Raw genomic sequence first — 57,671 nt, 5'->3', positions numbered from 1 at the left:
CGGAGCGCACCCATGAACCTGCTCGGAAAAATCGTCGTGATCACCGGAACCGCGCGCGGCCTCGGTTACGCGGCGGCCTGCACATTGAAAAAACAGGGCGCCACTGTGATCGGCCTGGACATTCTTGCGCCACAAGAGCCCGGGTTGCTGGATGGGTTTTATCAAGTCGACCTGTGTGACCGAACGGCGCTGGCGCAGGTGATTGGCGCCATCAGCACCGACTTCGGCGACATCGATATCCTGGTGAATAACGCCGGCACCCTGACTCTGGAACGCGGTGAAACCGGCGTCACCGACGCAGTCACCCGCGCGGTGGATGTGAACCTGTTCGCGCCATGGCAATTGGTGGCCGGGTTCCTGCCGGGGTTGCTGCGCAAGCGCGGCAAAGTGGTCAACGTGTCGTCGCTGTTTGCCCTGGTGAACGCGCCTTATGTGGCCGCATACGCTGCCAGCAAACGCGCGCTGAGTGCTTATTCGGACGTGCTGCGCATGCAATATCGCGGGCAGCTCGACGTGGTCACCGTGTACCCGGGCTTTATCGACACCGCCATTCACTTGCCCGCCCAGCGCGTGGGTTTGTCGGTCAAGCGCCTGGTGACGTTCATGTGGGGTGACAGGACCCTGCTGTCTCTCGAAGAAAAACTCGATGCCGCCGCCGATGGCCTGGTTCGCGCCTGCCAAAAAGACGGCCTGCGCAACCGCGGGCTGACCTTTATGGGCACGCTGGCCATGTACACCGCGCGTATCGCACCAAGTGTGGTCGACGCCTTTATCGCCCTGCGCCTGCGCACGCTGACCCGCGGCGGGCACCTCGCGCTCAAACCTGAACTGATCGAGTAACGCGTTGCCAATGGCCAGACAACTCCACAGCAAGCCTCAGGTCCGCCTCGATCGCGCCTTGTTCAAGGCCCGGTCGGGTGAGTCCCTGTTGATCATCGGTTACGCCTTGTGCCTCTTCCTGCTGCCCCTCGCGCTGTTTGTGTGGGTGGCGAACACGGCCGCCACCCTGTGGGTGTTGCTGTGCTCGCCCCTTTGGGTGCTGGCCGGGTACGGGTGGTTTCTGCAAGCGATCCTCGGGCATGAAGGTTTCCACTTCAACCTGAGCAGCAGGCCTATGCACAGTTGCTACCTGGGCATTTTCACCAGTTCGTTGCTGCCTGGATTCTGCGTGACCGGTTACTTCGTCGACCATTGGCAACACCATCGCTACAGCAACAGCGAACAGGACCCGGACTATCGGCACTTCTCGCGTTATCGGAGCCTGTTTAGCCGCCTTGCGCTGTCACGGTTGATGGCCACCTCGAACTATCTGCAGGCGACGTTGCGCCTGGCTTTCGGCCCGCCGGTCAGCCCATCGCCCTTGCCTTCGCCTTTGAGCGCAGCCCAGGTGCGACGACTGGCGCGCTGCAATATCGCGTGCCAGGTCGGCTGGTTGAGCGTCTACGCGGTCGCCCTGTGGCAGATCGACGGGCTGCTGCTTGGGTTTGCCTTGAGCCTGGCGGTTGCGTTCCTGCTCTCGGCAGTCAATGCCTATCAGGAACATGCCTTCAGCGAGGGCCATGACCAGCCCCCTGCCCGCTCGCGTACCTCGCGCCTGAGCACCTGGCTGCACGCCGGCGCGAACTTTCACCTGGAACATCACTTTTATCCAGCGGTGCCGTGCTGGCGCCTGCCCAAGGTCCACCGCCAACTGCTGGACGCGGGGTGGTATGCAGACCGGCAATACCTGCTGGAGACACGCTTCATACCGTCCTTCAAGTACGCCTCCGGTCGCCATCCTTACCGTGGCGACACGCTGAACGACTGAACGGTCCCCTTACTTTCCCCATGGATTTTGGCCTGAACCGTCAGGCCGCAGGAGCTGCTATGCCTTTTGATATCGACCGCCACATTGAAACCGAGCGCGCCCAGTTATTCGGCCACCCGCTTTTCGCCAATATCCGCACCGTTGAAGATGTACGCACACTGATGGAATTTCATGTGTTTGCCGTATGGGACTTCATGACCCTGCTCAAGCGCATCCAGCGCGACCTCACCTGTGTGGAGTTGCCGTGGGTACCGCCAACGCATATCACGGCTGCGCGCTTGATCAATGAAATCGTGGTCGGCGAAGAAACCGACGAACACCCCGATGGCGGCTTTATCAGCCACCTGGACCTGTACCTGACCGCCATGGATGAAATCGGCGCCGACAGCTCGGTATTCCGCCGCTTCCTCGCCGCCATCCAGGCCAAGGAACCGCTGGCCAAGGCCCTCAGCGACCGCGATATCCCATTGGCGGCCAAAGTGTTCATGTGCCAGACGCTCGATGTGGCGCAACACGGCACCACCGAAGCGGTGCTGGCGTACTTCTTCTTTGGCCGTGAAGACATCATCCCCGACATGTTCGGACGCCTGCTGTCGCAATGGTCGGTCAGCGAAACCGAGGTGCCGATGCTCACCTATTACTTGAAGCGCCACATCGAAATGGATGGCGACGATCACGGCCCGGCCGCTAAACGCATCATCGCTGAAATCGTCACCACCCCTGTGCAGCACCAGCACATGGTCGAAAGCGCCAAGACCGCGATCAAATCGCGCATCGATTTGTGGGATGGCGTGCATCACTTCCTGCAGCACAAAGCGCAACACGCCACGGACCGCCCTGAGTGCCTAAGCCTCGCATGACCACAGGGAGCAGGACATGACCAAAGGTAAATTGATAAAACTGACACTGTGCGGCGTTGTGGTCGGTGGGTTACTGCTGCTCGGCTGGCAGCGTTGGCAGTATTCCAACGCTTACGTGAGTACCGATAACGCCGAGCTCGATGGCGTGATCATTCCGGTGCGCGCCAAGCTCTCGGGCGTGGTGATGAGCGTGCCGGTGACAGACAACCTCACGGTGCAAAGCGGTGATCTGCTGTTTCAGATCCGCGACAGCGAATATCAATACCAGGTCGAGCAGCGTGAGGCGCAATGGCAGGCGTTGCTTGCTGCCGCAGGGCGCGGCGGCGGTCCGGGTGCGTTGGACAGCCAGGTCCTCGGCGCGGTCGCGATGCGCCAGGCGGCGCAAGCGGCGCTGGCACAATCCAGCGCCAATCTGGAGCAGGCGCGCAACGACTACGGGCGCGCCCGCCGCCTGGGCGCGCAAGGGGTGTTGAGCACCCAGGATCTCGAGGTGGCCAAGGCGCGTTTCGACGCCCTGAGCCACGCTCAGGAAGTGGCACGCGGCAATGCCCAGGCTGCCGCGCAAAGCACCTTGGCCAACAAAGCCGAACTGAAAGTGCAGGACTACCGGATCGCGGCGGCGCAAGCCGAACTGGAACAGGCCCGGATCAAGCTGCACGACACTCGTCAGACCGCGCCGGTGCGCAGCATCGTCTCGAAAAAAGAAGTCGAGCCGGGCCAATTCGTGGTCGCCGGGCAGAAGCTGTTGAGCCTGATTGCCACCGACCCGCTGTGGATTACCGCCAACTTCAAGGAAACCCAGGTCGGGCGCGTGCGGGTCGGCCAGCTGGCCAAGGTCACTGTGGATGCGTTTCCCGGGCAGGCTTTCGACGGGGTGGTCGAGAGCCTCGCACCGGCTACCGGCGCAAAGTTTTCACTGCTGCCCCAAGAGAACGCCACTGGCAACTTCACCAAGGTGGTGCAGCGCGTGCAGGTCAGGATTGCCCTCAAAGACGTGCCGGATGACTACAAAGCCTTGTTGAGCCCCGGCATGAGCGCCTTCGTCGAAGTCGCCACGCAACAGCACGGCAGCCACACGCTATGAAGTCGCCGTATCTGATTGCGCTGACCGTGACGCTGGTGTCGATGATGGAACTGCTCGACGTGACCATCGTCAACGTGGCGATTCCCAGCCTGATGGGCACCTACGGGGCGTCGGTCGATGAAATCTCCTGGGTGTCCACCGGCTACGTGGTGGCCAACGTAGTGATCCTGCCGGTCAGCGGCTGGCTGTCGGCATGGTTCGGGCGGCGCACTTATTACCTGGTCTCCACCGCGGTGTTCGTGCTGGCATCCGTGGGCTGCGCCTTTTCCGCCGAACTCTGGCAACTGGTGGCATTCCGCGTACTGCAAGGCTTGGCGGGCGGCGGGTTGCTGGGGATTTCCCAGGCAATCATTTACGACGTATTCCCCAAGGAGAAGGTCAGCAGCGGCATGGCGTTGTACGGCGTTGGCGTGATGATGGGGCCGACGTTGGGCCCCACCGTCGGCGGCTATCTGATCGACACCTTGTCCTGGCACTGGATATTCCTGATCAATCTGCCTATCGGTGCTGTGGCCCTGCTGCTGTGCTGGCTGTGCATCGGCGATTCCGCCAATGAAAGCAAACCCAGCAGCGTCGACTACAGCGGCTTCTGCCTGCTGGCCCTGGGCGTCGGCAGCCTGCAGATCCTGCTGGAGCGCGGCGAGCATTGGGACTGGATGGAATCGAACTGGACGGTTGCCTGCCTGTTGCTCAGCAGCTTCAGCCTGGTGGGGTTCTTCTGGTGGGAACGGCGCGCGACCAACCCGATCGTCAATGTGGCGTTGTTTCAGAACCGCGAGTTTTTGATGGGCTGCATCTGCGCGTTTTGCGTAGGCTTCGGGCTGTACAGCACGTTATTCATGGTGCCGCTGTTTTTGCAGACGCTGCTGGCACAAAGCGCGTACCAGAGCGGGCTGGTGATTTTCCCCGGAGCGGTGGCCAGTGCCATCAGCACCTTGGTGATCGGCAAGCTGTCCCAGGAAAACAAGATCGACGAGCGCGTGTTCGTGACCTTGGGCATCGTCATGTACTGCTACGCGATGTTCCTGCACACCCAGTTCACCCTCGACAGCAACCCGGACACGCTCTATTGGCCCCTGGTGATTCGCGGCCTGGGCCTGGGCATGATCTTCGTACCGCTGACCAACCTGGCCATGCGCCGTCTGCCGCTGACGTTGATCTCGGGCGCCTCGGGCGTGCTCAACCTGATGCGCCAGTTGGGCGGCAGCGTCGGCATCGCCATTGCCGCGACCCTGCTCACGCGGTTTTCGTGGGAGCGCTATCGCCTGCTGTCCGAGCATGTGACCGAGTCCAGCCTGGTTGCCAGTGGCTGGGGCGGCGTGGAATCCAACCCGCTGTTTCTGTCCCTGAACCTTGCAAGCCATCAACAAGCCTTGGCCCTGATGCCTTACCTGCAAGCGCGTGAACAAGCGCAAATGCTGGCCTTCAGCATGCTGTTCGGCACATTGGGCGCGGTCATGGCCATCGGCATTCCCATGGTGCTGATGATGCGCAGAAGCACCCTCAGCCGATAACTTCTCCAGTGGAGCACATCCCCTTGCGTATTCCAGGGCTGCATCTCGACCCGATCACACTGCTCACTTTCCTGTGCGGCCTCAGCCTCGCTTGCTGCCCGGCCAATGCGGCGGCGGAAGACTTGTACCAGCTGTACCAGAAGGCGCTGACCCACGACATGAAGTTCGCCGCCGCACAGGCGCAACAATTGGCCACCGCGGAAAAAGAACCGCAAAGCCGTGCCAACCTGTTACCGGACCTGTCGGTCACCGGCGGCGCGGCGTGGGTCGATGCCGAGGATTCGTCCGACTACCATCGAAACCGCAATAACACCAACGCCTATGCCGTGGTTCTCACCCAACCGCTGTTGCGCTGGCAGAGTGTGGTTGCCCACGACCAAAGCAAACTGATGATCAGCGCCAGCGAGGTGCAGACCGAACAGGCGCGCCAGGACCTGATGCTGCGTGTCGCCCGCGCCTACTTCGACGTACTGCTTAACCAGGAACTGCTGAACACCCGCACGCAACAGTTGCAAACCCTGCAGGAGAGCCAGGACCGCACCCGGCGTTTGTTGGCCGACGGCGCCAGCACCCACAACGCGCTCGAACAGGTTCAGGCCAAATACGACCAGGCCTTCGCCGAGCAAATCGCCGCACGCGGCGCGCTGGATATCGCCACCGAAGCCCTCACCCAATTGACCGCCGCCCAGGCGCGCCCATGGTCGGGCAAGGAGCCACAATTCAGCGCTCCGGTGCCCGCCGCGATCGGCGCCTGGGCCACCACCGCGCAACAAGGCAATCTCGCCGTGCAGCGGGCGCAGATTGCCCAGCGCCTGGCCGAAATGGACATCGACAAGGAACAAGCCGGCCACTTGCCGACCCTTGACCTGATCGCCGCCCATGGCCGTTTTGCCTCGGTCGGCGGCGATGTGTACGACGTCACCCTGCCGGAGAATCGTTATAACCAGACGGTGGTCGGGGTCAAACTGAGCGTGCCACTGTATGGCGGCGGCCGTACCAGCAGCCGCGTGCGCGAAGCCCATGCGTTGCAGAGCAAAGCCCTGGATGAACTCGAAGATGCGCGCCGCAGCGCCGGGCTGATGGCCCGCCAGGCCTACCTGCAAGTGACCAGCGGCATGAGCCAATACCAGGCGCTCAAGCAGGCGCTGAAATCCAGCCAGGTCAACCTCACGTCGGTGACCCACGGCTTCGAGGCCGGTGCGCGCATCAACACGGAGGTGCTGGACGCACAGCAGAAAGTCACGGACACCCAGCAACGTTTGGCCCAGCAACGCTACGCGATTCTGCTCGCGCAGCTCAATCTGCTGGCGTCGACGGGGAACCTGAACGACGTGCGTCTGCGTGAGGTCAGTCGCCTGCTCGATTGAACCCGGTGCGCGCCCCATTCAGCCCATGTACCTGAGCCATTGAATTCAGGGTTCGATAATCGAACGGGTTCCCACTTCTGCCGTTCAAGTTCACTGCGTGAATGCGGATAGCACGATCACTATTACTTAAGTGGTCTGCGGAGTATGCCCATGTTTGCCCATCTGAAAATTCGCACCGGGATGATCGGGGTGCTGCTGCTGTTCGTTGTTGCACTGTTGTTCTCGACCCTGAACGGCTGGCGGTCGGCGGTACGCAGTCACGAGCACATTGACGAGTTGGGGCGTACCTCGCGACAAATCGACGGGATCAACAACGCGTTGCTGCTGGCAATCCGTACCAGCGCCAACGTGTCCTCGGCGTTCATCGAGACCGTCGGCGGGCGTTTCGACGACGCGGAAGCCCGGCTGGTGCGCAGTGAGGCGATCTGGAGTGACGCCATCGCCAAGGTCAATGCCTCGACCACAGACTTGCGTGACCCGCAGTTGAAGGCCCTCGCCGAAGATCTCAAGCGTGCGTTCGCCGTATACGGCACGGCCATCGTCGGACAACGCGCCGCCACGCGCGCGCGCTCCGCCGAAGAGTATTTTCAAGTCAACATCGATGCCGGCAACAGCATGACCAAGCTTCAGGAGATTCGCGTGAAGCTGGTCGGCGCGTTGGATGCCCGTGCCCAGGAGATCAACACGGAGGCGGCTGCGCGGCTGCAGACTTCGCAAACCCTGGCCATTGCCTTGATCCTGCTGACCCTGGCACTCGCTGTCGTCTGCTGGGTATTCATCTCGGGCACCGTCCTGCGCCCGTTGCGCGCGGCCGGCGAGCACTTCAAGCGTATTGCCGGGGGCGATCTGAGCCGCGAAGTCGTCTCGCCTGGCCGCAACGAAATTGGCGAATTGTTCCTTGAGCTGCAACGCATGCAGGCCAGCCAGCGTGAAACACTGATCCAGATCGCTGACTCAGCCACGCAGTTGGCCTCAGCCGCTGAAGAACTCAACGCCGTCACCGAAGAAAGCAACCGTGGCCTCCAGCAGCAGGACATGCAGCTGGAACAGGCCGCGACCGCGGTGAACCAGATGACCAGTGCGGTCGAAGAAGTGGCGCGCAACGCGGTGTCGACTTCGCAAGCGGCCACCGCCTCCAATACGCTGTCGGAAAAGAGCCGTCAGCAGGTACGCGAAAACATCAGCGGTACGCAATCGATGACCGCCGAAATTCACGGCAGCGCCGAGCGTATCCAGCACCTCGCCAATGAAGTGCGCAACATCGGCAAGGTGCTCGACGTGATCCGGGCCGTCTCGGAGCAGACCAACCTGCTGGCCCTCAACGCGGCGATCGAAGCGGCCCGGGCCGGTGAAGCCGGTCGGGGGTTTGCCGTCGTGGCCGACGAGGTACGCACCCTCGCCTACCGCACCCAGGAATCGACCCGCGAGATCGAACAGATGATTGCCAGCGTGCAGAGCACTGCTGAACACGCGGTGGATTCGATGCGCAGCAGCACGGCGCGGGCGCAAGGCACGCTGGAAATCACCCAGGCGTCGGGGGTGGTGCTGGAGGATATCTTCGCGGCCATCGGCCAGATCAACGAGCGCAATCTGGTGATTGCCAGTGCTGCCGAAGAACAGGCCCAGGTTGCCCGTGAGGTCGACAGCAACCTGTTGGCGATCCGCGACCTGTCGGCGCAATCCGCGGCGGGCGCCTTACAGACCAACGCAGCGAGCCATGCGCTGTCACGCTTGGCTGCGGAGCTGAGCGGGCTGGTGGGACGCTTTCGGACTTGATCCTTGGCGGCCCCTTATCTTGAGCCGCTCCCAACTCGTTCCAACCGCAGCTGTATAAATTCCAGCAACGCCCGAACCCGCGCAGTCACGGAATGCCGGTGGCTGTACGCGCCAAGCAATTGCAGCGGCGCAGGGCGCAGGTCCAGCGACACTTCCCGCAATCGGCCCGCGGCAAGATCTTCCTGGCATGGATAGGCTGCCACTATCGCGAAACCGATGCCTTGCCGCGCGCCCGCCAACGCAAGTTCTCCACTGTTGACACGATAGCGACTACGCACAGATACCTTCACGATTTCGCCTGTGCCGTCGAGAAACAGCCAGGGCTGGCCCTTCAATGCGCTCAGTGTAGTAATGCACGGCAAGGACTCTAGTTCGCGCACTTGGCGCGGAGTTCCCGTTTTGGCTAACAGAGCGGGTGCCGCGACCACAATGCTGGGTAGCGTAGCGAGTTCGCGGGTGATGATGGTGCTGTCATCCTGGCGCCCACGATGGAAGACGATAGAGAGGTCCACGTCTTCCCGGAGTGCTTCTAAACCGGTCAGGCGCGTGTCGCACTCCAATTCGACGCCGGGATGGAGGCTACAGAATTCGGCCAGGATAGGGGCCAGTAGCCTTGGCGCTTCGCCTGGCATGCACATCCTTAAGGGTCCCCGCAGTTCACGCTGCACCGCGCCAAGTTCTTCCTCAGTGGAGAGCAAGGAATCGAGCAAAGGTTTTGCACGTTCGTAGAGAAGTCTGCCGGCTTCAGTCATGCGCAGGTGGCGAGTACTGCGCTCCAGCAAGCGGACGCCCAATCTGCGTTCCAGCGAGGCGACGTGGCGGCTGACGTTAGAGGATGGCAGGGACAGTAGGCGCGCCGCGCCGGAAAAGCTTTGTACATCGACGACCGCCACGTATACACGGACGGTGTTCAGGTCGAGGGCATTGCGCATGATTATCCCGATTAAGGTATTAAAGTCGCCCATTTTTACATAATAGTTCTCCCCATTGACGGAATCTAAGATGCCGTCTCGTCCGATGGGTTGTCGCCGATGGCGTGTCGGGACGGATTGAATAGGAGATCCAGCGTGGAAATCGGAATACTTGGCGGCGGAATTGCGGGGTTGAGCGTGGCGCTTGCCTTGCGCAAGCGGGGACACAGTCCCCGGGTATATGAGCGCCGGACGGGGCCAGCGACCATGGGGGCTGGCGTGACGCTCTGGCCCAACGCTGGCTTTGTGCTGGAGGAACTGGACCTCCTCCAAGACATCGCGGCAGCGGGTGGCCGGCCAGTGGTAGTGCGCCGCCAGGACGCTGCGGGCAATTCGTTGGGGGGCATCGATATCGCGCTGCTGGACCAGACAATGGGATATCCGACTCATACCATTTTGCGGAGGGACTTGCAGGCAGTGCTGCTCAAGCATGCGGCACAGAGCGGAATCCCGGTGGAGTTCGGGCATCGGGCGGTGGGGATCGATCTGGAGGCTAATGGCAAAGCGGTAGCGCGCTTCGAGAACGGGGTGAGTATCCGTCCAGATCTGCTTATCGGCGCAGATGGCCGTATGGGGTCGGTGGCACGCGGGTTCGTTGCGGGGGACAACACACCGGTTTATCAGGGATTTGTGAACTGGATAGGTGTGGCGCAGGGGGAAAGTGCGTTGGTGAGCGATATAGCGATTCAGGATTATTGGGGGTCGGGCAATCGCTTCGGATGCGTGCCGGTCCGGCCGGAGTTGGTCTACTGGGCAGCGGCACAGGCGCGGCCATTGTCAGGGGCGACGCCCGCAGCCGATATGCGCAAGGAGATCGAGGATCTGTTCGCGGGATGGCCGGAGCCTATCGCCCGTATCATCCAGGCGACGCCGGCGCACGCCATCCGGATGATTGCCGTGCACGACTTGGAGCCGCTGCACACGTGGAGCCGGGCTAATGTGCTGCTTGTGGGAGATGCGGCGCACGCGCCGTTGCCGACATCGGGCCAGGGCGCTTGTCAGGCGTTGGAAGACGCTTGGCACCTTGCTAGATGCCTGGAAGGAACGAACGGCCTTGATGAAGCCTTGCAGCGCTTCGCGGAGATCCGCGGGCCGAAGACCGCCAAGCTGGCCGAGCAGGGTCGAGTCTTCGCTCGCGGTCTGTTTGCCACTGATCCTGAAACCTGCCGCATTCGCAATGAACGCGCCAAGGCGTCCGATCCCTTGCGTGATGTGCAGGCCTTGGCGGCAGGATGGTCACAGGGTTTGCCGATGACAGGCTGCACGGACAGCACGCCGATGGATGGCGCTGACTTCGGCAGTCTGTACCGCCTCTGAAAGACGGTGGCAATCTGGACACCGCATGGCGTCTCCGGCCCCGAGACGCCTCACTGTAAACCGAGCCCCATGACTTTACCCACCGCGCTGGAGCGCCAGGTCTAGCAGCTCACACTGATGCTCTTCAGATGTCGGCTTCTGGCCGATTCTGTTGAAAATGTAGCTCCCCTATCTGGCCTGCGGCAAAGTATCTGCATTGACCAGCAGGGAAGGATTTGGAATAGGAACGGCGTGTTGGCTGCATGAAATATCCGCTTAAAAGGTTAGAACTGGTGCCCACTTAAATGTAAGTGCACACCATGTCCTGGCTCTTCGGGGCTGGGCAGATGACTTGGCCGGACGGATACACGTTAGCTGCAAATTTGATGCTGAATTAACATAGAGACCTCGCCCAATACATTGCCACGTCCATGCAGACTCTCGAAAACACCTTGTTTTTATATGCCAGACAGCACCTGCCAACACTTCCGAAGATCTACATGTGGACGCTTGATACCACCCTTGTTCACCATTCATTCAAATGGGTCATTGGCCACGCATGAAGGCTCAGGCGATCCAACAAAGCTGGATTCGAATTGCAACGACCAGTGTCTACTCAACCTACATCGAGTTACTCATGAGCGTCTCCCGAAAACTTGACGTCGAGATAGGTGATCTGGAAATGCTGCTCTTTGCGAAAGCAGAAGACCTTGCACAAACGTTCAACACGACCTCCCCCTCTGCTTGAACGAGAAAAAGCTCACAGAGCTTGATCTACACCCGTATGTTTTTTTGAAAGATGGCCGACGCAGAGAGCGAGTGAGATTGACCAGTTGCTTGCGCACCAGTGGGTACTCGCTTGAGTAATACACCGTGACTTTGGCGCTCAGCGCTCTTCAATCACGCAGCGGCTTTGTCGGAACCTGGACTTTTCACGACGACTGTCCGCAACGCACGTCCCGAATACTTGACAGAAACTGTCTGGTTTGACGGTTGGATCGCAGACAGACGACGCGACATGTTGAGGGCGCCGTTGCCGCAAGCTGCCTCATCTTGGCACGCGCCGATTTACGGGTAGTCCACATGAAGTTGAAAAGCGCTAGAAGGTTCTTTAGCTGCTCTGGGCAATCCTCTGGAAGGTCGGGGCGAGTGCTACCACGCTGGGTCAAAGTTCTAAGAAACACACGCCAAAACCGAAGTACCGGCGACCGATCAATCCATATTAAGAGGTCGGCTCTGGCAATACGGTTATCCCAGGTGGCCGAATGGCCACCTTCAAAAATCCACTGATCGCGAGCCTCGGCCTCGTGACAAAGGCGAGTCTTCTCATCAGCGTTTCGCTCAACCCATCCCGGTTGCCAATGGATCGTGTCGATATGGATGACCGGAAGACCTGTGTGCTTGCCCATCGCCCGAGCCAGCGTACTTTTTCCTGACCCTGGTTGGCCAATAATCATGACACGCTGCATAGGAGCCCCTGCGCATTGAACATCCTGATAATACTGAGCGACGCTGCTCCTCATTGGAACACTTCACAATCGAATCGTGTTGATTAGTGCTACGCGACGACGGGTGAAGTTCCAGGCAATAGGCGAAAGTAGAAGAACCGCGACAAGAAACGCCACCTGGGACAGGTAGAACGGCTCCAGCCACTGCTGGTTCAATGCAACGTAATAGGTGTTATGGGCGACGTCAGCCAGAATGATTGCTGCTGTAAGGATGATGCCCACCCTTGGTTTTATGAAAAGGAGCAGTGCCGCCAGCGGGTCAAAAAACGTAAGCGCCCCCCAGAAAATACGGCTAGCCCAATAGGCGCTGGCCCCGTATCCGTAGTCCCAGAGCAACCCATGCTGAAAATCTGCTCGAATGTGATTGGTGGTTGCGACCAAAAGGCAACAGGCGAACAAAACTCGGATGACGAATGACGACCTTGGCATAGCTGGATCTGCTCTCGTGAAGTAATCCTATGATAACGGGATCAACCAACGTCGCAGCAATGTAAGCGTATGGCAAACCCGTCTTGACCAGACGACTTTGGGCCGTGCGACAATTGGTTGCATATCGTTGGGCAAGAAATGTAGGTTGTACCGTAAACATAAATACATCGTTTAACTGGAGCTACATGGACGAGCTAAGAGTTTTCAGCAACACCCACTGGATAGTAACTCATCGGCGAGATTCACGTTACGACGGGTATTTGATAATTTCATCTGAAGAGACGGCTTCAGATCTCAGCGATTTGAGCGACGAAGCCATGTCATCTCTCGGTTTGGTGATGAAAACCTCGGAGCGTCTGCTGGCAAAGGTGTATTCCCCTTACAAAGTAATGTTCTACAAATTGGGATTTTCTCCTGACTTCAGCGCACATTTTCATGTCGCTCCAGTCTCGGAAGACTTGCTCGCAGAGATATCAAAACACCCCGGTTATTCCGACAATCCTGACGGTAATGACGCAATTGTTTTTCTAAGTCGAGAGTACTGTGAAAGACCTCTTACCGCTGGCGAAGCAGAAAAACAGCTCTCGGCGGTTCATTTGCTCAGGGCCTTTCTGTGACTAAGATACTTTCGCGCGGTTAAGCGGATACCCACTTGTGCGGTGGCAGTTCTTCAATCTCACTCGCCCGCTGCGTCGGCAGGCGCGTTAGAATATCCCTCAAATACGCGTATGGACCATGCCCATTCAACCGCGCAGTAAGCGTTTGGCCAACTCTCCTGGAGTAGTTGGGGTATTGCGCAGACTCTCCCATCCAATTGCATGGAATTGACATAAGTGTCCATTCAACACACATGTTGCGTGGTTAAACGCGCGCCCACTTAACTGTTGACTCTGATAGGAATAGGCAATGCTCTAAGACAAACCGGCATAGGTGATCGAGTTTTCGATAGATATCATGGCCTCGTCCCTACTTATTGGAAGTCGCCATGAACAGCAGAAAAACCATATTCATCACGGGGGTGAGCAGTGGCTTCGGCAACGCGCTGGCGCAAGAAGCTCTTGCAGCGGGCCACCGTGTCATAGGTACCGTGCGTAGTGAAGCCGCCTTGCGCGCCTTTCAGGCGCTCTCGGTGGATCATGCTCATGGGGTGATTCTGGATATCACTGACTTCGCCCGGATCGACAGCGTAGTAGCTGCTATTGAAGCAACCCACGGCCCAGTCGACGTGTTGGTCAACAACGCCGGCTACGGTCATGAGGGCATCGTTGAAGAGTCGCCGCTGGAGGAAATGCGTCGCCAATTCGACGTCAACGTGTTCGGCGCGGTAGCGGTGACCAAGGCTTTCGTGCCTTATTTTCGCAAGCGTCGCACTGGTCATATTCTTAATATCACTTCTATGGGCGGCACCATCACGATGCCGGGCATCGCGTACTACTGCGGGAGCAAGTTTGCTCTCGAAGGTATCTCCGATACGCTGAGCAAAGAACTGCTACCTTTCAACATCTTCGTGACCGCCGTGGCACCTGGCTCGTTTCGCACTGACTGGGCCGGTCGTTCGATGCAGCGCACCCCACGAAGCATTGCTGACTATGACGCCAGTTTCGACCCGGTACGTAAGGCCCGCGAAGAAAAGAGCGGCAAACAGCTTGGCGACCCGCGAAAAGCGGCGCAAGCGATGTTGCAGGTTATTGCCAGCCCGACACCACCGGCACACTTATTATTGGGCAGTGACGCGTTGGGACTGGTACGTGACAAGCTGAATCGCACGGCCAGGGAGATTGATCAATGGGAAGCGCTGACTCTTACCACCGACGGTTGAGCGGCCAGCAGAGGGGACATCAATGAATCGGGCCGACTCACGCACCTCGCGCATGGTGCATTTGATGGAAACCCTCGCGCCGGTCGAGGGCTACAACCTCAGCACGCTAGAGGATATCCGCTTTTTGCGTTCGAATCGGCCACTGACTCGCACTCCGGTGCTGTATGACCCGGGTATCGTGATCCTGTGCCAAGGGCGCAAACGTGGCTATCTGGGCGATGACGTATACGTTTATGACGCCCAGCACTATCTAGTGGTGTCCGTCCCAGTTCCTTTCACCATGGAGACCGATGCCAGCGAGGCGCAGCCAATGCTGGCGGTCTACATGCGCCTCGACTTACAAATGGCCAGCGAGTTGATACTGCAAATGGATGAAGCTCTCGGGCCAAGTGATGCCCAGCCCAAGGGCATGTATGCCTCGCCAATGGACGATTTGCTGCGCGCCTCGACGCTACGCTTTCTTGAGGCGATGAGCAGTCCGGGCGAAGCGCAAATACTTGGGCCGTCGCTGGTGCGGGAGATCTACTACCGCATCCTAACCGGCGAGCAAGGTGGCTCGATGCGCGCCGCGCTCAATCGCCAGGGTCACTTTGGTAAGGTCACTCGTGCGATCCGCAAGATCCATAGTTGCTACCAGGAGCGCCTGGATGTGGTGTCCCTTGCCCAAGAAGCGAGCATGAGCGTGCCCAATTTTCATCTGCACTTTCGCAGCGTGACGGACTCGTCGCCGATGCAATACCTGAAGTCGACGCGCTTGCACCAGGCGCGATTACTGATGCTACGCAACGCTATGACCGCTTCGACGGCGGCGTTCAATGTAGGCTACGAAAGCGCCTCGCAATTCAGCCGCGAATTCAAACGTTTCTTTGGGCGCACGCCCCAGGCAGAGATCGAATGGATGAAGGCGACCTACGCACTGCCTGCGCCGTCCACGCCATCTATGTACGTCTCGTCACATTAGCGATGAGCCGACCCGCTGCTCCGGCAACCCCAGTACCAGCGCTGTCCGCACCTGCCCAACATACTTTGGGCGGTTGAACGGGCGCCCATTTATGCGGCAGCAACTCGGTAATCTCACTTGCCCGCTGCGTCGGCAGCCGCGTCAGCACATCTTTGAGATAAGCATACGGGTCATGCCCGTTGAGCCGCGCCGACTGGATCAAGCTCATGATCGCTGCCGCCCGTTTGCCACGGCGTAAAGACCCTGCGAAGAGCCAGCTCTTGCGCCCAAGAGCCCATGGCCTGACTTGGTTTTCGGCCCAATTGTTGTTTATGGGCACGGCCCCTCATCACAGGTACTGCTTTTTCTTGCCGTATTAGGCGCCGTAAATCCGTAAGCGTTTCGGAAACACACCTTGTGAACTCCAGAATTAATGGCGATGGTGTTCGCGTATTTTAAGCGGAGGTATGCACCATCTATCATAAGTCTGTGGGCGCCTTGATTCGCCTTGGCCATTTTTTGGATGTGGCCATCTCATCCCAATCAGCCAGGCGAGCGCGTTTTGTGTATGAATAGTACAAGCATAACTCCGCGCCAGATTGATCCTTCATGGATGGAGGGGGCTTAATGCCTCGCACTAATATTGCGAAAATTTCTTCCGAGTCGAGGAAATGCGCTTGAGTTCTTGAAAAGGAAGGCTTCAGCAGTTTACTTATTGCTTTGCAGGCTGTAACAGCCGCATTGGTCGATTGTCTGGTCTCATTTGGAGCAGCGTCCGCATACAAAAGTGTGCTGATCCAGGTCAATACCGCCAAAACTATCCACTTCAATATCTAGCTCCTTCAACAGGTTTTAATTGCCGGCTAACAAGTCTTGGTACGAACATGCCTTGTGTGATTAAAGAGGTCCCACTTATGTGGCGGCAATTGATTGATTTCACTCGCCGGCTGTGTAGGTGGGCGCCTGAACGTCCTTCAGGTAAACATACGATCATTACCATTCTAGGTCGCAATCTGTATAAATTAATGATCGCTGCTGCTAATTTTCCGCTACGCAGGGAACCTGCAAAACAAGCGTCCGCCGAACACACCTTGCTTGATTAAACGGGCGCCCATCTGCGCGGTAGCAGTTTGGTAATCTCACTCCCACGCTGCGTCGGCAGGCGTGTAAGAACATCCTTCAAGTAAACATGCGGATCATGCCCGCTGAGCCGCGCCGACTGGATCAAACTCACGATTGCAGCCGCAGGTTTGCCACTGCGCAGCGAGCCTGCGAACAACCAATTCGAGCGGCCAAAAGCCCAGGGCCGAATTTGATTCTCACACACGTCGAGAGTCACACAGAAACCTTGCGCGTTTAACTGTTGAACCCGCGCCAGGGCTTCGCCTAGCGTGGCACCAGCAATGTAGCGGCGGGAGATTTTTTGGATAATTGCGCGCGGAATCAAAGGGATGGCACGAGCCATCAAAGCGTTAAAAAGGTGCATATCAATACCCGAGACGAAAAACAGCAAACTTCCGCTTCTTCGCGCCAAAGCGTCGAAAAACCACGGACGAAGCAGAGCCGCCACTCCTTTTTTGAGAGCAGCATGAAGCAGAGTCACAGTCGTATGCGTCAGCGCATAACGGCAGCGTCTACTGCGAGCTTCAGTTCATCAATGGGGGCCAGACGGCGACGTGCATGTTTTCTTCTTCAGGTGCTTGTTAACGTCAATGTTGTTGAAGTCCTCTGCCCCAGTACTGCCACGCTTTTTGTAGCGCTTGATGGGGGACCGGACGGTGATCGATAGCGCGAAAAAAAGTAAGGCGTCTTGGGCAGAGGTAACACGCGTGACTGGACGAACAGGCGCGCCTCGCGCCCGCCAGGCCCGTGAGATAATCACGCGCTACGAGCGGACGACTCCGCCGAATAGATGACGGTTTGCGCGCTGTTCGCCGCAACGGTTTGCCGGGTGAAGTAGGTGTCGCCTTCGTCGGTCAGAATCTCATAGTCGACTTTTTGCGTGCTGCTGGCGTGTTTGATGATTTTCAGCACGCGCTGGAATTTCACGCTTTGCGTGCCGTTCTGGTTGGGCCCGGTCAGCACATTCACGCTTTGAAACCAGCCGGCGTGTTTCTTGTTGCTCACCAGCGCGTTGGTCATCGCCTCGAACCGCTCCAGGCGGGTGAAGCCCCACAGCGTCTGCTCCTCGACGGTTGCGTCGGGGGTGGCGGCGCCGGTAAACACGAAGATATTGATCGTCGGGCTGTCTTCACAAAAGAAGTCATACGGGACCAGGCCATCAACCATTTTCCTGCCGGGCACAAAGCCCTTTTTATGCACCTGAAACATCGCCACCTCCGCTCAAACAATGGCGACAAGTCTAATGAGCGGCGACGTACAGGGCGGTCAAGCCAATGTAATGTCGTGTAAAGATCGCGCGTTGTGCAGGTTGACCTCAACGGTCAGCCCGCCGCCTGACTCATTGCGAGCCACGATGCTGCCGCCGTGCATCTGCACTGCCCGCGCGGCGATGGCCAAGCCCAGGCCAAAGCCGACGCTGGCATCCCCCGCGCCACGCTCGAACGGTTGGAAGATGCTGTGCAATCGATCGTTGTCGACGCCCGGCCCGTGGTCGCTGATCGCCACAGTGAGGCGGCTCGCGTCGGGATTGATGCGCGCCGAAACCAGCACCGTGGTGTCCGGCCGCGTGTAGCGCACGGCGTTGCGGATCACGTTCTCAAAGCAGCGGTACAGCAACTCACCGTTGACACAGGCGATAAACGGCGGGCAAGCCTGTAGGTGTACGCGGCAGCCTTTGATGCCGGCTTCGAACTGCGCATCTTCGACAATCATCGCCAGCAACTCGATGATGTCCACGGGTTCGCGCTCGATGCTTTCGGGCCGGCCCTGCAGGCGAGCCAGGGTCAGCAGCGCTTCGATCAGGGTGTCCATGCGTTCGGATTCATGCTCGATGCGTTCGAGCATTTCCATGCGTGCAGGGTCTTGGCGCAACAGGCCGATGGCCGCTTGCATGCGCGTCAGCGGCGAGCGCAATTCATGGGAGATGTCGTGCAGCAGATGCTGCTGGGCTTGCACCAGCACCTTGAGCTGGTTGGCCATGCGGTCGCAGTCTTCGGCCAGGTCGACGATTTCATCGCGGCGCTTGCCCATGGCGGGTTTGACCCGGGTTTCGAAGCGTCCTTGGGCCACATCGCTCATCGCCCGACGCAAGTAGGCCAGCGGCCAGGCCAGGTAGTACGCCATGTAGCCGCTGAACAGCGCACTCATCAACGTGCCGATGAGCAACGGGATCTGGTGCCAGGGCCTGCCGGGGACGTTGCCGGGGGCGTGGGTGGACCTGATCGAAAGCGCCAGGCCTTCCTTGCTGGTGACCGCTCGTTCATAGGTCGGTTGTTCAACGGGCGACCCCACGATCAAGTGACCGTTGCTGTCATAGACGCCGATGTTCTCATCCGGCGGACGTTCCCAGACTGTGAGGAGCTGGCCTGCCGCGTCGACACCGACGCGCTCGAGCAGCCCGGTTTCCGCTGCCAGAATGGCTTCCACATGCGGGTCGCTCGGGCGAAAACGGCTGAGTTCTAGTACGCCGACCCCGACCAGAAACGTCAGGGTGGTCGCCAGCCAGAAGGCCAGGAACAGTTTCCAGAACAGCAGGCTGGGCCGGGTCATTCGGCGATCAACAGGTAGCCAAGGCCGCGCACGCTCTGGATCCAGGCCTTGGTGTCCAGGCGCGGCCCCAGCTTCTGCCGGATGCTGCTGATATGTACGTCGATGCGCCGGTCGTAGCGGGTCAGCGGGCAGCCCAGGGCGTTGAGGGACAGGTCCTTTTTACTCACCACTTGGCCCGCGTTGCGGGCCAGTTCTTCGAGCAGGCTGAATTCGGTGCTGGTCAGGCCCAGCTCGACACCGCTCCATATGGCCTGGCGCTTGCCGGGCCACAACACCAGCGCGCCGGTCTTGATCACTTCGGTGAGCGGCTGTCCCACCGGCTGCACCCTGCGCATGATCGCGCGCAGCCGTGCCACCAGCTCGCCCGGGGAGCTGGGCTTGGGCACGTAATCGTCGGCGCCGAGTTCCAGGCCGGTGATGCGGTCGATGTTGTCGCCGCGGGCGGTCAGCAGCACCACGGGCACTTGGCTGACCGCGCGGATGCGCCGCAGCACCTCGATACCCGAACGCTGGGGCAGCATGACGTCCAGCACCACAATGCTGTAGCGCCCCGACAGCGCCTCGACCTCGCCCTCCTCGCCCGTATGCACGGCCGTGGCCTCAAAACCTTCGCGCGCCAAGTATTGGCTGAGCATTTCCGTCAATTCCTGGTCGTCGTCGACCAACAGTACGCAGATCATCGTGGGCTCGTCAGTGTGGGGTTGTCCATTATCAGCCTTTGCGCAGGTTATCAGGCCCACCTTTACCTAACTTGACATTCGGTTAACCGCACCAAACGCCGCGCACTCTTATGCTGGCTGTTCACCGGTCGGCGAGTGAACCCAGCACGCCGGCGCTGCTTGTCGATGTGTTCTGGAAAAGATCTTGATGAATTTTTCGCGCCTGCTCTGCTCGGTTGCGCTGCTGCTCAATACCTCACTGGCACTCGCCCAAGGCTTCAAAATCTCGGATATTCGAATCAATGGCCTGCAACGCGTCTCGGCGGGCAGCGTATTCAGCGCATTGCCGCTGAACGTCGGCGATGAAGCGGATGACCGGCGCCTGGTGGATTCCACTCGCGCGTTGTTCAAGACCGGGTTCTTCCAGGATATCCAGCTGAGTCGCGAAGGTGATGTGCTGATTATCAATGTCGTCGAGCGTCCTTCGGTTGCCAGCATCGAGTTCGAGGGCAACAAGGCGATCTCCACCGAAGACTTGATGAAAGGCATGAAGCAATCGGGCCTTGCCGAAGGCGAGATATTCCAGCGCGCCACCCTGGAGGGCGTGCGCAACGAGTTGCAGCGTCAATACGTTGCCCAGGGCCGTTACTCGGCCTCGGTCGACACCGAGGTCGTGGCCCAGCCGCGCAATCGGGTCGGCCTGAAGATCAAGATCGATGAAGGCGAAGTGGCGTCGATCCAGCACATCAACGTGGTGGGCAATACGGTGTTCCCCGACGACGCGTTGATCGACCAATTCACGCTCAAGACCAGCAACTGGCTGTCATTTTTCAAGAACGACGATAAATACGCACGGGAGAAACTCTCCGGCGACCTCGAACGGCTGCGCTCCTATTACCTGGACCGTGGCTATATCAACATGGATATCACCTCGACCCAGGTCTCCATGACCCCGGATAAAAAGCACGTCTATATCACCGTGAACATCCAGGAAGGCCAGAAATACACGGTGCGTGAAGTCAAGCTGAGCGGCGAGCTGAAAGTCCCGCAAGAGCAGGTCCAGTCATTATTGCTGGTGCAAAAGGGCCAGGTGTTTTCGCGCAAGTTGATGACCACCACCTCGGAACTGATCACCCGCCGCCTGGGCAACGAAGGCTATACGTTCGCCAACGTCAACGGTACGCCTCAGGTGCATGAAGAAGACCACACGGTAGACATCACTTTCAGCATCGACCCCGGCAAGCGGGCTTACGTCAATCGCATCAACTTCCGGGGCAATACCAAGACCGACGACAAAGTGTTGCGTCGCGAAATGCGGCAGATGGAAGGCGGCTGGGCGTCGACCTACCTGATCGACCAATCCAAGGTGCGCCTGGAACGCCTGGGGTTCTTCAAGGAAGTGAACGTCGAGACGCCGGCCGTGGCCGGGCTGGATGACCAGCTGGATGTGAACTACGCCGTGGAAGAACAAGCCTCCGGCTCGATCACGGCCAGCGTCGGCTTCGCCCAGAGTTCGGGCCTGATCCTTGGCGGGTCGATTACCCAGAACAACTTTCTTGGCACGGGCAATTACGCCAGCCTGGGGCTGACCCGTTCGTCCTACCAGAGCAAGTACAACATTGGTTTCACCGACCCCTACTTCACCACCGATGGGGTTAGCCTGGGCTACAACGCGTTCTACAGCAAAACCGACTACAACAAATACTACGATGACGGGGTGTCCTATTACGCCATCAATAGTTTTGGCCTGGGTGCCAGCCTCGGTTACCCGATCAACGAGACTTCGCGCCTGACGTTCGGCCTGACCGCACAACACGACAGCATCGAGCCGGGCACCTACAGCGCCGACGAGATCTACGATTTCATCGAGCGCGAAGGCAAGGAATTCACCAACTTCAAGGCCAGCGCAGGCTGGTCGGAGTCGACCTTGAACAAAGGCGTACTGGCCACGCGCGGGCACGCGCAGAACCTCAACCTGACGGTGACGGTGCCCGGCAGTGACCTGAGCTTCTACAAAATCGACTATACGGGGCAAACCTTCCTGCCGGTCAGCAATACCACCGCCCTGCGCTTCCATACCAAGCTCGGTTACGGCAACGGTTATGGCTCCACGGACGGGTTGCCGTTCTATGAGAGCTATACGGCCGGCGGCGAAGGCACGGTGCGTGGTTTTGAAAGCGGCACGCTCGGCCCGCGCAATACCCCGGCGACCGGGACCTATGCCAGCGCAGGTCAAGCGTACTACTCGGACCGGACTACGGAGGCGCTGGGCGGTAATATTCTGATTACCGGGGGCACGGAGTACTTGTTCCCTGTGCCGTTCATCAAAGACAACAAATCCGTGCGGACCTCCTTGTTCTGGGATGTGGGCACGGTGTATTCGGACAAGTGTTATCTCAGCACCACCCAAGGCTGCGGTGGTGTGGACCTGAGCCAGATGGCCAGTTCGGTGGGGGTTGGCGTGACCTGGTACAGCCCGCTGGGGCCGTTGAGTGTCAACCTGGCTTATCCGATTCGCACGCCGGAGAACGCGGATAAACAGGTGTTCCAGTTTTCCATGGGCCAGACGTTCTGATCATTTCAGCGGGTTAACGCGCTGCTCGCCGTCGCGGGATACCGGCGTTATGTTTTATCGCCTGGCTCCGATAGGGCCTCGGCGACGGTTGCAGATTCGCGAGGCACATACGGTTCTGGAATAGAGGGTGCGAGTGGCCGCCGTGTGAGGGCTGACCGGGACTTACCGCGAACCTTCTCTTCCCACTTGGCACGCTCCTGAGGGATGTCTTCGATCGGGATTTTCCTGTCTGTGCGCCTAAGTGCGATCAGTGCCACCACCAATACGGTTACGACGGCCGAGGATAGAATATCTAAAAGGTCCATGTTTCTTTCCGGTAGCCGTTGGCCGGCGATGGCTTGACTTCGTTGATGGTTGTTCGGCGAAGCAGAAAATTACTTTCCGATCGTTGTAAGAACACTATTCCAGGTTGTTTGTTTTCCTTAGTTGCGTAGGCGTTACGCCAAGTTTGCTGCGCAGGACACGGGTCAAATGTGCCTGATCTGAAAACCCACAATGATAGGCAATTTCCTTAATCGACAGTGTGCCGCTGTACAGCATTCGCTTGGCCCGCTCGATGCGCTGCTCGGTAACAAAAGTGTGTGGCGAACAGTCGAACGATTCACTGAATTTCCTGGAAAACGTCCAGACGCCCAACCCTACGGCATCGGCCATTTCGTCCAGGCGTATGGACTCTTCCAGATGAGCATCGATGAACTCGAGCAAGTATTTTTTTTGCTGTTGCGACAGCCGACCAGGCGCACTGGACTCTTTAAAGGTGACACTCGCGTAATGCCGTAGAAGGTGAATGGCCAACTGCATGCTCAAGGCTTCCACGTACAATGCGCCACCAATCCCACGACTTCTTACTTCATTGGTAATTGCGCCGACAATAGCCGTGAGGATCGTGTCTTGGGTACGGAGCAGATCATGCAGGCGCACCTCTTCAATCGGACGCTCCATAACATCCATGGCCACACGAGACATCAGCGCATTGGAAAGATAGAGATGAGAAACATCAATGTCTTGCGTCCAGTTCCAATGGGAGTCCTGTGACATCGTAAGCAGGGAAATATCGCCCGGCGCGCAAGCGGTACGTGTCCAGCCCTCATCCACACAACGATCCATCGGTGTGCGGCCGCCAAAGTAATAAACGATCATGAAATGATCAAGGGGTGGAATGAGGACGTCCTGACCTTTATATCGATATGAGCGTTGCTGCATATCTTTCCATCCGAGTTCTTCGCTTGAGCTGAGAACTACGCCTGGCACCCACTTGAGAAGTTCCTTTGGAGTAATGACGGTCGGCATACTTGAAGTCTCACTTGAGGGCCGTCACCCTGGCTCTTGTTGCGCTCCTACGCAAAGTTGAAAGCACTCGAGAGATGGCCGTGGAGTATTGTTTTTATTAGTATTTACAGCTCACCAGAATACTAGCATGGGATGAGCAGTGTCGAAAAAAATATCCAATGTTATGCGACTTAAGTGATTATAAAAAACCGAACACAGGGATTAAATGGGTATAAAGCGTGACCGAGATGATTTGCATGGGTTGAGGGTTGCGAACGTTTCCCGCCCCGCAAAAAAAACGGCCACCGCCGGGCGGCCGTAAAGGGGCTGCGAGAAGTGATTCTCGCAACGGAGCGACGCCTATCAGACCACTGCCCTGGTGATGTTTTCGCTGATTTTCCTGGCGTAGCCGGCGTTGCTCAGTGACTTAGAATACGTAAAGTAATCGAAGATTGACGCGAGACTCTTCCTTGAAGCCATTTTCAACTGAAAGGTCTCGCCCCAATGTCGCAAGCAACTGAGTTTTCGGCGTCACGAAATAAGACCCGCCCAGCATTATTTTTGCTTGACGGCTTTCATCTTCCAGTTCAGTTCCGTCAACTTTCCTCTGCCCGCCCCATAGCCGGGAATAACCGACATGCATAGCCGCGCGCTCACTGAACATGTACCTGATGAATCCTTGCATCTGATACTGCGGGTCCTGCTTCAGCGTCAGGTCGCGGGAGGAATAACGATCGTTGTCGCCGAAAAAAGTCACGTCAGCGACGAAATCCAGAATGACGCGGCTACCGATGCCGTGCATGTATCCGCCCTGCAAGACATACTTCCATCGGTTCTCCCCAATATTCAACTCTTTATTCTTGTTGTAGTCGCCTATTGGCAAAAAAAGATATTGAGTGACGGCCAATGCGCGGTTTGTTGAAGGGTCCTGATGGATCCAGACCGCATTGGCCAGAATCGGATCGCCCATTCCGCTTTCGCTGCCCATGCCTTTTATAGCGCCACCGGCCGACAAGTGGCCAAAAGGCAATAGCAGTTGGATATTCGTCAGGACGCCTGCAAACGCTTGATAGCTGACCCCCCTCAGAATGCTGACATCCGAGTACAGGTTATATTTGTCGCTTAACTGATTGCCGCGCACGTAATAATCGTGACGTTCTGCATGCTGTAAATACAGCAGCCCGAGCTGTGTGCCGTCTGGCATTGGCGTATAGTCGCCAGGATCGACATCCAGTGCATGACACACAATCGAAAGTTGTAGGCCAAGCATTAAAGTCGCCAACTGAAACGCATGCATAATTCGGCAGTTAGTATTGTTTTTTCTCAGGCAGTCGACGCTAGCAGCAGAACTCGACTTGAGCGTATTGGCCGCGCGCAAAGCATGTGCTGTTGTTATTATGTTCATCTTCAACCCTGTTTTTTTAAAATTGTTCTGGGTCTAGCACAGGTGTCCTGTGCTATTTTTTTGAAGCTTGTTTCAATGTGTCGGGGACGAAAGCAGCTCTGCCAGATGGGCGTCCAGTTGATTGAGCATTTGCGTATCGGTGCCAAAAAGTCCGAGGTGACCGTCGATTGATTGCAATGGCCTGAACTCGCTGTTCGGGATCATTTTCTGCTCCGACAGACAATCGTCCACGGTAAAGAACTGGTCATGTGAGATGGGCATGACATAGGTTTTCGCGCGGATTCGCCCCAGGGCCGTCGCAAGATCACCGCCCGTGTTTCGACTGACATCACCCCGCTGCCATTTCCAGGCCATGGTCAGGAGGTTGTTAGGGTCCATTGCCGCAAAGTAGTTCGTCATAAAGCTGTCGACGAATACCTGCATCGACTCGAAACCCAGTGCCTTATGCCGCTCGGCGCGGAAGAACGCGGTACTCCAGCCCATCAATGTCCAAACTTTCGCGTGGCGCTTGAGCCCGGCCGCCACTGCCGCCGATGAGCCGTATAAGCCAGCCCGGAAGGCCGGATCGGTGGTTATCGCATCAATCAGTATTTCGCTGAACAGGAAGTCATGTTCGCTATTGCGCGCAGTGCCCGCTATGGCTGCGGCGCGTTTGACAAAGTCTGGATAGCGCACGGCCCACTCGTAGGTTTGCTGCGCGCCCATCGATCCCCCGACCACTAACGCCAGGCTCTCGATGCCAAAGTATTCGGTGAGCAATGTGTGCTGGGCACTGACGTCATCGCCAATTCTGACATTCGGGAACCCAGGGCCAGCCAATGAACCGCCGGTGTTACTCGCAGAGCTGGAAAGACCGTTACCGATCTGGTTGACGACGATGATGCAGTATTTCGCAGGGTCCAGCGCCCGCCCTTCGCCGATGTAGATCTGCTCCATCGCCTTGCTTGTGCCGGAATACCAAGTGGGAACCAGTATGGCGTTAGTCTTGTCGGCGTTCAGGGTGCCATGTACGGCTACGGCCAGCTGACATTCAGGAATGCACGAGCCTTCTTCAAGCTGAAGCGCTCCGATGTTGATCAGTTCAAAAGGACCGTGATGTTCCTGGGAGTAATAGTTGTTCATTTCAGGTTACCTCGAATATCGAGCTGTCACGGCGCAATAGAGAGTCGGAGTGACAGCTGCAATCAATGAGCAGTCGTTCGACCTCAAGCCATTTCAAAGCCTGGGTAACCCTGTGCGGCTATTTCGTCGCAGCGGCGATGATAGTTACCGACACCGCCGATATACGATACAAGTCGGCGCGGTTTTCCATCGACGTTGGAGCCCATGTACCAAGAGTCGGTTTTGACGACCAGGGTCTTCGCCGCCGTCTCGTCGTGATGCTGTACCCAGTCGTCCTCGAACTCTTTGGAAGCTTCCACGACGTGTTTGCCGTGCTGGATGGCAAACTCAATGCATCCGGTGATCCAGTCCACCTGCTGCTGCAGGCAAGTGGTCATGTTGCAAAGTGCAGCCGACGGTGCCAATGGCGCACCGGTGGTGAACAGGTTGGGGTAGCCATGGATCTGCAGCCCCATCGATGTACGGATTTCTTGTTTCCACTGCTCCCTCAACGACCGGTTATCGCGCCCTCGAATGTCGATCCGGCTGAGTGCGCCGGAACCTGCATCGAAACCCACGGCCAGCACGATGATGTCTACCTCGTGAATCTTTCCATCCGCGGTCTGGAGCCCCTCCGGCACAATGCGCTCGATCGGCGACTGCTTGCAGTCGACCGCCTCGACGTTGGGTTGCAGATAGACTTCAAGGTACTTGCTTTCCAGCGGTACGCGATGGGTGCCGAAGCCATAGTCGGTCGGGATCAGCAGGTTGCAGAGATCTGGCCTCGACTGCAGGCGCTCACGCATCTTGATACGCACGAACTCCGACACGACTTCATTGACCTGTTCGTCAAAGAACATCTCGGGAAACGACGCCAGCCACATGGCCAAAGAGCCATCCTCCCAGAGTTGTTCAAGCACGGCTTGTCGCTCGTCGGGGGTTTTCTCGGCCCAGGGGCCGGCGTCGAAGTCATAGTCGAAACCGGCAAAGGTCTCTCGCACGCGCTTCTTGAGCTGGTGGAATTGGGTGCCCCACTTTTCCCAGTCTTCTTTGCTGTACTTAGGGTTCCTCATCGGAATCACATACTGCGGGGTACGCACGAAGACCTTCATCGATCCCACCGCCGGAGCGATGGTCTGGATCACCTGAATACCGGTGGCGCCAGTGCCTACCACGGCCACGCGCTTGCCGTTGAAGTCCACGGGGTCTTTTGGCCACAGACCGGTGTGATAGATCTGACCGTTGAAGTCGGTTTGGCCGGGGAACCGATCGGACAGCGGAGCGGACAGCATCCCGCAGCAAGAGATCAGATATTGCGTATTGATCGTTTCGCCGGCCTCGGTTGTCACCCTCCAGTGCCCGCTCTCTTCGCAGAAGTGCGCGGCAGCGATGCGGGTGTTGAACTGGATATCTTTCTTGAGGTCGAGCCGATTGGCGACGAAGTTCAGCCACTGCTCTGTTTCGGGCTGAGCCGGGAAACGCTCGGTGGGTTGCCAGGACTTATAGAGTTCTTCAGAGAACCAGTACTGATAAATTTCTGCCTGAGAGTCAAACCGCGCACCGGGGTAACGATTCCAATACCATGTGCCGCCCACTCCGGAAGCCGTATCGTAGGCACGGACCGTCAAGCCCATCTCACGAAGTCGATACAACTGGTAGAGGCCAGCTACCCCTGCACCAATCACCATTGCGTCCAAGTACGTGACTTTGCCGTTTTCGGCAGACACAGCGGCGAGTTTAGATTGAGCACTCATTTTGAAGCCTCATATTGTTATGTTTATATTTGCCTTTACTTACTTGCTGCCAGGCAATGCTTAAGGCACGGATAAACGATAACAACCGAGGCGCGTTCTACTCTTGAAGGAAATGGTGAATAGCTTGAACAATCCGGTGCGATGAACCGGGCTTCGCCGAGGCCGACGACAGAGGGGCGCGACGCAACCCGACCGACGCGCTGAAGGCGCGTAGGCCGGCGCGTCCAGGCATTAAAACCAGGTTTCCATCTGTATCCCGTATTGCCATACACCGCCGGCCTTGAAGTCGGTCTTGCCGAAGGCGTCAGAGGTCGCGTAGTTGTCCAGATCGGAAGACCAGTTCATCACGCTTGCGAACACTCGCAACTCGGGCCGCGTGAGAAGGTCGCCAACGTCAAGCTTGAATGTTGGCGCGACAGTGAACTTCCAGAAGTTACCGTCGACTGCATTACGTTGTAGATAGCCCTTCGGGTCGAGGTTCATGGTTTGCCAGCTCAATTCGTAGGCCATCTCAAAATTGCTGTTGATTTCATTGGCCAAACGCATGTTGAGGGTCATCCAGCGGTAGTCGTCACCCTTGACGTATCTATCCTTGCTCTGCTCGGCCAACAAGCTCGGGCCGATGCGCCAACCAGGCGCGATGGGCGTCTCGCCATACAGTGCCAGGCGCAGAGCGCGGGCGTCGTCAATCAACTCACCGTCCGAGCCGACGTTCTTGACCTCCGCGCCCAGGCCTTGCCCATAGAGCAGCGCGGTTTTGAAGAAGCCTTCCCTGCCGAAAAAGTTTTTCTGGTGGTTGGCCAGCATGGTGTGTACACCGGAATTCGCAGGCCTGAACCCCGCTTCGTTGGTGCGGGTGGCGAAATCGTTTTTCTTGGCGCCAATGCCATTGAACATCCACTGCCACTGACCATTATCGAAGAACTGGTTGGAGGTCAGGATGTAGCTTTCCACATCGGCATTCACACCGTCTCGACTGAAATCGCCGTAGGTACGCCCGATCAACGAGTAATTCGAGCGCCAATTCTTGTTCATCTGCACATCGTAGATGCCACCCCCGGTGCCGGCCAGATAGACAACGTCCGAATCCATCCAGTGGATATCGAAGTTATCGCGATCAAATCGCTTACCGGCCCACAAGGTCGCGTTCTCGAACACTGAGTTGCCCTTGAACGCGGCGAGATGGTCGAGTTCCGTGAAGACCTGGCGCACGTTCAACTTGCTTTCTTCGGCGGTCCAGTCATTGGAACTTTCCACGCCGTCGGCGATGGAGACCGTGAATTTCGCGCGGGTACCGTTCTGCGCATAGATCTCTTTCGACAGGTCTATACGCATGTAGGTGTCGTCTTCGTTACCGAGGCGCCCAACCGCACCACCGACCGAGCCGGCCGGTGTCGTATACGGCCCGCCGCGGCCACCGCCGAGTCCCTGGTCAATCAGCAATCCCGAGCGGGCATAGCCTTTGAAGCTGAAGCCGTCTGTGAGGTGTCCGGTACCGCCCGGTTTTTCCAGGCTTTCTTGGCGGGCTTCAAGTTTTGCCAGCCGGGTATCCAGCGTCGGTGCCGCCGTTGCTTGCGCAGTGGCGGCAGCGGGCTGCAAGGGCGGCGTGGCGAGTTTGATCTGTTGCAATTCTCTGGCGAGTGCCTGGGTTTGCTGCTCGGCTGCGGCGGCACGTTTCTCGGCGGCGCTGGCACGGGCTTCGAACGCGGCCATGCGTTCTTCCAGAGTCGCGGCCTGGGACGTCGCCGCCGAGGTGCTGAGCACGCCTGCGAGCAGCCATTGTGATGCTTTCTGCATGTGGATTTCCCTGTTTTGTTTTTATTGTTTTGTCCCAGCGACAGACGTGTTTTTCCGTGAGGTGTGAATTGCCAGAGTCGGCAAAAAAAAGGATGCCTCATCGAAAATACGCTGATACATTGAGCGTGTTAACGTTAACTTCTCTAAAAACAAAAATAAAGAGGGCTTTATGAAACAACTGAAATCGCTCCTTCCCGCAGCGCTGCTTGCCCTCTGTGCCGGGCTTCCTGGCGTCTCGAGCGCAGCCGATCTGACGATCTCGTGCGGTGCAGTGGGTGCCGAGTTACAACTGTGCAAGGAGGCTGTCGAGGCATGGTCGAAACAGACCGGCAACAACGTCGAGGTGGTTTCCACGCCTAACTCGGCAACCGAGAGGCTGTCGTTCTACCAACAGATCCTCAGTGCGCAGTCCAGCGACATCGACATCATTCAAATCGACATGGTGTGGCCGGGAATGCTGGCCAAACACCTGATGGATCTGCGCGAGGTGCTTGCGCCGGACGCGACCCAAGGCTACTTCCAGGCCCAGATCGATAACGCCACGGTGAACGGACGGCTGGTGACGATGCCGTGGTTCACCGATTCGGGCCTGCTGTATTACCGCAAGGACTGGCTCGAGAAGTACAACAAGCCGGTGCCCCAGACGTGGGAGGAAATGACCGCTACCGCCAAGGAAGTTCAACAGGCCGAACGCAACGCCGGTAACCCCAATGTGTGGGGCTACATATTTCAGGGGCGCGCCTACGAAGGTCTGACGTGCAATGCACTGGAGTGGATCAGCAGCCAACCGGAAGGCGGACTGGTCACCCCGCAAGGCGACATCGTGGTCAACAGCCCGGCTTCAAGAGCGGCTTTGACCCTGGCGAAAAGCTGGGTCGGCGACATCTCCCCGCGTGGCGTACTCAATTACACCGAGGAAGAAGGACGTGGTGTCTTCCAGTCGGGCAACGCGCTGTTCATGCGTAACTGGCCTTATGTCTGGGCCCTGGTGCAAAGCCCGGACAGTGCCGTCAAAGACAAGGTGGGCGTCGCTCCCCTGCCCCGCGGCGGCAGCGCCGGCAGCCATGCGTCCACCCTTGGTGGGTGGGGTCTGGCGGTTTCGCGTTACAGCGCCCATCCGAAACTTGCCGCAGAGCTGGTGAGTTACCTGACCAGCGCTCAAGAGCAAAAACGGCGTGCGCTGATAGGCGCCTATAACCCGGTGATCGAGGCGCTGTATCAAGACCCCGAACTGCTCGCGGCAATGCCTTACTACCGTCAGCTCCACAGCATCCTCAACGACGGGGTCATGCGCCCCGCCTCAGTCACTGCCGAGCGCTATCCACGGGTTTCCAATGCGTTCTTCGATCGGGTGCATGGCGTGTTGGCGGGTGAGTTGCCCGTCGATCAGGCGCTTGCCGAGCTGGAAAGCGAACTCACGCGCATCAAACGCCGGAACTGGTAAGCCACAAGGAAGGAAATCACCATGTCTGTCTCTACTCCCCACGCCTCCTGTGACGAGCCCCTGCTCGCCAGGGAGACGCCCATACAGCGCCGCCGCCTGCGCGCCGCCTGGCTGTTTCTGACACCGATGTTGCTGTGCCTGGCCCTGGTAGCGGCCTGGCCGCTATTGCGCACATTCTGGTTCAGCCTGACCGACGCCAACCTGGCGGACACGCGTGGCGCAACCTTCGTCGGCTTTAGCAATTACCTGTTCTACAACGGCTCCGGCTGGTCGGGCATCCTGGTCGATCCACAATGGTGGAACGCGGTGCGCAACACGCTGCATTTCACCGTGGTGTCGGTGGGCCTGGAAATCGTCCTCGGGCTGCTGGTGGCATTGCTGCTGAACATCAAGTTCACCGGCCGGTCCCTGGTGCGTGCATTGATACTGATTCCCTGGGCGATTCCTACGATTGTCTCGGCGAAAATCTGGTCGTGGATGCTCAACGACCAGTTCGGCATCATCAATCACCTGATGCTGAGCCTCGGCCTGATTGACATGCCGTTGGCCTGGACGGCTGATGCGAGTCTGTCGATGTGGGCCGTCATCATCGTCGACGTCTGGAAGACCGTGCCCTTTGTCACACTGCTGATGCTGGCGGCCTTGCAGATGTTGCCGAGCGATTGCTACGAAGCCGCCAGGGTCGATGGCATTCATCCGCTGCACGTGTTCTGGCGTGTCACGCTTCCACTGTTGATGCCTGCATTGCTGGTGGCGGCGATCTTTCGCATCCTCGATTCGCTGCGGGTATTCGACGTTATCTATGTGCTGACCTCGAACTCGTCGAGCACCATGAGCATGTCGGTCTATGCGCGCCAGCACCTGGTGGAGTTCCAGGACGTGGGCTATGGCAGCGCGGCGTCGACGTTACTGTTCCTGGTCGTCGCGGTGATTGCGTTGCTGTATCTCTACCTCGGACGCCGTCAACTGGAGGTGCGCTCATGAGCCCGCGTCTACTCAAAAAAGCGCTGTTGCGCCTCGGGTTCTGGTGCCTGATCGGAATTTTGCTGCTGTATGCAGTCTTCCCTTTCTACTACGCCATCGTGACGTCGCTGAAGCCATCCAGCACCTTGTTCGAGGTGAGCTACTGGATCGACCGTCCCGACTTCTCCAATTATGCGGCGGTACTCCATCAACCCTCGTTCCTGAAAGCTATCGGCAACTCGCTGGTGGTTGCGCTGTGCGTCGTGACGCTGGCGTTGTTCCTCAGCCTGACCGCCGCCTATGCCTTGGGCAGGGTGAAGTTCCGGGGGCGCGGCACAGTATTGATGATGGTGCTTGGCGTCTCGATGTTTCCCCAGGTCGCGGTACTGTCGGGGCTGTTCGAAGTGATCCGCGCCCTGGGCCTGTACAACACGTCCTGGGCGTTGATCCTGAGCTACACGATTTTCACCCTGCCCTTCACCGTCTGGGTGCTGACCACATTCATGGGCCAACTGCCCCATGAGCTGGAAGAGGCGGCAATCATGGATGGCGCTTCGCCGTGGGTCACGCTGACGCGGGTGCTGTTGCCGCTGCTCTGGCCCGCCCTGGTCACCACTGGCTTATTGGCCTTTATCGCAGCGTGGAACGAGTTCCTGTTCGCCCTGACCTTCACCCTCACCGACACGCAACGCACGGTACCGGTCGCCATTGCCTTGATTTCCGGCGGGAGCCCCCATGAGCTGCCGTGGGGACTGTTGATGGCCGCTTCGGTGCTGGTCACGGTCCCATTGGTGATTCTGGTGCTGATCTTCCAGCGCCGAATCGTATCCGGCCTCACTGCCGGCGCGTTAAAGGGTTGATGCCCAACAAATACAAGGAACAGCATCGTGATCAAATTGAAACTGGACAACGTGAACAAACAATTGGGCGGCGCACGGATTCTTCGCGACGTCAGCCTGGAGATTGCCGCGGGCGAGTTCGTGGTGTTCGTTGGCCCTTCGGGCTGCGGAAAATCGACCCTGCTGCGACTGATCGCCGGGCTGGATTCGATCTGCGGCGGCGACCTGCTGATCGACGGACGACGGGTCAACGACCTGGAACCGCGTGAGCGCGGCGTCGGCATGGTGTTTCAGTCGTATGCGCTGTACCCGCACATGAGTGTCTACGACAACATCAGCTTCGGTCTCAAACTGGCCAAGACGGAAAAGAGCAGCTTGCGCGAGCGCGTGCTGAAAACTGCGCAGATCCTGCAACTGGACAAACTGCTGCAACGCAAGCCAAAGGAACTGTCCGGAGGCCAGCGTCAGCGTGTGGCCATGGGCAGAGCCATGGCGCGGGAGCCGGACATTCTGTTGTTCGATGAACCGCTTTCCAATCTGGACGCATCCCTGCGGGTGCAGATGCGCAACGAAATCGCCCGTCTGCATGCTCGACTGGGCTCGACCATGATCTACGTCACCCACGACCAAGTAGAAGCGATGACCCTGGCCGACAAAATTGTCGTGCTCAACGGCGGCCGCGTGGAACAGGTCGGCTCACCGCGCGAACTCTATGAACGCCCAGCCAGCCGCTTTGTCGCCGGTTTTCTCGGCTCGCCCAGAATGAACTTTATGCCGGCGCGCCTGCATGCCCCAGGCAAAACCAGCCTGATCGACACCCCTGTAGCGGGCATGACTGCCCTGCCCTTCGACAGCTCGAACCTGCCGGCAGACGCGCAGCTGAGCCTGGGGATTCGCCCGGAGCACCTGTCGCTCAAAGCGGCTGAGGGCACCAGCGGTGTCGTCGTGACCGGGGTCGAATACCTGGGTAGCGAAACCTATGTACACCTCGAATCGGGTCAGGACGAACCCCTGATCTGCCGTTGCGAGGTCAATGCCGGATGGCAGGTGGGCGATCGGGTCGAGCTGCAGCTGGACACTGACAACCTGCACCTGTTCGACGCCGACGGCACCGCTTTGAAACGCCATCCGGCCGCCGCCGAACACCTGCCCGATGACGTCGCTCTGCATTCATTCCGAGCACGCGCCCTATGACTTTGTCCTTGAATACCCTGAGCGAGCCAATGCCTTCAGCCCTTGACCTTGCGCAGCGCGCACTGCATGACGGTGCGTCTCGCGTCGTCGACGACTATCGCCCCGGCTATCATATTGCGCCACCAGCAGGCTGGATGAACGACCCGAACGGGGTCGTGTACTTTCGTGGCGAATATCACGTGTTCTATCAACATTACCCATTCGAAGCGAAATGGGGCCCGATGTATTGGGGGCACGCCAAGAGTGCCGACCTGGTTCATTGGCAGCACCTGCCCATTGCGCTGGCGCCCGGCGATGAGTGCGACCGTGACGGTTGTTTTTCCGGTAGCGCAGTGGTGTGTGGGGATACCTTGGCACTGATCTATACCGGGCACACTTGGCTTGGGGAAGTGGGCGACGAACGCTCGATCCGTCAAGTCCAGTGCCTGGCCACCAGTGTCGACGGCATCCGCTTCGTCAAGCATGGCGCAGTCATCGAGACCGCGCCGCAAGACAACATCATGCATTTTCGCGACCCCAAGGTATGGAAGGAGGATGACGCTTGGTACCTCATTGCCGGCGCACGCCTGGGCGACAGGCCGCTGCTTCCGTTGTACCGCTCCACCGATCTGCACACCTGGGAGTTCCTTGACTATATTGCCGCGGGCAGCGACGGCGATGGTTATATGTGGGAGTGTCCGGACCTGTTTCGACTGAACGGACGCGACGTGCTGCTGTATTCCCCGCAAGGCATGCTTGCCCAAGGGTACGAACGGCTGAACAAATACCAGACGGGTTATCGAGTGGGCCGGCTCGACAGCGCGTGGCACTTCACCGGCGGGCCGTTTATCGAGCTGGATAACGGCCACGATTTCTACGCCGCGCAGACCCTCGTTGCCGCCGATGGTCGGCGTCTTGTCTGGGCCTGGCTCGACATGTGGGAAAGCCCGATGCCGAGCCAGGCCCATCACTGGAGCGGCATGCTCGGATTGCCACGCGAACTTGAACTGTGTGCCGATCGCCTGCGCATGTTTCCGGCCCGGGAACTCACCGCACTGCGCGGGACGCTGCTGCCGGCTACCGCGTGGTGGGAGGCGTCGGGAAGCCGCTGGGTGCCACAAGTGAATGGCGATATGCTGGAAATCCATGTGCATCTGGATTTACTCGGCTGCACCGACGGCCACTTGGGAGTCGCCTTGCGTTGCAGCGACGATGGCCAGGAACAAACCCTGCTCTACTACGATGCGGCGTTGCAGCGTCTGGTTCTTGACCGCAGCCGCTCGGGTGCGCAAGTCAGCGGCCAGCGCAGCGTGGCGATAGACCCGACACAAGGGCAACTGGCACTGCGGGTGTTCCTCGATCGTTCGTCCATTGAAGTGTTCGACGAAAACGGCAGCTTCAGCCTGAGCAGTCGCCTCTACCCGCAGCCCGGCAGTCTGGGGGTGAAGCTCTTTGCAAGCGGGAGTGGTGGGCGTGTCGCCATTCCCAAGGCATGGCCACTCGCCTCGGGATGGTTATGAACCGTGTCATTCGAGTCGCGAGAAGCGCAGGCCATGTGTCATGATTCGGCCTCAACCTGACCGGTCTCGCTTCACATGACTTCAGTGAAAGACGTTGCACAGCTAGCCGGCGTGTCCCTGATGACGGTTTCCCGAGCGCTCAACAACCCGGAAAAATTGAGCCCCGAAACCTATCAACGGGTGCGCCGCGCCATCGACGAATTGCAATTCGTGCCCAGCCTGTCGGCGCGCAGGATTCGCGGCGACAACCTCCAGACTCGAACCATCGGCGTCTTCGCGCTGGACACCGCGACAACCCCGTTCGCCGTCGAACTGCTGCTGTCCATCGAACAGACCGCGCAGCAAGCCGGCTGGAATGTATTTATCCTCAACCTGTTAAGCAACCCGCCCACCGACCAGAACATCGACCTGATGTTATCGCACCGTCCCGACGGGTTGATCTTCAGCGCCATGGGGCTGCGCCAGGTGTGCATTCCCGAGCGATTGAAGAGCACCCGCCTGGTGCTCGCCAATTGCCTGGCGGATGACAGCCGCCTGGTCAGTTATGTGCCCGACGATGAAATGGGGCAGTATCGAGCCGTACATCACGCCTTGAGCCAAGGCTATCGGCGCCCTCTGTTGATCAATCTCCCAAAACAGAGCCTGGCGTGGGGGCTGCGGCAAAAAGGCCTGCAGCGTGCCTGTCAGGCATTCGGGCTGTTGCCTGAGGCACTCCTGCAATATGACCTTTCCGATCATGACGCCTATGGTGAAACCGCGACCATCCTCGACCGGCACATCATCGAGGGTCGCCCCCAATTCGACATTCTGATCTGTGGCAACGACCGGATTGCTTTTTGTGCCTACCAGGTGTTGTTGGGCCGCGGGCTGAAAATCCCCGATGATGTCGCCGTGCTCGGCTACGACAATATGATCGGTATCGCCGAACTGTTCATCCCACCGCTGACAACGGTACAACTGCCGTACTACGAGATCGGTCGCAGGGCCGCCCGACACCTGATCGACGCCGTCGAGGTATCGGGAGCCCAGTCAGTCGATTGCCCGTTGGTTGCCAGGGCGTCGCTCTAAGGGCAGCCATTGCCTCAACCACGCGCACTGTCAGTCAAGACCGAAGACATGCTCACAATCTCCTCACATGGGCGACTCTTGACCCACAGCCCAAACTCTTTCATTACCGCAACGACCGGTTCCAGCCGTCGCCCGTCCACGGTGAGTTCGTACTCAACCGTCACGGGCACGGTGGGGAACACCGTCCGTTTGACCAGCCCGGCTTGCTCAAGGGCGCGCAAGTCGAGGGTCAGCATGCGTTGCGAAATAGCCGGAATGTCGCGCCTCAGCGCATTAAAACGCTTCGGCCCATCGAGCAGGTAGGACGCAAGAAGCAGGCGCCAGCGGCCACCCAACAAACGCATCGCTTCTTCGACCGAGCAGCCAGAGATGTTGTCTTTCATAGTCAGAGTCCTGGCCGGGTGTAGGTATATTTTTTGTACCTATACTACAAAATAGTGCGTTCTTCCTATTTTATACCGGGCATCTAGAATCAGCTGAAGCGCGCTCTCCATTGGATTGACAGCGCTCCCCCCTGTCCTGGAGTTTGCCAATGAAGTTGTACTACATCCCCGCGTCTTGCTCGCTTTCGCCCCACATCGTTCTGAATGAATTGGGTCTCGATGCCACGCTGATCAAGGTCGATCACAAGACGCACCTTACCGAATCGGGCGCCAACTACTTCGAGGTCAACCGTCTGGGCTACGTACCCGCCATCGAGCTGGACGATGGCACGCTCCTGCGTGAAGGCCCGGCAATCGTGCAGTATTTGGGCGACCTGAAGCCGGCGCTTGGGCTGGTTCCCGCTCATGGCACCCTCGATCGATACCGACTTCAGGAATGGCTGAGCTTCCTGTCGTCTGAGATTCACAAGGGCTACATTCCGCTGTTGTACGCCACACTCGCAGGTCAATACGTCGAGACTGCCAAGCCAAAGCTGGAAAAGCGCTTCGCCTGGATCGACGAACAATTGAGTACCCGTCCATACCTCATGGGCGATGCCTTCACGGTGGCGGATGCCTATCTGTTCGCATTGACCGGCTGGGGCCAGGCCTCTTGGCTGACCAGCTATTACAAGGCCGACATCCACTTCGAGCACTTGCATAACCTCCGGGCCTGGTATGACCGGGTCAAGGTGCGTCCTGCGGTGCGCAAAGCATTGCGAGACGAAGGCCTTGCATGAAAGGCCTCACGTGCCGATGTTGCCCCGGTCGGCCTCATCGCTCGGTAACCGCTGCGCCTGCACCGCCAGCACATGCCGAATCGTCGCCAGCACCGCATCCGGGCTGAGGCTCATTGAGTCGATGCCAATCGACACCAAAAACTCCGCCATCTCGGGATAATCCGACGGCGCCTGCCCGCAGATTCCCGAGTGTCGGCCGTTACGCTTGGCGCCTTCTACCGCCAGGCGAATCATCTGCTTGACGCCCGGGTCGCGCTCATCGAAATCGAAGGCGACGATTTCCGAGTCGCGGTCCACGCCGAGCGTCAACTGGGTCAGGTCGTTGGAACCGATCGAGAAGCCGTCGAACAGTTTGGCGAACGCGTCGATCTGGATCACGTTGTTGGGTATTTCGCACATGATGTAGACCTCCAGCCCGTTTTCTCCGCGCTGCAGGCCATGGTTGGCCATGGTCGCCAATACCCTTTCGCCCTCCGCCACGGTGCGGCAAAACGGGATCATCAACTTGATGTTGGTGAGGCCAATGTGTTCGCGCGCCCATTTCATCGCCGCGCACTCCAGCGCAAACCCTTCGGCATAAGCCGGATGGCTGTATCGGGACGCGCCGCGAAAACCGATCATCGGGTTGTGTTCTACCGGCTCGAAATACTGCCCACCCAGCAGGGTCGCGTACTCATTGCTCTTGAAGTCGCTCATGCGTACCACGCACGGTTTTGGGTACACCGCTGCGGCAATGGTGGCGACGCCTTCGGCCAAGGTCTTGATGAAAAAATCCGTAGGGTCCGCATGCGCGGCGCTCAGCACGGCGATTTTTTCACGGGTGGCGTCATCCAGCTTTTCCGGGTGGACAAGGGCCATCGGATGGACCTTGATGCATTCATTGATGATGAACTCCATGCGCGCCAGACCGATACCGTCGACCGGCAGCGAGGCCAGGCTGAAGGCCTGATCGGGGTTGGCCAGGTTCATCATGATGCGCGTGTCGGGATGCCCGAGTTGGCTGAGGTCCGTTTCCTCCACATCAAAATCCAGGATGCCGTCGTAGACCGTTCCGATTTCGCCTTCGGCGCAACTGACGGTCAACAAGGCGCCGGTTTTGATTGTCGCTGCCGCATTGGTGGCGCCCACGATCGCGGGAATACCCAGCTCCCGCGCCACGATGGCCGCGTGGCAGGTGCGTCCGCCGCGGTTCGTCACAATCGCGGCGGCGGTTTTCATCACCGGTTCCCAATCCGGAGTCGTGGCTTCGGAGACCAGCACTTCACCCGGTTGAAACTCGCTGAGCTGTTTCACATCGTTGACGATACGGGCCTTCCCGGCACCGATGCGGGTGCCGACCGCCTTCCCCTTGAGCAGCACTGACGAGCGTTGCTTGAGGTGATAGATCTGCAGCACGCTGCCTTTTTTCTGCGAGGCCACCGTTTCGGGGCGCGCCTGGACCATATACAAGTGGCCATCGATCCCGTCTTTCGCCCATTCCATGTCCATGGGTTTGTAGAAACCGGCTTTGCTCGAATAGTGGTTTTCAACCTTGATGGCATAGTCAGCCAGGACCATCACGTCCCCGTCCGAGAGGCAAAAGCGCGTTTGTTCTTCGTCGGGTGTTTCGATATTCGCGGTGTACTCCTGCGCGATGTTCCCGGTATTGAGGGTATCGGTAAACACCATCTTCTTTTCTTTGCTGCCCAGGCTACGCTTGAGCACGCCACGATAACCGGCGACGAAGCTGGGTTTGTGTACGTAGAAACTGTCCGGGGCCAGCGCGCCCTGCACCACATTCTCCCCAAGCCCCCACGCGGCGTTGATGAACACGACATCCTTGAAGCCGGTTTCCGTATCCAGGGAAAACATCACGCCACTGGCCCCGAGATCACTGCGCACCATTTTCATGATGACGACGGCGAGATCGACTTTGAAGCAATCAAAGCCGTTGTCGTATTTGTAATGGATCGACCGATCGGTGAAGTTGGAGGCCAGGCAACGCTTGTAGGCATCGAGCAGCGCATCTTCATTGGCGATGTTGAGATAGGTCTCGTTCTGCCCGGCAAATGACGCCTGCGGCGAGTCCTCGGCGGTTGCCGAGGAGCGCACGGCCAGTGAAAGGCTGTTGCCATATTCGCGCTTGAGCTGGGCGTAACTGTGCAGTATCGCGCTCTTCAGGTCTTCCGGCAGCGTACAGCCATACACAATCGCCCGCGCCCGTTTGCCGCGGGCTTGCAGGTCCTTGATGTCGTTGGGGTCGAGGCCGTCGAGCGCGGCATGCAGCGGCGCCCACGCCTTGTTGTGCTCAAGGACATAACGGTACGCGTCTGAAGTAACGGCAAACCCGTTGGGTACGCGGATGCCCTGGCCTGTCAGGTTCTGGTACATCTCTCCCAGCGAGGCGTTCTTGCCACCGACCTGTGCGACCTCGTTGATACCCAAGTCCTTGAACCAACGAATGTGCGGCTGTGAATGGGTCACGATATCTCTCCATTGAGTGAGGGGGCCGCCAGGGATACCCGATTGGCCTTCAGCAATCGCAGATACAGGGCGCTGTAAGGCTTTATGGCTTGGTGCCAATCGAACGGCTTGCGCATGGCGCGGCAACGCATTGCATTGAGCAGTTCAGGGTTGGCGAACACCTTGATCGCCCGCGTCAGTGCTGCCGCGTAGCTTTCCACGGTGGGTTCCTCGAACAGAAAACCGCTCACGCCATCTTCGATCGTGTCGGCCAGCCCACCGGTATTACGGGCTACCGGTAATGAGCCGAAACGCTGCGCATACATCTGGCTCAGGCCGCACGGTTCATAGCGCGACGGCATGAGCAGGAAGTCACTGCCGGCAAACATGCGCCGAGCATCCGTTTCGTTGAAGCCGATAAGCACACCGACCTGGCCCGGGAAGCGCCGGGCCAGCTCCCGTGCGGCCTCCTCTTCCTGCGGTTCGCCACGGCCGATGATGGCGATCTGCCCGCCCTGCCTGACGATGTGCCCGGCAACGCCAATGGTCAGATCCAGGCCTTTCTGGAAGACCAGACGCGATACCACCGCGAACAGAGGCCCCGTCGACGGCTTGAGATTGAACAACTGGCGGACATAGTGGGCGTTCACCGCCTTGCCGAGCCAATCGTTAGCGGCAAACCGGCAGATCAAGTGCTCATCGGTTTCGGCGTCCCAACTGGCGTCGATACCATTGGCAATGCCGCTGAGCAGCCCTTGTTCGGCTTTGCTCTGCAGAAAGCCGTCCAGGCCGCAACCGAACGCTGGCGTGGTGATTTCCCGGGCGTAGGTCGCGCTGACGGTGGTGATGTGGTTGGCATAGGCCATGCCGGCCTTGAGCAATGAGAGCTTGCCGTAGAACTCCATACCGTCCGAGGCCAGCGCGTGCTCGGGGATGCCCAGTTCGCGCCGGGAACCGCTGCTGACCATGCCTTGATAGGCAAGGTTATGGATGGTGAAAATGCTCGGCGTGGCCTGCCCACGCCAGCGCATGTACGCCGGCGCGAGGCCGGCCGGCCAATCATGCGCGTGCACCAGCTCCGGACGCCACTGGCACTTCACCGCGCCTGCGGCGAAGTCGGCCGCGGCCAGGCCGAGACGGGCAAACCGGATATGGTTATCCGGCCAGTCACGGCCATTGTTATCCCCGTAAGGAGTGCCTTCACGCTCATACAGTTCGGGACAGATCACCAGGTAAATGACCAGGCCATCCGTCATGTCCATCCGCCCGATCTTGCACGCCGGCAATGCCGCATGGCCCTCCAGCTCGCTGATCACATGGACCGGATTTCCACTGTTGAGCACTTGCGGGTAACCCGGCATCAACACGCGCACATCGTGCAGGGGATGCAGGGCCCGGGGCAATGCCGCCGATACATCGCCGAGCCCGCCGGTTTTCACGAGGCCGGCCAATTCGGAGGTCACGAACAGGACCTTGGCTCTCGCCGCCACGCTGGTAATGGCCGATGAAACCGGCGCTAGCGCCAGCGGATCAACAGTCGAGGTAACCCATTCACTGACCGGCAGGTTGAAACGTTCAGCCTGCGGGGAAATGGCGGCTGCGCCCATGATCCTTTTCCTTTTTGTTGAGTCGAGAGTGCGGGAAGACGGTTAAGTCAGTCGCACGAGTATCTGGGGTTGCTCCCGATGCCCTCTGATCTTTATCAACAAATGCGCTTTGCTGCCGCGTGGTACAGCGCCCATTGCGATAGGTGATGCTCTCGGTGTTCACCGTTCTTCTGCTGTTGGCCGCCAGGCTTTACCCCGGTTTGGCTCGCTGACAATAGGCGTATCGCAGCTCAACGCTGCCACGCAATCAATGGGTTTTCCGCTGGCAGAAAGGCATCCGCGTGCCAGGCGCGAACCCTCGGAGTGTAGTGCTCCAGCGGGCGCGTGGCGGCGACCGAAATGGAATAGATATAACCCTGGATGGCGCCCGGAATCACATCGACGGCATTCATCAGCAAGCACTCTGCGGGGTACTCGTCGCACAGGCCGCCATAGAGTTCCACCTTGACCCACAGAGGCGAGATCTCACCCAAATAGACCGGCACGCGAACGCACAGGCAGTCGCCATCGCGATGCCCCTCGACCGCGCCGAAGTGAATATTGTCCCAGGCCGCCGTCAACGCCTTCTGCCAGGCATGGAGCGTGCGCGCCAGTGCCGCGTTATCCTCGCGGCGGCGTCGAAACGCCTGAATCGCCGGTTGGTAAAGATGCTCCAGGTATTCCTGCAGCATGCGATTGCTGCTGTAGTACGGCCCCAGCTGCGACATGCTGGCGCGCATGCGTTGCACCCAGTCGCGTGGAATACCCTGTGCATCGCGTGAATAGAACGTGGGGACGACCTCGTTTTCCAACAGGCCGTACAAGCGCTCAGCGTCGACGTCGTCATCGCTCGGCGCGTCATCCCCGATCGCCCAGCCATAGGCGGGCTGGTACGCTTGCGCCCACCAACCATCGAGTTCCGAGAGGTTCAACCCGCCGTTGACGAGCACCTTCATGCCACTGGTGCCGCAGGCTTCCCAGGGCCGACGCGGGGTGTTGATCCAGACATCGACGCCTTGCACCAGGTGTTGGGCCATTTCCAGGTCGTAGTCTTCCAGGAACACCACATGCCGGCGCAGCCCCGGGCGATGCACGAAGTCGAGCCATGCCTGGATCAGTTGCTTGCCGCGCTCATCGGCGGGATGAGCCTTGCCAGCGATGAGCAGTTGTACCGGATGCTGCTCGTTGGTTAACAGCCGCGCCAGGCGGTCGCTGTCGTGCAGCAGCAGGTTCGGGCGCTTATAGTCGGTGAAGCGTCGCGCAAACCCGAGCGTGAGGCAGTTGGGGTCAAACACCTGCCCGCCCTCCGCCACCTGCTGCGCCGACTCGCCACGCTGCTCGAGCTGCCAGGCCAGGCGCTTGCGCGCATAGCTCACCAGGTCGCGCCGTTGCTCGGCAGCCATGTTCCACAAGGCCTCGTCGTCATTGTTGGCGACCGTCGCCGGCAGCAACTCGACTGCGCCGCGCCAACGCTCCTTGCCGCAGCTTGTGGTCCACAGATGATCGGACCACATTGAGTCCCAGGACGGCACATGCACACCGTTGGTGACATGCCCCACCGGTATCTCTTGAACAGGCCAGCGGGGATACAAATCGCTGAATAGCCGTCGGCTGACCTCGCCGTGCAAGCGGCTCACGCCATTGGCTTGAGCGCACCCACGCAGCGCCAGAAAAGCCATGTTGAAGGGTTCATCCGCATCCGACGGATTGCGTCGGCCCAACGCCAGCAACTCGTGCGAGGTGAGGCGGCAGTCGTCGAGATAGCCGCGGGCGTACTTGAGTACCAATTCCGCGGAAAACACATCGAAACCCGCAGCCACTGGCGTATGGGTCGTAAACACGTTGCCTGCCCGCGTCGCCCACCAGGCTTCCTGGAACGATGTGCCCTTCTGATGCATGAAGCGCCGGGCACGCTCCAGCACCAGCAGTGCAGCATGACCTTCGTTGAGGTGGCACACATCGACATTGATCGCCAACGCTTCGAGTGTGGCCCAGCCGCCGATGCCAAGCACCACTTCCTGCAGCAAGCGCATCTCCGAACCGCCACCGTACAACTTCGAGGTGATACCACGGTCGCTGGCGCCGTTGAGCAGGTCATTACTGTCGAGCAGGTACAGGCTGGTACGCCCGACGATGGCCTGCCACACGCGTAAATACAGGGTCCGGCCGGGAAGCGCCAAGGGGATTTTCAACCACGCGCCGTCCTGTCCAAACGTCGGCTGGATCGGCAGGCTGGTGGGGTCATTATAGGGGTAGGCCTCCTGCTGGCGCCCCATCGCGTCGATGGATTGTCGAAAATAGCCTTCCTGATAGAGCAACCCCACCCCGAGCACCGGTACGCCCATGTCGCTTGCCGTCTTCAGGTAATCCCCGGCCAGCACACCGAGCCCGCCGGCATAAAGCGCCAGCGCCTCGCTCAGGCCGAATTCCATGCTGAAGTAGGCGATCCGCTTGGAATCGCCGGCGCTTGTCTGCTGCGCATACCAACCCGGCTCGCTGAGGTAGTGCCGATGCTCTTCGATGGCGTGCGCGAGGGTTTGCGAGAACGTCGCATCTCGGCAGAGTTCTCCTAGCCGGTGCGGCGAGGTGTTCTGCAGTATCAACCAGGGGTTGTGGGTACGCTCCCACAGCTGCGGGTCGATGCTTTTCCAGAGTTCGTCGAGCGCATGGTTCCAGGTCCAGCGCAGGTTAAGCGCAAGCTCGGTCAATGCGCGCAACTGCTCCGGCAGTTCGCGTGGCAGGAATGCATACACGTCGACACCTCAAGGCGATAGTGGCTAAAGCGCCTCGCTCGATGCCGGCGCCGGCAGCAAGGCCAGGCTGTGTCGAGCGATGACGGCATTTTCATCAGTGGCGATGACCCAGGCCGATACCGGGCTGTCCGGCGTCGTCAGGCAGGCTCCGGTGGGCGGGTGCTGGTTGCGGGTTACGCCTAACCAGGCGCAACCGTCGAGAATCCCGTCACGCACGGTGGGTGCATGTTCGCCAATGCCGCCGGTGAACACCAACGCGTCGAGCCCGCCGAGCAATGCGGCCAGCGCGCCGATCTCCTTGACGGCACGCCGTACAAACAACTCAACGGCCTGCGCGGCCCCTTCGGCGTGGCTGGCCAGCAGCGTCCGCATGTCACTCGCCACACCGCCAGAGACGCCCAGCAATCCGGACTCGTGGTACAGCAGGTGTTCGACCGCCGCCGCGCTCATGCCGCGTTCGCGCAGCAGGTACAGCACGATGCCGGGGTCCAGGTTGCCCGGGCGGGTGCCCATCAACAGCCCGTCCAGGGTGGAAAACCCCATGGTGGTGCCGCAACTGATGCGGTTACGCATCGCGCACAGGCTGGCACCGTTGCCCAGGTGTGCGACCAGGGTGCGCCCGGCCGCCGCGCGCGGGTCGTAATCCGCCAGGACCCCGGCAATGTACTCGTAGGACAAACCATGGAAGCCGTAACGCCGCAGGCCCGCCTCGCTCAGTGCCCGGGGCAGGCCGTACAAGGTTTCCAGCGGGTCGAGTGTGTGGTGAAAGGCAGTGTCGAAGCAGGCCACCTGAGGCAGCTCGGGATGCTCGCGGGCCATATGGAGAATCGGTGCCAGGCACAAGGGCTGGTGCAACGGTGCCATTGGAATCAGTCGTTGTATCTCGTCGATCAGCGCGCTATCGACCCGCGCAGCCACTTCCCGACGGGCGCCGCCATGGACCACCCGATGCGCCGCGCCGACAATCTGCCATTGGCGGTTGCTGCCCAGCCAACGCATCAGGTTGCCCAGGGAAACTGCGTCCATGCAACTGTCGGCGCGCCATTGCTCCTGATGTTCGGCCTCGGATCCTGGGGCCTGGTACGCCAGCGTTGCCCTGCCCTGGCGCACTTCAATCATGCCGCTGCCCAGGCAATGGACCGTTGGTGCCGCCACGAAGTAAAGGGAAAACTTGAGGGTTGAAGAGCCCGCATTCAGCACCAACAACGCCGGGCAAGGGGCATCCATCATGCGCGGCTCCACAGCGCCGGGGAATCCACGGCCTGACGGGAGCCGCCAAGCAGTAACCGTAATGCTCGCATCATGGGCCGCCTCGACACTCGATGAGGTTACAGGGAACCTTGCCCCAGGTTGGCCTTATCCTGGCATCCACGGGGCGCGGCGGCTTGACCTTCCTCAATAAAATGTTCCCGTTACGGTTCAGCGCGTTCCTGGCGCATCAATATCATCGACGAACAACACTTTGGCGTTTAATGACGAAAACACCCGAGGGAAAATTTTTTTGAAAAACAATTCAATCAGTTAAGTATTGCGACTGATCCGCAGACACTTACATCTGATCTAAATCAACCAGACCCAGCCCCTTCGCGCAGAAATTAGATGCAGCAGTCGCACCCTCGCATTCGACGGTGCAGATACTCACGTTTTCGTGGAGGCTCGTCATGGCTACGCATCTGCAAGGCTCTCAACCGATCGTCCCGCCGGCTGTCCAACCCGTGGCAGGCAGTCTGCGCAAGGTAGAACCCAAGCGCTTGTCGCTGAGCTTGTTGATTGCCCTGGTAGTCGGTTCGATGATCGGCAGCGGCATTTTCAGCCTGCCGCAAAATATGGCCGCCAGTGCGGGCGCCGGTGCGATTCTGATCGGTTGGTTGATCACCGGCGTCGGCATGCTGTCGCTGGCGCTGGTCTATCAGACCCTGTCCAACCGCCAGCCCGCGCTGGACAACGGTGTGTTTGCCTATGCGCGTGCGCTGGGTGGCGAATACCTGAGCTTCAACTCCGCCTGGGGTTACTGGATCAGTGCCTGGATCGGCAACGTCAGTTACCTGGTGATCCTGTTCGCTGCGCTGAGTTACTTCTTCCCGGTGTTTGGCGAAGGCAATAACAAGGCGGCGATCGCCGGTGCGTCCGTGGTGTTGTGGGCGTTGCACTGGATGATCCTCAGGGGCTTGCGCACCGCTGCGCGGGCCAATGCGTTGACGACGGTCGCGAAGATCGTGCCGTTGCTGTTGTTCATCGGCCTGGTGATCGCCGCGTTCCAGCGTGAAACGTTCACTGTCGACTTCTGGGGCTCGCCGGCGTTGGGCAGTACGCTCGATCAAGTCAAAAGCACGATGCTGGTCACCGTTTGGGTGTTTATCGGGATCGAGGGCGCCAACGTGTTTTCTGCCCGTGCGGCGGAGCGGGCCAATGTCGGGCGGGCCACGGTGATCGGTTTTGTCATCACGTTGTTGCTGCTGATTTCGGTGTCCTTGCTGTCGCTGGGGGTGCTCAAACAACCGGAACTCGCCGCCTTGAAGAACCCCTCGATGGCGGGCGTGCTGCAGGCCGCGGCCGGGCCATGGGGCGCAGTGCTGATCAGCATCGGCCTGATTGTTTCGGTCGGCGGCGCCCTGCTCGCCTGGACGTTGCTGGCGGCCGAGTCGGTGTTCACGCCCGCCAAGGAAAAGGTCATGCCTGTCTCGCTGGGCGTGGAAAACACCCAAGGCGCGCCAGCCAATGCGCTGTGGCTGACCAACGGCTGCATTCAATTGTTCTTGCTGCTGACCTTGTATTCGAGCGCTACCTATCTCGCGCTGATCTCCCTGGCCACCTCGATGATTCTATTGCCGTACCTGTTCAGCGGCCTGTATGCGCTGAAACTGACCTGGAAGGGTGACACCTATGCCGGCCACCGCGGCCTGCAATTGCGCGACATGGCCATCGCGGCCGTCGCCACACTGTATTGCATGTGGTTGCTCTATGCCGCCGGGCCGAAATACATGCTGCTCAGCGCCCTCCTCTACGCCCCGGGCTCGTTGATCTACCTGGGCACCCTGCGCGCCCGTCAGGGACAAGCGCTCAGCGGCCCCGAGACCGGCCTGTTGATCATCATCTGGGCGGCCGCGGCCTATGCCGGCTGGATGCTGTGGTCGGGGACGCTGACCTTGTAACGATGGGCTTGCCCCCGTGTTCTGTCCTGGCAGGCCGCGCAGAGGCCGTTCTGCTGCCTGCCTTCTATCTGAAGAGGAGTACCGAAAGATGAGCAATTCCGCAAAAAAAATGCCGGTCACTACCGAACACAAATCCGACCAGCATCCCGTGACGACAGACCTGTGGCGGCCGCTGGAAAAACTGCGGCAACAGGTGGACCACCTGTTTGATGACTTCAATCTCGGTTCCGGCCTGTCGCCCTTCAGCCGGGGGCTGTTCGACGTTGAACCGTTCTGGCGTCGCGAGCTGATCGGCCATGGCATGCCTGCCGTGGACATCACCGAGAAAGACAAAAGCTACGAGATCACCGCCGAAGTACCCGGCATGGATCAGAAAGACATTGAGGTCAAACTGTCCAACGGCAGCCTGATCATCAAAGGCGAGAAACAGGAGGACAAGGAAGAAAAACGCAAAGGCTACCACCTTAGCGAGCGTCACTACGGTTCCTTCGAGCGGGTGTTCAACCTGCCCAAAGGTATTGATGCCGATAAGATCGACGCGAGTTTCAGCAAAGGCGTGCTGTGCATCTCGTTGCCGAAAAAGCCAGAAGCCATGAAAGCGGATAAAGTCGTGCCGATCAAAGGCGAATGAATCCCAGGCTGCACTGCCCCTTGGCGGGAAACCGACAAGGGGCTTTTTTTATCTGCAGTGGTTCAACGCTTCATCCCCGGAAAATATCGAACAGCTCGATCTTCAAGAGCGTGCGAATGCACAGGTAACGCCTGCCGAACGTCAGCCTAAGCCACATGTTCAGCGGCAGTCCGTTACGCGAAGAGATGATAGTCGGGGAAAACCAAGCCAATGCTGTTGAGTCGACGCGCAGGTGCCAGATGTGCTGCCTGGCAGGGCTGGTTGCAGGCCTGCGGCTGTCTTGCAGCAAACCCGACGACGTGTCGGGTGCTGCAACCGTTCACTATTTGCGGCTGGCTTTTTCGAGCATCCGGCTGGCGCGCTCATTGGCCTGGTCGGCAGTCTGTTGCGCCTGATTGGCCGCCATCGCCGCCTGCTCCGCTTTCGAGTAGGCTTCATCGGCTCTGGCGCGTGCCGACAGCGCAGTGCTTTGAGCAGCCTCCAGGCGTGCATCCAGTTCTTTGGCCGGTTTGTTACTGCAACCAGCCGATAACGCGAGGAGGACGCTGAGCAACACTACGGGTAAACGCATATTCATGGGTATTCTCCTTGAGGGTCGTAGCAGGAACGCTCCGGCTACGGTTCAAGTATCCGGCGCCGTCGGTGCGGGGCTCTGATTTTTGTCAACTTTCGACCAAGAATCAGACCGAACCGTCAGTTCCCGGCGCCTTGCGCACGCCCGCCTGCCGTAGCAGCCAACAACGACTTCAGCGCGCTCAGCGAACGGGTATTGAGTACATCGCCCTTTTCCAGCCAGGCACGCCGGGCTAGCGCGACGCCGTAGCGCAAGTACGCAAAATCCGCGGTGCGCTGGGCATCCGAATTGATGCTGATCAGCACGTGTTGGTCTTTGGCGTATTGGCATTGAAGGTCGAACAGGTCCATGCGCTGGGGTTGCGCGTTGAGTTCCAGGCAGCAGCCGCGTGCAGAAGCGGCCCTGATGACGGCCGACAGGTCCATGTTCAACGGCGCGCGCTGATTGATCAGGCGACACAGCGGGTGCGCCAGTAGCGTGAAATAGCGATGATCCATGGCCCTGAGCAGGCGTTGCGTCTGTTGCCGCAGCGTCAGGTTGAAATGCGTGTGGACCGCGCCCACCACAAGGTCCAGGCGAGCGAGAACAGCGTCTGGCAGCCCCAGGCTGCCATCTTCCAGAATCTCGACTTCAACCCCCTTGAGCAAGGTGATGCCGCGCAGGCGGGCGTTGAGCGCATCGATCTGGTCGATCTGCTTCAGCAGCCGCTCGCTGTCCAGGAAATGATCGGTGATCGCCAGGTATTCCAACCCGGCTTGCTGCGCGGCCAGTGCCATCTGTTCCAGGGTATTGGCGCCATCCGCGTCGCAAGTGTGCGCGTGCAAGTCACCCTTGAGATCACTCACTTCCACCAGCCTGGGCAAACGCCCGCTGAGTGCCGCCGCGACCTCACCGCGATCTTCGCGCAGCTCCGGCGTGATCCACGGCAACCCCAGGGCCTGATAAACCGAGACCTCCGTGGCACCCGCCAGGCGTTCCTGGCCCTTGAACACGCCATACTCGTTGAGCTTCAGGCCCTGTTCCCGCGCCTGCTTGCGAATCGCAATGTTGTGCGCCTTGCTGCCAGTGAAATACACCAGCGCGGCGCCCCAGTCCGCAGGCTTGACCACCCGCACGTCGACTTGCAGGCCGGAGTCCAGTACGACACTGGCCCGCGTGCGGCCTTTGACCAATACGGTGGACACCTCCGGGTGCTTGATCAGGTGCGCCGTGACCGCCACTGCGGGCGCTGCCGCCACCAGGATGTCGATGTCGCCCACGGTATCGCGCATGCGCCGCAGACTGCCGGCCAGCCTCGCGTCCTCGACCCCGGGCAGCTGATGCAGATACTCGATCAACTGCAGCGCCACGGGCTCGACAACGCCCAGCGGCAACCGGCGATCCTTTCCGAGCCCCTTCTGCGCGGCGCTCAATAAGCGCGCCTCAAGCCTTTCGCCAAAACCGGGCACATGGCGGATGTGGCCCTGCTCGGCGGCCTCGCACAGTTGCTGCGCGGTTTCGATCCCCAGGCCGTGATACAGGTGTTTGATGCGTTTGGGGCCGAGGCCGGCGATGGACAGCAGTTCAACCAGCCCAGGCGGCAATGTCGAGCGCAGGCGTTGCCGTAGCGCACAATCACCGGTGCTGGCGATTTCACTGATCTTGGCCGTCAGATCGACGCCGATACCCGGCAGTTTCGGCAAGGTTTCCCCACGTGCGATGAGCGGCGCCAACTCGACCGTCAGCGCCCTCAGCGTGCGCGCCGCAACCCGATAAGCGCGGATGCGAAACGGGTTGGCGTCATCGATTTCGAGCAGGTCGGCGATATCGTCAAACACCGCGGCAATCTCCTCATTACTCACCGCCCGCGAGCGCTTGACCGTCGACGTCAGCGCGCTGGGCGCCTGCGGTACGGCCGTGAGCTTCATGGCCCCAGCCTGGCCATGTAATGCGCGACCGCCTCGGCATCGACGTCCGACAGCGTGTGCGCAATCTGGCTCGTCAGGTCACCGCGCTCACGCAGGTCGGCCTGTTGAAACACCTGGATCTGGCGAACCATGTACGCGGCATGCTGGCCTGCCACGCGTGGGGTCTGGCCATGGCCCCGGCCCTCGGCGCCATGACAGGCGCTGCACTGAGCGATGCCGGATTCCGGCACGCCGTGGCGAAAGATCAATTCGCCCCGCGCGTCAGGCGTTTCGGCTTCAGCCTGCATGGCCGGCTGTTTTGAATAGTAGTCCGCCAGTTCAGTGATCTGCGATTCGGTCAAATGGGTAAAGCCCCACATGTATTGAGTCGAGGCTTTATCCATGCGCGTATGGTTTTTGAAATCCGTCAACTGCTGCTTCAGGTAGTCTTTTTGCTGGCCGGCCAATTTGGGAAACAACGGCGATACCGACTCCCCCGTCAGCCCGTGGCACAGCGAACACACGTCGTTTACCAAGGCCAGCGCGGGCATGGATGCGGTTTTTTGCGATGCCCGGTCGCGGGTGTCGGTACAGCCCACAAGGGCCACCACACAGAGGGCAAGCGTCAGGTGTGATCGATTGATAGAGCACCTCATATCACAAGCCTCCATGAGCAGCGTCGGTAGCCGGCGCGTAACGGGTTCATCCACCTTGGCCCAAGGCCGTGCGGGCTTTATTGACAAAACTCAATGATTCACCTGAGTCAGGGTGTAGGAATAGATAAACACTGAACGGGACGACGGCCGTGAGCACACCCGCCCAACGCATGCTGGATAAACACTATGGCGCGTCTCGGCAGGTCGATAGAGCCGCCATCGCCGCGGTCCTGCGCCAATTTGCCGAGCCTCTGCCGGCGTTCGATTCTGCAGCGTTCGGCGAAATGTTCGATCGCTACGCGGATGCGCGGGTGGTGCTGATCGGCGAAGCCAGCCACGGCACCAGCGATTTCTATCGCGCCCGGGCCGCCATCACGCAACGCTTGATTGAGCGGCATGGCTTCTCCATCGTCGCCGTTGAGGCCGACTGGCCCGATGCAGGGCATGTCGACAAATACGTCCGAGGGCTGGCCCCGTCGGCCTGGAAACGCCATATCTTCAGCCGCTTCCCCACCTGGATGTGGCGCAACGCCGAGGTCAAAGCCTTTGCCCACTGGCTGCACCGCTACAACCATCAACGCGCCAGTGAAGACCGCGTGGAGTTCCGTGGCCTCGACGTTTACAGCATGCGCAACTCGATCCATGAGGTGCTGCACTATCTGGACAGCGTTGACCCGCAACTGGCCCAGGAAGCACGGCGGCGCTACGGCTGCCTGACGCCCTGGCAGGATGACCCGGCCTTGTACGGTCATTTCGTCGAACGCAATGGCCTGATGCCCTGTGAACCGCAGGTGGTCGAACAACTCAACGTGATGCTGGCCAAGCAATTGGCCGGGCTCATCCAGGATGACGAAAGTTTTTTCAACGCCACGCAAAACGCCCGCGTGGTGCGTGCGGCGGAACAGTACTACCGCGCCGTCTATCGCGGCTCGACCGCGTCGTGGAACCTGCGTGACCGCCACATGTTCGACACCCTGCGCGCCCTGCTGGAGCACCGGGGCCCGCAGGCCAAAGCGGTGGTCTGGGCGCACAACTCGCATATCGGCAATGCCGCTGCCACGGAGATGGGCTGGAAGGGCCAGTTCAACATCGGCCAGCTGTGCCGCAGTGCCTATGGGCGCGACGCCGTGCTGATCGGCATGAGCACCGACCGTGGCCACGTGGCGGCGGCCGACGATTGGGACGCCGAGATGCTCATCAAGGCGGTGCGGCCTTCCCGTCCCGACAGTTGGGAGCATCAGTTCCTCGAAGCCGGCGTGCCGGCCTCGCTGACCGACTGGCGCGACCCGCAGCGCGCCGAGCTGCGCACGGTGTTGTCCGCCACCCTGCTGGAACGCGCGATTGGCGTGATTTACCGGCCCACAACCGAACGCGACAGCCACTACTTCGAAGCGGTACTGGCCGAACAGTTCGACGCCATGCTCTGGTTCGAGCAGACGCAGGCGGTAAAGGCCCTGGCACTGCCCAAAAACGAGGAGCTGGAAGCGGAAGACGAAACCTTTCCGTTCGGTGTGTAAGGCTCACCTGGCGCGACGCATCTACAGCGGGTGTGCTTCAGTCGATTCGCGTTGCCAGGCCCGCTGCAATAACTCAATGACCTCTGCATCGGTGGTCTGGGGGAAGTTCGAGTACCAGTAACCGATGGACATCATCCGCTCAGGAATCAGCGGGCAGATCACTTCATTGACGATGCAGCGCAGGGTTTCCACCGTATCCAGCGGCGCGACCGGCACCGCCACGACGATCCGCGCCGGGGCCTGCACCTGCACCGCCTGGATCGCGGCGAGCATCGAGGCCCCTGTGGCCAGGCCGTCATCGATCAGGATGACCACCTGATCCTTCAACTGCAGCGGCGCCCGCGTGCCCCGGTAAACCTGCTCACGGCGCGATAACTCGCGAGTTTCGCGGGCGACCACCGCGTCATAACTGTCTTGATCAATCGAATGAGCCCGCAGCACCTCTTCATTGCGGATCTGGATACCGCCACTGGCGATGGCGCCCATGGCGAATTCGGGTTGGGACGGCATGCCGAGCTTGCGTACCACCATCAGATCCAGGCGCACCTGCAGGGCCGTGGCCACCTCATACGCCACCGGGACGCCGCCACGCGGCAAGGCCAGGATGATCACGTCGGGGCGGCGGGCGTATCTGAGCAACGGCTCCACCAGGCTTTGACCGGCCACCGACCGATCCTGCCAGAGCGTTTGCAGCGAAGGGCTATAACTCATGGGTCACCTCATCTGTTGTTTCATTGCACACCGCCTTTGCCGCGCTAGACCGCCAGTACGCCGCAAGGCACCTGATAGAGAATGTGTTCGGTGGTACTGCCCAGCAGCTTCTCGATGCCGTGATACTGGACCCGGCCCATCACGATCACATCCACCTGGTGTTCCTTGGCGAACTGACTCAACACCGCAACCGGATTGCCCAAAACGAAGTGATGACGATCGGAAGGCACGCCATAGTCTCGCGCCAGTTCGAGGAAGGTTTTTTCCTCCTTGCTCGCCAGGTCCTTACTGAGATTGGACAGGGCCATACCGCCCATGTCAGCCATGTAGATCGTCGACATATCGCAGGCATACAGCAGGTGCAGCTCGGCATCGCATTGCAGCGCCAGGCTGGTGGCCTGCTCAATGATGCGCTGGTTCAACGCGCTGTTGGCCGGTTGAACATTCGACACGTCAACCGCTGCCACGACGATGCGCGGCAAGGCATGCCCACCACCGCCGACCAGATAGACCGGAATCGGACACTCGCGCAGCAACTGCCAGTCCAGCGGGGTGAAGAACGCGCGCTTGAACGCGGACTCTTGCTGAACCTGTTTGATCAACAGATCGGGCTGCGTCTCGGTGACGTAATCCAGGATGTCTTGCTTGAGGTTGGTGGCCCAGGTCACCTGGGCGGTCACGTTGAGCCCCAGGGCGTGGAGGTTCTTGGTTTGGGCGTTCAGCCAGTCGCGGTGGTCCTCGAGGTAGCTGGCCCGGGCCTTTTCACGCACGTTCTCGGCCAGTAGCAACAAGATGTCCAACGGTGTTGCCAGCGCGACAATATGCAGGCTCGCGCCGCTGGCCTTGGCCAGGGCGGCAGCATGGCCGATTGCCGGGGAGTCACGCAGGGCGGGATTGATGATCAGTAACAAACACTGGTATTGGCTCATGATCTGGCTCCAGGGAGGAATGAAAAACAGCCCACGCGTCCGGGGTCTTAACGGATGGGGCCAGGCGGCGGCGTCGCGGGAACCATGCGCCATCCCTCAGGACACTGGCGTACGCTCGGGTAATAGCCTTTGGCGGAATCGCAGTAGTACCAGGCCGATGGCGCGGCCGTGACGGGCTGAGGCTCGACCACCACCGTCGGCGGGCTGGCCGGGTAGTAGTACGTCGGGGCGGGATAGTAATAAACCGGATACGTCGGGTAGTAATACGGCGTGGCGATGCGCGCGGCTTCCCAACCCAGTCCCAGGCCGAGGCCAAACCCCCACCAGCCCGGCCCGCCCCCATGCCCACCGCCATGCGGCCCGGCATGCGCCGGCAATGCAACGGCGGCAGCCAGCAGGATGAACCCTGTCAGCACGCACTGTTTTACTGAGTCACTGTTCATGATGTTTACCCAGGAGGCTCGCGAATAGCATTACGGTTGGCTGGTCGGGTTGAGCCCGCCGCACCCTTGCGGCCATGCCATGTGCATGGGCATTCGCCAACCGTCCTGATCGGCGATGCGGTGATGCATCACCGTCCAGAACAGATCGAAGATGGTTTTTTGCTGGGCATCGAGGGCATCGTAGAAGGTTTGGGTGCGTGCCTGAGCCGCGTCCAGACGGACCAGTTGCGCCTGCATCCAGCTGGTTTGCGTGCGCAGGCGCTCTATGCCTTTGGCCATTCTCTGCGGTGTTGTTTCGTCCTTCAGCGCTTGTCTGGCACTTGCCTTGTCAGTAGCGGCTGGGTTGTCGTTTTCCACTTGCTGATTGGCGTCTGCGATGACGCCTGCGGCCCAGGTTTCCCAGGCGGGCATTTGCTCCGGCTTGAGACTGAGCTTGCCCTTGAGTTCTTCCAGGGTCTGCTGCGTATGCTTGACCCAATCGAAATTCGAGGCGTGACGGAACATACCGCCCTGCCCTGGCCCTAGCCCTAACCCTGGCATCGCGGGGTTGGCAAACGCGCCGGTGGACGGTAACAGCAGAACACTTGCCGCGATCAGCAAGCACTGGCCAAGCAAGCGTGGCTTGTTCATTTCAGCTCATCTCAACGTCGTGGGTTCAATCCGAGCATAGGAGTCGGCCTGGCGGGCGATCTGATCCACGTCAGAAAACCGAGACACCGGTCAACCGCTGGATCAACGGTAGCCCTGCCTGGGGCATCAGCCTATCCAATGGATCTCTGGGGTCTTATGCACGATGGGCGCGGGCACAGACTTCGGGTGCCCCACGATAATCGGTGCCACGGGCATCCACTCGGCGGGCAGGCCGAGCGCCTGCTTACCCTGCGGCGTATTCAGAAAGCCCTGGGCGAAACCGATCCAGCACGTCCCGAGCCCCTCGGCATACGCCGCGAGCATCAGGTTCTCGGCCGCCAGGGCACAGTCTTCGACAATCCACTGATTGGGCGCGTTGCCTGAGATCAGCACCAGGACCGGCGCGTGGTAGAAAATCTGAAAACTGTCCTCGCTGAGCAACGCTTGGAAGTGGCTGGAGTGCGTTCCGGCGGGCGTGGTGGCGAGCATCCAGGCCCTGGCTTCGCGGGAAACCCGCTCCAGCAGCGCCTGGTCGCGGATCACCGTGAACGTCCACGGTTGTTGGTTCATCGCGCTGGGCGCCTGGGCGGCGGCATCGATCAAGCGACAAATGAGTTTTTCATCGAGCGGTTCTGGCGTGTAGTCACGTGTCGAGCGCCGGCCGGCGATTGCCTTGGTTACGTTCATGGGTGCATGCCTCCATCAGGGCGATTCAAATCGAAGCAAGGCGCGAGCAGGCGCTCAACCTTCAGGGAACGACGGTTGGGCTGGCGGTTCTTTTTCTGGGATATCGGTAATGGTCGCTTCGGTCAGCAGCAGGATACTGGCCACGGAAACTGCATTTTCCAGGGCAATACGCACGACTTTGGTCGGATCGATGATGCCGGCTTCGTACATGTCGACATAGGTATTGGCGGACGCATCAAAGCCAATGTTGCCCGGCTCCGCCAGCATGCGCGCAACGACCACGCCGGCGTCCACCGCCGAGTTTTCCGCAATGCGCCGCGCCGGTGCTTCCAATGCCCGGCGCAGTATCTGCAGGCCGGTGCGGACATCGCCCTCCTGCCGGGCTTCCTCGGCGGCGATCAGCGGCACCGCTTTGAGCAGCGCGAGGCCGCCGCCGGGGACAATCCCTTCGGTGATCGCCGCGCGGGTCGCCGAGATCGCGTCATCCAGGGCGTCCTTGCGCGCTTTCATTTCGGCTTCGGACGGCGCGCCGACCCGGATCACCGCGACGCCGCCGGACAGCCTGGCCAGCCGCTCCTGGAGCTTTTCACGGTCGTAATCGCTGGTGGTAGCCGCCATTTGCCCGCGGATCTGCTGCAGGCGTGCGTCGATCGCGGCGCGTGTACCGGCGCCGCCGATCAGCGAAGTGCTGTCCTTCGACACCACCACCCGATGGGCCCGTCCCAACTGCTGCAGGTCGACCTGTTCGAGGCTGATCCCCAGTTCGTTGGAGACCACCGTGGCGCCGGTCAATACGGCCATGTCCTGCAGCATGTCCTTGCGCCGGTCGCCAAAGCCCGGGGCCTTGATCGCCACGGCCTTGAGCACGCCGCGGATGTGGTTGACCACCAGCGTGGTCAACGCTTCGCCTTCGATGTCATCTGCGATCAACACCAGGGGCTGACCGCTTTTGGCGACCTGTTCCAACAACGGCAGCAAGTCTTTGAGTGCGCCGATCTTGTGGTCACAGAGCAGCAGGCAGGCATCGTCGAGTTCGACCTGCATTTTCTCGGTGTCGGTGACGAAATAAGGTGAGACATAACCCCGGTCAAAGCGCATGCCCTCCATGACCTCGACCACCGTTTCGGTGGTCTTGGACTCTTCGACGCTGACCACGCCTTCAACGCCGACCTTCTCCAGCGCGTCGGCCACCAGTTGACCGATGACCGCGTCGTTATGCGCCGACAGCGTCGCCACCTGGGCTTTTTCCTTGGGCGTGCTGACGGGACGGGACTGCGCCGCCAGCGACTCGACGACCAGCTG

48 protein-coding genes and 3 pseudogenes (2 of these 51 cut by a window edge) are annotated in these 57,671 nt (G+C 59.6%); 23 read left to right on the top strand and 28 right to left on the bottom strand.

Translation table 11 applies throughout. The annotated features are described in order from the left end of the window. The 8 genes from ACP7E3_RS13645 to ACP7E3_RS13610 all read left to right on the top strand — a co-directional run. Positions 1-16, top strand: the 3' portion of a protein-coding gene (locus tag ACP7E3_RS13645) for an acyl-CoA dehydrogenase family protein (RefSeq protein WP_017849075.1). It extends 1,127 nt beyond the left edge of the window; the window shows 16 of its 1,143 coding nt (coding positions 1,128-1,143); its start codon lies beyond the left edge, outside the window; its stop codon occupies positions 14-16. Continuing rightward, complete coding sequence (locus ACP7E3_RS13640; protein WP_017849074.1) at positions 13-840, top strand: SDR family NAD(P)-dependent oxidoreductase; 828 nt, start codon at positions 13-15, stop codon at positions 838-840. Before ACP7E3_RS13645 ends, ACP7E3_RS13640 begins: the two co-directional genes overlap by 4 nt. Positions 841-850: 10 nt before the next feature. Next, on the top strand, positions 851-1,807 hold the full coding sequence (locus ACP7E3_RS13635) for a fatty acid desaturase (RefSeq protein WP_198864361.1): 957 nt from the start codon (positions 851-853) through the stop codon (positions 1,805-1,807). Between the two features lie 59 nt (positions 1,808-1,866). Further along, positions 1,867-2,667: a DUF3050 domain-containing protein gene (locus ACP7E3_RS13630; RefSeq protein ID WP_017849072.1), complete on the top strand. Its 801-nt coding sequence runs from the start codon at positions 1,867-1,869 to the stop codon at positions 2,665-2,667. A gap of 16 nt (positions 2,668-2,683) precedes the next feature. After that, on the top strand, positions 2,684-3,751 hold the full coding sequence (locus ACP7E3_RS13625; protein ID WP_046489549.1) for an HlyD family secretion protein: 1,068 nt from the start codon (positions 2,684-2,686) through the stop codon (positions 3,749-3,751). Then, positions 3,748-5,265 carry a DHA2 family efflux MFS transporter permease subunit gene (locus ACP7E3_RS13620; RefSeq protein WP_046489551.1) on the top strand — a complete coding sequence of 506 codons (1,518 nt, stop codon included), beginning with the start codon at positions 3,748-3,750 and terminating at the stop codon, positions 5,263-5,265. The genes ACP7E3_RS13625 and ACP7E3_RS13620 overlap by 4 nt, the downstream gene beginning before the upstream one ends. Before the next feature lie 23 nt (positions 5,266-5,288). Continuing rightward, positions 5,289-6,632, top strand: a complete 1,344-nt coding sequence (locus ACP7E3_RS13615; protein ID WP_079443793.1) for a TolC family outer membrane protein — start codon at positions 5,289-5,291, stop codon at positions 6,630-6,632. Positions 6,633-6,782: 150 nt separating this feature from the next. Further along, positions 6,783-8,408 carry a methyl-accepting chemotaxis protein gene (locus ACP7E3_RS13610; RefSeq protein ID WP_426123361.1) on the top strand — a complete coding sequence of 542 codons (1,626 nt, stop codon included), beginning with the start codon at positions 6,783-6,785 and terminating at the stop codon, positions 8,406-8,408. Positions 8,409-8,422: 14 nt separating this feature from the next. Here the strand turns inward: ACP7E3_RS13610 and ACP7E3_RS13605 are convergent, their stop codons facing one another. Beyond that, complete coding sequence (locus tag ACP7E3_RS13605) at positions 8,423-9,340, bottom strand: LysR family transcriptional regulator (RefSeq protein WP_128191441.1); 918 nt, start codon at positions 9,338-9,340, stop codon at positions 8,423-8,425. 99 nt (positions 9,341-9,439) lie between these two features. Between ACP7E3_RS13605 and ACP7E3_RS13600 the strand changes: the two genes are divergently transcribed. Further along, positions 9,440-10,696 (top strand): FAD-dependent monooxygenase, encoded by a 1,257-nt coding sequence (locus tag ACP7E3_RS13600; RefSeq protein WP_236255119.1) that lies wholly within the window; start codon positions 9,440-9,442, stop codon positions 10,694-10,696. Positions 10,697-11,607: 911 nt separating this feature from the next. Here ACP7E3_RS13600 and ACP7E3_RS13595 read toward each other — a convergent pair. Further along, positions 11,608-12,144, bottom strand: coding sequence for an AAA family ATPase (locus tag ACP7E3_RS13595; RefSeq protein ID WP_232925446.1), 537 nt, complete (start codon positions 12,142-12,144; stop codon positions 11,608-11,610). A 63-nt stretch (positions 12,145-12,207) separates the two neighbouring features. Then, positions 12,208-12,612: a hypothetical protein gene (locus ACP7E3_RS13590; RefSeq protein ID WP_046383425.1), complete on the bottom strand. Its 405-nt coding sequence runs from the start codon at positions 12,610-12,612 to the stop codon at positions 12,208-12,210. A gap of 185 nt (positions 12,613-12,797) precedes the next feature. On the opposite strand from ACP7E3_RS13590, the gene ACP7E3_RS13585 reads away from it, so the two are divergent. Then, positions 12,798-13,229, top strand: coding sequence for a hypothetical protein (locus tag ACP7E3_RS13585; protein ID WP_426123358.1), 432 nt, complete (start codon positions 12,798-12,800; stop codon positions 13,227-13,229). A 19-nt stretch (positions 13,230-13,248) separates the two neighbouring features. Here ACP7E3_RS13585 and ACP7E3_RS13580 read toward each other — a convergent pair. Further along, a pseudogene (locus ACP7E3_RS13580) lies at positions 13,249-13,368 on the bottom strand (transposase domain-containing protein); the annotation flags it as partial. A gap of 229 nt (positions 13,369-13,597) precedes the next feature. On the opposite strand from ACP7E3_RS13580, the gene ACP7E3_RS13575 reads away from it, so the two are divergent. Next, positions 13,598-14,431, top strand: a complete 834-nt coding sequence (locus tag ACP7E3_RS13575) for an oxidoreductase (protein WP_426123356.1) — start codon at positions 13,598-13,600, stop codon at positions 14,429-14,431. A 22-nt stretch (positions 14,432-14,453) separates the two neighbouring features. Beyond that, the gene (locus ACP7E3_RS13570; protein ID WP_046383423.1) at positions 14,454-15,392 is read left to right on the top strand and encodes an AraC family transcriptional regulator; all 939 of its coding nucleotides are present in this window, start codon (positions 14,454-14,456) and stop codon (positions 15,390-15,392) included. Between the two features lie 76 nt (positions 15,393-15,468). Here the strand turns inward: ACP7E3_RS13570 and ACP7E3_RS13565 are convergent. The 5 genes and pseudogenes from ACP7E3_RS13565 to ACP7E3_RS13545 form a co-directional block, all read right to left on the bottom strand. Then, a pseudogene (locus ACP7E3_RS13565) lies at positions 15,469-15,717 on the bottom strand (transposase domain-containing protein); the annotation flags it as partial. Positions 15,718-16,470: 753 nt separating this feature from the next. After that, positions 16,471-16,692: pseudogene (locus tag ACP7E3_RS13560) on the bottom strand (transposase domain-containing protein); the annotation flags it as partial. Positions 16,693-17,249: 557 nt separating this feature from the next. Then, complete coding sequence (locus ACP7E3_RS13555) at positions 17,250-17,702, bottom strand: hypothetical protein (protein ID WP_046383422.1); 453 nt, start codon at positions 17,700-17,702, stop codon at positions 17,250-17,252. Positions 17,703-17,759: 57 nt separating this feature from the next. Beyond that, positions 17,760-19,043, bottom strand: a complete 1,284-nt coding sequence (locus ACP7E3_RS13550) for a HAMP domain-containing sensor histidine kinase (RefSeq protein ID WP_426123353.1) — start codon at positions 19,041-19,043, stop codon at positions 17,760-17,762. Continuing rightward, positions 19,040-19,723: a response regulator gene (locus tag ACP7E3_RS13545; RefSeq protein WP_426123351.1), complete on the bottom strand. Its 684-nt coding sequence runs from the start codon at positions 19,721-19,723 to the stop codon at positions 19,040-19,042. The genes ACP7E3_RS13550 and ACP7E3_RS13545 overlap by 4 nt, the downstream gene beginning before the upstream one ends. 187 nt (positions 19,724-19,910) lie before the next feature. On the opposite strand from ACP7E3_RS13545, the gene bamA reads away from it, so the two are divergent. Further along, the gene (gene bamA, locus ACP7E3_RS13540; protein ID WP_057004110.1) at positions 19,911-22,277 is read left to right on the top strand and encodes an outer membrane protein assembly factor BamA; all 2,367 of its coding nucleotides are present in this window, start codon (positions 19,911-19,913) and stop codon (positions 22,275-22,277) included. 399 nt (positions 22,278-22,676) lie between these two features. Here the strand turns inward: bamA and ACP7E3_RS13535 are convergent, their stop codons facing one another. From ACP7E3_RS13535 to ACP7E3_RS13515, 5 genes are all read right to left on the bottom strand, one after another. Then, positions 22,677-23,567 carry a helix-turn-helix domain-containing protein gene (locus tag ACP7E3_RS13535; protein WP_046383417.1) on the bottom strand — a complete coding sequence of 297 codons (891 nt, stop codon included), beginning with the start codon at positions 23,565-23,567 and terminating at the stop codon, positions 22,677-22,679. A 406-nt stretch (positions 23,568-23,973) separates the two neighbouring features. Further along, positions 23,974-24,951 carry a transporter gene (locus tag ACP7E3_RS13530; RefSeq protein WP_426123348.1) on the bottom strand — a complete coding sequence of 326 codons (978 nt, stop codon included), beginning with the start codon at positions 24,949-24,951 and terminating at the stop codon, positions 23,974-23,976. Between the two features lie 72 nt (positions 24,952-25,023). Next, positions 25,024-26,073: an alpha/beta fold hydrolase gene (locus ACP7E3_RS13525; protein WP_108524084.1), complete on the bottom strand. Its 1,050-nt coding sequence runs from the start codon at positions 26,071-26,073 to the stop codon at positions 25,024-25,026. Positions 26,074-26,156: 83 nt separating this feature from the next. After that, positions 26,157-27,806: a flavin-containing monooxygenase gene (locus ACP7E3_RS13520; RefSeq protein WP_426123346.1), complete on the bottom strand. Its 1,650-nt coding sequence runs from the start codon at positions 27,804-27,806 to the stop codon at positions 26,157-26,159. A 231-nt stretch (positions 27,807-28,037) separates the two neighbouring features. Next, positions 28,038-29,603, bottom strand: coding sequence for a carbohydrate porin (locus tag ACP7E3_RS13515; RefSeq protein WP_046383413.1), 1,566 nt, complete (start codon positions 29,601-29,603; stop codon positions 28,038-28,040). A gap of 169 nt (positions 29,604-29,772) precedes the next feature. Here ACP7E3_RS13515 and ACP7E3_RS13510 point away from each other — a divergent pair, with 169 nt between their 5' ends. From ACP7E3_RS13510 to ACP7E3_RS13485, 6 genes are all read left to right on the top strand, one after another. After that, positions 29,773-31,047: an ABC transporter substrate-binding protein gene (locus ACP7E3_RS13510; protein ID WP_177030150.1), complete on the top strand. Its 1,275-nt coding sequence runs from the start codon at positions 29,773-29,775 to the stop codon at positions 31,045-31,047. Between the two features lie 21 nt (positions 31,048-31,068). Then, positions 31,069-32,031 carry a carbohydrate ABC transporter permease gene (locus tag ACP7E3_RS13505; protein WP_046383411.1) on the top strand — a complete coding sequence of 321 codons (963 nt, stop codon included), beginning with the start codon at positions 31,069-31,071 and terminating at the stop codon, positions 32,029-32,031. After that, positions 32,028-32,870, top strand: coding sequence for a carbohydrate ABC transporter permease (locus tag ACP7E3_RS13500; RefSeq protein ID WP_046383410.1), 843 nt, complete (start codon positions 32,028-32,030; stop codon positions 32,868-32,870). The genes ACP7E3_RS13505 and ACP7E3_RS13500 overlap by 4 nt, the downstream gene beginning before the upstream one ends. A gap of 27 nt (positions 32,871-32,897) precedes the next feature. Further along, positions 32,898-34,043 carry an ABC transporter ATP-binding protein gene (locus ACP7E3_RS13495; protein ID WP_128191449.1) on the top strand — a complete coding sequence of 382 codons (1,146 nt, stop codon included), beginning with the start codon at positions 32,898-32,900 and terminating at the stop codon, positions 34,041-34,043. Further along, positions 34,040-35,542, top strand: coding sequence for a glycoside hydrolase family 32 protein (locus ACP7E3_RS13490; protein ID WP_169850538.1), 1,503 nt, complete (start codon positions 34,040-34,042; stop codon positions 35,540-35,542). The genes ACP7E3_RS13495 and ACP7E3_RS13490 overlap by 4 nt, the downstream gene beginning before the upstream one ends. A 75-nt stretch (positions 35,543-35,617) precedes the next feature. Continuing rightward, the gene (locus tag ACP7E3_RS13485) at positions 35,618-36,610 is read left to right on the top strand and encodes a LacI family DNA-binding transcriptional regulator (protein ID WP_046383407.1); all 993 of its coding nucleotides are present in this window, start codon (positions 35,618-35,620) and stop codon (positions 36,608-36,610) included. A 14-nt stretch (positions 36,611-36,624) separates the two neighbouring features. Here the strand turns inward: ACP7E3_RS13485 and ACP7E3_RS13480 are convergent, their stop codons facing one another. Then, the gene (locus tag ACP7E3_RS13480; RefSeq protein WP_046383406.1) at positions 36,625-36,993 is read right to left on the bottom strand and encodes a winged helix-turn-helix transcriptional regulator; all 369 of its coding nucleotides are present in this window, start codon (positions 36,991-36,993) and stop codon (positions 36,625-36,627) included. 149 nt (positions 36,994-37,142) lie between these two features. On the opposite strand from ACP7E3_RS13480, the gene gstA reads away from it, so the two are divergent. After that, positions 37,143-37,772: a glutathione transferase GstA gene (gstA, locus tag ACP7E3_RS13475; RefSeq protein ID WP_126585265.1), complete on the top strand. Its 630-nt coding sequence runs from the start codon at positions 37,143-37,145 to the stop codon at positions 37,770-37,772. 6 nt (positions 37,773-37,778) lie between these two features. Here gstA and ppsA read toward each other — a convergent pair whose 3' ends face one another. From ppsA to ACP7E3_RS13455, 4 genes are all read right to left on the bottom strand, one after another. Continuing rightward, positions 37,779-40,235, bottom strand: a complete 2,457-nt coding sequence (gene ppsA / locus ACP7E3_RS13470; protein WP_426123341.1) for a phosphoenolpyruvate synthase — start codon at positions 40,233-40,235, stop codon at positions 37,779-37,781. Beyond that, entirely contained in the window at positions 40,232-41,821 is a 1,590-nt protein-coding gene (gene glgA / locus ACP7E3_RS13465; RefSeq protein WP_426123339.1) for a glycogen synthase GlgA, read from the bottom strand. Before glgA ends, ppsA begins: the two co-directional genes overlap by 4 nt. 230 nt (positions 41,822-42,051) lie before the next feature. After that, positions 42,052-44,553, bottom strand: a complete 2,502-nt coding sequence (gene glgP, locus ACP7E3_RS13460; protein ID WP_128191451.1) for an alpha-glucan family phosphorylase — start codon at positions 44,551-44,553, stop codon at positions 42,052-42,054. Positions 44,554-44,577: 24 nt separating this feature from the next. Then, entirely contained in the window at positions 44,578-45,783 is a 1,206-nt protein-coding gene (locus ACP7E3_RS13455; protein ID WP_261754785.1) for an acetate/propionate family kinase, read from the bottom strand. 431 nt (positions 45,784-46,214) lie between these two features. Between ACP7E3_RS13455 and arcD the strand changes: the two genes are divergently transcribed. Then, complete coding sequence (gene arcD, locus ACP7E3_RS13450) at positions 46,215-47,705, top strand: arginine-ornithine antiporter (RefSeq protein WP_057004100.1); 1,491 nt, start codon at positions 46,215-46,217, stop codon at positions 47,703-47,705. 88 nt (positions 47,706-47,793) lie between these two features. Beyond that, positions 47,794-48,336, top strand: a complete 543-nt coding sequence (locus ACP7E3_RS13445; RefSeq protein WP_046383400.1) for an Hsp20/alpha crystallin family protein — start codon at positions 47,794-47,796, stop codon at positions 48,334-48,336. Positions 48,337-48,658: 322 nt separating this feature from the next. Here the strand turns inward: ACP7E3_RS13445 and ACP7E3_RS13440 are convergent, their stop codons facing one another. The 3 genes from ACP7E3_RS13440 to ACP7E3_RS13430 all read right to left on the bottom strand — a co-directional run bounded on the left by ACP7E3_RS13440 (position 48,659) and on the right by ACP7E3_RS13430 (position 51,347). Further along, entirely contained in the window at positions 48,659-48,913 is a 255-nt protein-coding gene (locus ACP7E3_RS13440; protein ID WP_017845783.1) for an Lpp/OprI family alanine-zipper lipoprotein, read from the bottom strand. Positions 48,914-49,029: 116 nt separating this feature from the next. Continuing rightward, complete coding sequence (gene polX, locus ACP7E3_RS13435) at positions 49,030-50,817, bottom strand: DNA polymerase/3'-5' exonuclease PolX (protein ID WP_128191453.1); 1,788 nt, start codon at positions 50,815-50,817, stop codon at positions 49,030-49,032. Beyond that, complete coding sequence (locus tag ACP7E3_RS13430; protein ID WP_164886991.1) at positions 50,814-51,347, bottom strand: c-type cytochrome; 534 nt, start codon at positions 51,345-51,347, stop codon at positions 50,814-50,816. Before ACP7E3_RS13430 ends, polX begins: the two co-directional genes overlap by 4 nt. A 275-nt stretch (positions 51,348-51,622) precedes the next feature. Between ACP7E3_RS13430 and ACP7E3_RS13425 the strand changes: the two genes are divergently transcribed. Next, positions 51,623-52,969 (top strand): erythromycin esterase family protein, encoded by a 1,347-nt coding sequence (locus tag ACP7E3_RS13425; RefSeq protein WP_046383397.1) that lies wholly within the window; start codon positions 51,623-51,625, stop codon positions 52,967-52,969. Between the two features lie 21 nt (positions 52,970-52,990). On the opposite strand, the gene ACP7E3_RS13420 is transcribed toward ACP7E3_RS13425, so the two are convergent. From ACP7E3_RS13420 to groL, 6 genes are all read right to left on the bottom strand, one after another. Continuing rightward, positions 52,991-53,680, bottom strand: coding sequence for a phosphoribosyltransferase (locus tag ACP7E3_RS13420; protein ID WP_102618214.1), 690 nt, complete (start codon positions 53,678-53,680; stop codon positions 52,991-52,993). Between the two features lie 44 nt (positions 53,681-53,724). Next, positions 53,725-54,609 (bottom strand): universal stress protein, encoded by an 885-nt coding sequence (locus ACP7E3_RS13415; RefSeq protein WP_108524072.1) that lies wholly within the window; start codon positions 54,607-54,609, stop codon positions 53,725-53,727. Positions 54,610-54,656: 47 nt separating this feature from the next. Beyond that, a complete protein-coding gene (locus ACP7E3_RS13410; protein ID WP_026139877.1) occupies positions 54,657-55,052 on the bottom strand; it encodes a hypothetical protein in 396 nt (131 codons plus the stop codon). A gap of 30 nt (positions 55,053-55,082) precedes the next feature. Continuing rightward, positions 55,083-55,682: a Spy/CpxP family protein refolding chaperone gene (locus tag ACP7E3_RS13405; RefSeq protein ID WP_108524070.1), complete on the bottom strand. Its 600-nt coding sequence runs from the start codon at positions 55,680-55,682 to the stop codon at positions 55,083-55,085. 126 nt (positions 55,683-55,808) lie between these two features. After that, on the bottom strand, positions 55,809-56,369 hold the full coding sequence (locus tag ACP7E3_RS13400; protein WP_057004094.1) for a nitroreductase family protein: 561 nt from the start codon (positions 56,367-56,369) through the stop codon (positions 55,809-55,811). 54 nt (positions 56,370-56,423) lie between these two features. Continuing rightward, on the bottom strand, positions 56,424-57,671 hold the 3' portion of the coding sequence (gene groL, locus ACP7E3_RS13395) for a chaperonin GroEL (protein WP_057004093.1). 372 nt of this gene lie beyond the right edge of the window; only the last 1,248 of its 1,620 coding nucleotides appear in the window; its start codon lies beyond the right edge, outside the window; its stop codon occupies positions 56,424-56,426.

The sequence above is a fragment of the Pseudomonas sp. PSPC2-3 genome (assembly GCF_049898265.1).
GTDB classification, from domain to species: Bacteria; Pseudomonadota; Gammaproteobacteria; order Pseudomonadales; family Pseudomonadaceae; genus Aquipseudomonas; species Aquipseudomonas veronii.
This window is presented reverse-complemented; position numbering and strand designations above follow the sequence as displayed.

Bases quoted from the DNA above. Each gene is read 5' to 3' on its own strand.
- ACP7E3_RS13610 (WP_426123361.1), top strand. From the start codon at position 6,783: ATGTTTGCCCATCTGAAAATTCGCACCGGGATGATCGGGGTGCTGCTG.
- ACP7E3_RS13605 (WP_128191441.1), bottom strand. From the start codon at position 9,340: ATGCGCAATGCCCTCGACCTGAACACCGTCCGTGTATACGTGGCGGTC.
- ACP7E3_RS13595 (WP_232925446.1), bottom strand. From the start codon at position 12,144: ATGCAGCGTGTCATGATTATTGGCCAACCAGGGTCAGGAAAAAGTACG.
- ACP7E3_RS13400 (WP_057004094.1), bottom strand. From the start codon at position 56,369: ATGAACGTAACCAAGGCAATCGCCGGCCGGCGCTCGACACGTGACTAC.
- ACP7E3_RS13625 (WP_046489549.1), top strand. From the start codon at position 2,684: ATGACCAAAGGTAAATTGATAAAACTGACACTGTGCGGCGTTGTGGTC.
- ACP7E3_RS13535 (WP_046383417.1), bottom strand. From the start codon at position 23,567: ATGCCGACCGTCATTACTCCAAAGGAACTTCTCAAGTGGGTGCCAGGC.
- ACP7E3_RS13445 (WP_046383400.1), top strand. From the start codon at position 47,794: ATGAGCAATTCCGCAAAAAAAATGCCGGTCACTACCGAACACAAATCC.
- ACP7E3_RS13575 (WP_426123356.1), top strand. From the start codon at position 13,598: ATGAACAGCAGAAAAACCATATTCATCACGGGGGTGAGCAGTGGCTTC.
- gstA (WP_126585265.1), top strand. From the start codon at position 37,143: ATGAAGTTGTACTACATCCCCGCGTCTTGCTCGCTTTCGCCCCACATC.
- ACP7E3_RS13440 (WP_017845783.1), bottom strand. From the start codon at position 48,913: ATGAATATGCGTTTACCCGTAGTGTTGCTCAGCGTCCTCCTCGCGTTA.
- ACP7E3_RS13490 (WP_169850538.1), top strand. From the start codon at position 34,040: ATGACTTTGTCCTTGAATACCCTGAGCGAGCCAATGCCTTCAGCCCTT.
- ACP7E3_RS13500 (WP_046383410.1), top strand. From the start codon at position 32,028: ATGAGCCCGCGTCTACTCAAAAAAGCGCTGTTGCGCCTCGGGTTCTGG.
- ACP7E3_RS13510 (WP_177030150.1), top strand. From the start codon at position 29,773: ATGAAACAACTGAAATCGCTCCTTCCCGCAGCGCTGCTTGCCCTCTGT.
- ACP7E3_RS13505 (WP_046383411.1), top strand. From the start codon at position 31,069: ATGTCTGTCTCTACTCCCCACGCCTCCTGTGACGAGCCCCTGCTCGCC.
- ACP7E3_RS13410 (WP_026139877.1), bottom strand. From the start codon at position 55,052: ATGAACAGTGACTCAGTAAAACAGTGCGTGCTGACAGGGTTCATCCTG.
- ACP7E3_RS13515 (WP_046383413.1), bottom strand. From the start codon at position 29,603: ATGCAGAAAGCATCACAATGGCTGCTCGCAGGCGTGCTCAGCACCTCG.
- ACP7E3_RS13420 (WP_102618214.1), bottom strand. From the start codon at position 53,680: ATGAGTTATAGCCCTTCGCTGCAAACGCTCTGGCAGGATCGGTCGGTG.
- ACP7E3_RS13405 (WP_108524070.1), bottom strand. From the start codon at position 55,682: ATGAACAAGCCACGCTTGCTTGGCCAGTGCTTGCTGATCGCGGCAAGT.
- ACP7E3_RS13640 (WP_017849074.1), top strand. From the start codon at position 13: ATGAACCTGCTCGGAAAAATCGTCGTGATCACCGGAACCGCGCGCGGC.
- ACP7E3_RS13630 (WP_017849072.1), top strand. From the start codon at position 1,867: ATGCCTTTTGATATCGACCGCCACATTGAAACCGAGCGCGCCCAGTTA.
- ACP7E3_RS13530 (WP_426123348.1), bottom strand. From the start codon at position 24,951: ATGAACATAATAACAACAGCACATGCTTTGCGCGCGGCCAATACGCTC.
- arcD (WP_057004100.1), top strand. From the start codon at position 46,215: ATGGCTACGCATCTGCAAGGCTCTCAACCGATCGTCCCGCCGGCTGTC.
- ACP7E3_RS13425 (WP_046383397.1), top strand. From the start codon at position 51,623: ATGCTGGATAAACACTATGGCGCGTCTCGGCAGGTCGATAGAGCCGCC.
- ACP7E3_RS13480 (WP_046383406.1), bottom strand. From the start codon at position 36,993: ATGAAAGACAACATCTCTGGCTGCTCGGTCGAAGAAGCGATGCGTTTG.
- ACP7E3_RS13555 (WP_046383422.1), bottom strand. From the start codon at position 17,702: ATGTTTCAGGTGCATAAAAAGGGCTTTGTGCCCGGCAGGAAAATGGTT.
- ACP7E3_RS13620 (WP_046489551.1), top strand. From the start codon at position 3,748: ATGAAGTCGCCGTATCTGATTGCGCTGACCGTGACGCTGGTGTCGATG.
- bamA (WP_057004110.1), top strand. From the start codon at position 19,911: ATGAATTTTTCGCGCCTGCTCTGCTCGGTTGCGCTGCTGCTCAATACC.
- ACP7E3_RS13430 (WP_164886991.1), bottom strand. From the start codon at position 51,347: ATGCCCGCGCTGGCCTTGGTAAACGACGTGTGTTCGCTGTGCCACGGG.
- ACP7E3_RS13585 (WP_426123358.1), top strand. From the start codon at position 12,798: ATGGACGAGCTAAGAGTTTTCAGCAACACCCACTGGATAGTAACTCAT.
- ACP7E3_RS13525 (WP_108524084.1), bottom strand. From the start codon at position 26,073: ATGAACAACTATTACTCCCAGGAACATCACGGTCCTTTTGAACTGATC.
- ACP7E3_RS13550 (WP_426123353.1), bottom strand. From the start codon at position 19,043: ATGACCCGGCCCAGCCTGCTGTTCTGGAAACTGTTCCTGGCCTTCTGG.
- ACP7E3_RS13570 (WP_046383423.1), top strand. From the start codon at position 14,454: ATGAATCGGGCCGACTCACGCACCTCGCGCATGGTGCATTTGATGGAA.
- ACP7E3_RS13485 (WP_046383407.1), top strand. From the start codon at position 35,618: ATGACTTCAGTGAAAGACGTTGCACAGCTAGCCGGCGTGTCCCTGATG.
- ACP7E3_RS13635 (WP_198864361.1), top strand. From the start codon at position 851: ATGGCCAGACAACTCCACAGCAAGCCTCAGGTCCGCCTCGATCGCGCC.
- ACP7E3_RS13590 (WP_046383425.1), bottom strand. From the start codon at position 12,612: ATGCCAAGGTCGTCATTCGTCATCCGAGTTTTGTTCGCCTGTTGCCTT.
- polX (WP_128191453.1), bottom strand. From the start codon at position 50,817: ATGAAGCTCACGGCCGTACCGCAGGCGCCCAGCGCGCTGACGTCGACG.
- ACP7E3_RS13415 (WP_108524072.1), bottom strand. From the start codon at position 54,609: ATGAGCCAATACCAGTGTTTGTTACTGATCATCAATCCCGCCCTGCGT.
- glgA (WP_426123339.1), bottom strand. From the start codon at position 41,821: ATGGGCGCAGCCGCCATTTCCCCGCAGGCTGAACGTTTCAACCTGCCG.
- ACP7E3_RS13520 (WP_426123346.1), bottom strand. From the start codon at position 27,806: ATGAGTGCTCAATCTAAACTCGCCGCTGTGTCTGCCGAAAACGGCAAA.
- ACP7E3_RS13545 (WP_426123351.1), bottom strand. From the start codon at position 19,723: ATGATCTGCGTACTGTTGGTCGACGACGACCAGGAATTGACGGAAATG.
- ACP7E3_RS13600 (WP_236255119.1), top strand. From the start codon at position 9,440: ATGGCGTGTCGGGACGGATTGAATAGGAGATCCAGCGTGGAAATCGGA.
- ACP7E3_RS13455 (WP_261754785.1), bottom strand. From the start codon at position 45,783: ATGATGGATGCCCCTTGCCCGGCGTTGTTGGTGCTGAATGCGGGCTCT.